The sequence below is a fragment of the Staphylococcus sp. HMSC055A09 genome (assembly GCF_001809655.1).
Classification (GTDB): Bacteria; Bacillota; Bacilli; order Staphylococcales; family Staphylococcaceae; genus Staphylococcus; species Staphylococcus capitis.
This window is the reverse complement of the sequence record NZ_KV798369.1, coordinates 1-57,671: the sequence shown is the minus strand read 5'-3', so window position 1 is coordinate 57,671 and position 57,671 is coordinate 1. Positions and strand designations below refer to the sequence as shown.

Below are 57,671 nucleotides of genomic sequence, written 5' to 3'. Positions count from 1 at the left end.
GGATGTCTTTAGTAACCTGGTTATTCATTAATTGATGAATCGCTTCTTTTTTCTTTTCTCCAAATGCAAGCAAAATAATACGTTTAGCCTTTAAAATACTTGCTAATCCCATTGAAACAGCTTGTTGTGGAACATCTGATTCACTTTCAAAATAACGACTGTTTGCACGTATCGTACTCTCTGTCAAATCAACAATGTGCGTTTCACTATGTAAATCAGTACCAGGTTCATTAAATCCAATATGACCATTTTCACCTATACCTAATATTTGTATATCAACAGGACCTCTATCATTAAGCAATTGGTTATAACGTTCAGCCTCATCCTCTAATTGAGAGCTGTAACCATTTGGTATATGAATATTTTCTTTATTGAAGTTCGGATATTGATCAAATAATACCTCATTCATATAATAATGATAACTTTGAGGGTGTTCAGCTTTTAATCCAACATATTCATCTAAATTAAATGTTTCAACATGAGAAACATCTAATTGATTCTTTTCTAATAACTCAACTAAATATTTGTATACCTCAGTCATTGTGCCACCAGTAGCTAAACCTAATTTACTTGTAGGTTGGCAACTCATTTCTTTATATAATTCACATGCAACATAAAATGACGCAAGTTTCTTAGAACCTAAGTTGATGATTTTCAATTTTTAAACACCTCGATTTTTAAATCTATGTTCTTACACCTTTCCAACTCCACTTATATAATATACCCTTCAAATACATATTTAACAAAATTTAATTCTTAATTTAAAGAAATTTAACAAACTTCATTATCTATCTTTTTATCTATAACTAAAAAATTTTCCTAATTATTTCAAGCATTCGTGTACAAATATACATCGCTTTCTAGTAAAATATATAGATAAACACATTTACTGATTTTTTATAAACACATTAGTACACGTTGTAAAATATTAAAGAGATAATATAAGTAGTCACTAATAATAAAGCGTAAAAAATCGCGACTTTGGAATCTTTTTAGTGAAGTACTTAACACTAAAATAAACATCTCTAATTTTAATAACTACAAAACCTGTGAAGACTCACACAACTCGGCTACGCATAAAGGCGTCGTAACTCATCGAGTTATAAACGCTCTATTACTATTGATGTAATATGATAAAGTCTTTAACTAATGTTTAAAATTTCGACAGTTTACAATCAACACACTGCAAAATACAAGGGAGTGAACGTGTTGGAACCGATTAATGAACAAGAAGTACTTAACTTACTTACTTCTTATGCAAATAAACCCGTGTACTTACATGTCGAAACTACAAATGGCGCATACGCTAACCATTTCGACGAACGCGTTTTTAACGCAGGTACCTTTTTAAGAAATATACAAGTCACATATGAACACGCACAACTTAAAGGTGGCGAAAAAGATCCATATCGTGTCGGATTAAAATTACGAGAAGGTGGTTGGGTTTATGTACAAGGATTAACGCACTATGAAGTTAATCACGACAACGAATTCCTCATCGCCGGATTTAATTATGAAGGACAATTGGCAGCTACAATAGAAATTAGCGTTAAGCCATTCACAATATAGAGGAGGTTATGAATCATGACTGATGAAAGACACGTACTTGTAATCTTTCCACATCCAGATGATGAAACCTTCTCATCTGCTGGAACCATTGCAAGTTATATTGACGCAGGCGTGCCAGTCACGTACGCATGCTTAACACTAGGACAAATGGGACGTAACTTGGGTAACCCTCCTTTTGCGACAAGGGAATCTTTACCTAATATTCGAGAACGAGAACTTGAAGATGCTTGCCGAGCAATTGGAATTACAGACCTAAGAAAGATGGGGTTACGAGATAAAACGGTTGAGTTTGAACCACATGATCAAATGGACGATATGGTAAAAAATCTCATTGATGAAACTAACCCGTCGTTAATTATTTCATTTTATCCTAAATTCGCCGTGCATCCAGACCATGAAGCTACAGCAGAAGCTGTTGTACGTACAGTAGGACGTATGCCAGAATCAGAACGTCCACGACTCACACTTGTAGCATTTAGTAATGATGCACCAGAAATACTTGGTCAACCAGACATTCAAAATGACATTTCTAAATATAGTGATTTAAAACTTAAAGCCTTTGAAGCGCATGCTTCTCAAACAGGACCATTCTTAAAACAAATTGCGAGCCCTGACATTGATGGACAAGCACAAAGTTTCTTAAAGGTTGAGCCATTTTGGACTTATCACTTCGAATCTTAAATGGAGGTAAAACATGACAGAATTTGATTTATCTACTCGAGAGGGTCGTTGGAAACACTTCGGTTCTGTAGATCCTATCGAAGGTACGAAACCTACAACTAAAAATGAAATGACTGATTTACAAAGCACTCATAAAAATTTCCTATTTGAAATAGAAGAAGTAGGAATTAAAAATTTAACGTATCCTGTATTGATTGATCAGTATCAAACTGCAGGATTATTTAGCTTTTCAACAAGTTTAAATAAAGATGAAAAAGGCATTAATATGAGTCGTATATTAGAGAGTGTTGAAAAGCATTATAATAATGGAATTGAGCTTGAATTTAATACACTTTATCAAGTATTACGCACACTTCAAGAAAAAATGAATCAAAATGCTGCTGGGGTGGATGTCTCAGGAAAATGGTTCTTTGATCGCTTTAGTCCAGTGACTAATATTAAAGCTGTAGGTAACGCAGACGTCACGTACGGACTTGCAATTGATGGCGAGAAAGTAACACGTAAAGAACTAACGATTGAAGCTACTGTTACAACACTTTGTCCTTGTTCTAAAGAAATCAGTGAATACTCAGCGCATAACCAACGTGGAATCGTTACAGTTAAAACTTATTTAGATAAAGATGCTAAAGTCGTGGATGATTATAAAGATAAAATTTTAGACGCTATGGAAGCTAACGCGAGTTCCATATTATACCCTATCTTGAAACGTCCAGATGAAAACGTGTCACAGAACGTGCTTATGAAAACCCACGTTTCGTAGAAGATTTAATTCGACTCATTGCTGCTGATTTAGTTGAATTCGACTGGATTGATGGCTTTGATATTGAATGTCGCAATGAAGAATCTATTCACCAACACGATGCGTTTGCTCGTTTAAAATATAGAAAATGATAGAAAAAAGAGAGTTGCTCCACACTTCTTTAAAGCAACTCTCTTTTTTTATGCGATATAAAATTTTAATATATCGTGTGCGTATTACATAGACATTTTCAAAAATAAATTAATATTAAGTTAATGTCTACTCATATTCTTCTCCCCTGGTCTAACGAAACACATTGCAATAATACTAATCAATGAAGCTACAACCGCTGAAATAAACATTGTTGAATAACCGTGAGTAGCGACTAAAATACCTGTAAGTGTAGGCGCAATCACTGTCGCTGTATTAACAAAGAAGTGAGTTATACCACCATAGGTACCAGTTTTATTTGGTGCTGTATCAATAATCACTGACCAGTAAACTGCGTTAGGTAAGAAGATAAACGCATTCCCTATCATCATTAATATCATGACTGCAACGATACTATGTGTGAATGGAATGATTAGGAAACATATTGCTGCACAAATCATGCCTGCAATCGCAAAGTATGAACGTGCGATACGTAAGCTACCAGTCTTTTTACGTAGCCAGTCAGACATTTGACCACCAAAATATGCTGTAAAACAAGCACCGATCCAAGGAATCATCCCCAAATACCAAAGTGAATGGATTTCAAAATGATATTCATCCTGCAAGTATTTCGGTGTCCATATTAATATAAGAAAATTAACATATTGGAAACCAAAATAACCAATCATGTTTCCTACGAGTGTTGGACTTTTAAAGAAATGATACCACTTTTCACTTGAATCTTCTGTTTCTACTGTTTTTTCAACATTTAAACTCTCATTTGTAGAGCGAATATCATTTAATTCTTCTTCTGAAACTTTTTTATTGTCCTCGGGATAATCTGTAAATACCTTTGCCCAAATAATTACCCAGACTAACCCAAGTATGCCTAATAGGACAAAGAGTAAACGCCAACTTGCTATAGTTAAGAAACCAGATACGATAGGTGCAGTAATAAGTGCTCCTAAAGGTACGCCAATTAAACCAAGAGCTGATAATAAACCACGTTCTCTAGGTGCCGCCCAGTTCGCATTAGTTTTACTAATCGTTGAAAAGATAGGACCTTCTGAAATACCGAAAAGCACTCGAAGTAAACCAAATCCAGCAATAGCTGAACCTCCAAATATTGCCATACCAAGTTCACCTGCAAAAGCCATTGCAATTTCAACTAAAGACCAAGCCGTCCCAGCCAATATCCAAACAAATTTAGGTCCCTTTTTATCGGCAGTAATTCCACCAAGCAATGAACCAAACATGTAACCATAGCCAAAGTATCCTAGTATAGATCCCCAAGCAATCGTATCAAAACCAAATTCTTTAATAATATCTTCTTGAGCATATGAGATTGCACCACGATCGATGTAATTAATCATCGTCATAATAACAATCATGGTAATGATAAAATAACGATAACGTTTCATAGTCATCCCCACCCCTTTGTTCTAAACATCTCTACCGTGTAAGTTTATCACAAAGTTGAGTGTAAGCGCTAACATTATTTTAAATATTCAGAATGTTAAGGTGTTAAAAAAGTGCTATAGATAAGGAGGTTAATAATTTCGGACTAAGTAGAATAGGAATGTTTTTAATATTATTGAATTTTTATTTTTAGTTTATTTAATATTTGAAGATTTTATTATGTTATAATATTTGTAAAATAAATTAAACAGATGAGGTATCGAATGTTTTATTTTGTAGGAAACAATATTGGTCAAAAAATCACAGGTATTGAAAAAGCTATTATTAATCGTTTAAACCTTTTTAAAGAAAATAAATATTCATCAAAAGTTATTCTATTAGCATGGAATCGTTACTTAACTGATACAGCATCAAATTATTTAATGCATGAAGATTACATAAATATGTACGATTATTTTCAAGAAGCTACGCAAGTAACTATAAATATTGAATCGATAAATAGTAAAAATTGGTTACATGATTGGCAGCATGATTGTGGATACACAATTAAGTATGTTGAACATTCTAATGATGTACGCGTTTATGATGGTAACAACTTTATAATGTATGCCCATTTTACAGATGAGACTTATAAAAAACTTGATTATCTTAATTATTTCGATACATCTCGTAGGAAAATCAAAAGAGAGCTGTATGATACTCGAGGATTCTTAAGTTGTACTAGAATTTTATCAACTGATCAAAAAATTCAATCGGAGTTTTACTATTCTCCTCAAAAAGAAGTTAAATTAGAGAAATATTATGATATTGATTCAAATGAACCTAATATAGCTAAGAAAATACTATTACATCATCAGGGGAGAACGTATTTCTTCAATAATGATACTGAGTTAAGTGCATTTTTCATAGAACAAATTTATTGCAGTGGTGATCTTTTCTTTAGTGACAGAAATTTAATTTCATCACATGTTTTTAATTCTACAATTCATACAATACCGGTTGTAGCCGTTTTACATAGTACTCATGTCAAAGATATTAATGATTTGATGCATTCAAGGATTAAAAATGTCTATAAAGGCGTCTTCGATCATTTAAAACGCTACAAAGCCATTGTAGTTTCAACGGAACAACAAGCCGAAGATGTACGTCATAGAATTAAGGACTGTATTCCAGTTTATGCGATACCTGTAGGTTTCTCTGAAAGTACATCACAACATAATATAGGATATACATCTCAAAAATTAATTTCTGTAGCAAGATACTCCCCTGAAAAGCAATTAGAACAACAAATTAAGCTGGTTAGTAAATTAAAAGGGTTATTCCCCAAAATTGAATTACATTTATATGGTTTTGGGCCTGAAGAAAGTAAGCTTAAAACATTAATTAATGATTATCATGTAGAAAATCATGTATTTCTAAGAGGATTTCTTAATGACTTAACAGAAGAATTTAAAACAGCATATGTTAATTTAATTACAAGTAATATGGAAGGATTCTCATTAGCATTATTAGAAGCTCAATCGCATGGTGTTCCTTCTATTAGCTATAATATTAAATATGGACCAGGTGAATTAATTATTCCTGATTATAATGGCTCATTAGTAGAATTTAACAATGAAGATCAACTATATGAAACTGTGAAGGCTCTACTAGAAGAACCGGAATTACAACAAAAATATGCTCAAAATAGTATTGAATCATCCAAAAATTTTAGTAAGGATGCCATTATAAATAGATGGCAACAATTAATAAATGATATCAATACATAGATTTTAGAATATCAGCCCATAAAAATAATAGCAGTAAGTCGGTTTTAATTAAGAACCTTCTTACTGCTACTTTTATTTAAAATTATATTGTATAACTGTACGTTTTATTTTAAGTGTTCATAAGGACTGTTATTTACAAATGAAACGATTTGATCTACGAATAATTTTGCACGTAATTGGAATTCACTATCCTCTAGGTATAATGTGCCATCGTCTAATTTTGCGTAATCTGAATCATGTGTAGCAATTTGTGTAGGAACTGCAATACCTAATAAACTGCGTATAATCACTCTTAAATGTGATAATGGTTCTGAACTTACAATACCTCCACTATTTCCAATGAGACCCACCGGTTTCATTTTGAAATAATCCATATTCAAATGATCTAGAGCGTTCTTAAGTATGCCAGAAAATGAGCCATGATAATTAGGCGTTCCAAGAATAAAGAAATCCGCTTCCATTGCTTTATCCTGAAGCTCTTTAACATTTTTTTTAATATCTTCAGCAGCTTGTGTTGTACCAGAAAAGTCCAATTGATGAATTGGTTTCTCAGCTAAATCAAATATATCTACATCAACATCATGTTCATCTAATTGACCTATAAGGTATTTAGCTAAAGCATTTGTATGAGAACCTACTCTAGCACTGCCTACAATTATTAATCCTTTCATCTTTTACACCTCTTAATTATGTTAATTGATTCTCTTCTTTTAAAAATTTCTTAATTGCTTTACCGACTCCGCTGTTTTCATTTGAATCAGTCACATACTTAGCGACTGTCTTAACTTCTGGTGCAGCATTATCCATTGCGACCGAATAACCGACTCTTTCAAGCATAGAGACATCATTTAAGTTATCCCCTAGTGCCATGACATCTTTTAAATCAATGCCGAGTTGTTTCGCAATAGTAGATAAAGCTATGCCTTTTTGCGCATCTGAATGTGTAATTTCTAAATTACCTCTTGAAGATGAAGAAACTGCAAGGTTTGGTGATTGAGCTAATTCTTGACCTACAAGATCAATTTTTCCTAAATCAGAATCGAACGCTAAAATTTTCATGATTAATTCACCAGGAATATCTTCAATTTTGTCATAATTATCAACAATTTTTAAAGTTCCATTATCTATACGTTTTTGAATACTGTTCTCGATTTTCTCAACATCTGCTTTTTGACCAGCACGTTCAGCGATATCAATATAAATTTCTAAGTCTCTTTGAGGATTTTCCGTATAAATCCCTCTATTTGTGTAAACTTGATAATATATGTCTTTTTCTTTCAATGTAGACGTTATCTTACTCACTAAAGAATGATTAAGATGAGATGTACTCATAATATTGAACGTTTCATCGCGAACTTCGGCTCCGTTCAAGCAGATATATGGTACTTTTAAATCTGTTTCAGCAACTGGTGTATTCGCTTCGTAAAATGCACGCCCTGTCGCGATAACAACAGTGATACCATGTTCTTGTGCAAATTTAATCGCTTCTTGGTTCTCTTGAGAAATTTCGTGTGCAGCATTAAGGAGCGTTCCATCCATATCTGTTGCAATTAGCTTTATCATTCGTTGACCTCGTTTCTTCCCGTTTGTAGTTATTTATTTTTAATTTAGGTTTTTAAATTTAATTTTTGAAAAGGTTAGCATGTATTGTCACTCTTTTCATACACAATTATTCTAACAAATTTGTGTCATTTTGTATCTTTGCTTGTTTGAGTGCCTTCTTTTGTTGGCGAATATTTTTGAAGAAATCACGTAAAAGTGTGCTGCATTCATTTTCCAAAATACCCGACTCAACAATAGCTCTGTGGTTGAATTGAGGCTGCTCTAACAAGTTCATCAAACTGCCGGTACATCCTCCCTTAGGATCAACAGCACCATAAACCACTCGTGGTATTCGACTCATCACGATGGCTCCTGCACACATCACGCAGGGTTCAAGGGTGACATAAAGAGTACATTCTTCTAAACGCCAACTACCCACTACCTTAGATGCACGTTCAATCGCAATGTGTTCAGCGTGTGCAGTAGGTAGTTGTAAGGATTCTCTTAAATTATGAGCGTGTGCAATGACTTGATCGTTTTTAACAATGACAGCTCCAATGGGCACCTCCCCTAGAGCTTGTGCTTTCTGAGCTTCTTTGATTGCTAAACGCATGTAATCTTTATCAGTTCTCATATGTGTTGCAATACCTCACTTATGGTACAATACTCATTGTCTATTTTAACATTTGGAGAAGTGAATATGAATAAACCATTTATTGCAATTGAAGGACCTATAGGTGTTGGTAAATCTTCACTTGCACGAATGCTAAGTCAAACGCTTGGTTATTACGAAGAGAAAGAAATTGTTGACGAAAATCCTTTTCTATCAGACTTTTATGACGACATAGAAAAGTGGAGCTTTCAAACAGAAATGTTCTTTTTATGTAACAGATATAAACAAATTCAAGATATTGAGGCGTTAGAACAAGGCGTTGTAAGTGATTACCACATACATAAAAATAAAATATTTGCAAATAACACATTAGATTCGAAAGAGTTCGATAAATTCAGTCGCATTTATGATATTTTGACTGAAGATCTTGAAATGCCTAATATGATTATCTTTTTAGATGCAGATTTAGATGTTCTCAAAACTAGAATAGCTAAACGCAATCGCGATTTTGAACATACTATTGAAGATGATTATTTATTAAAGCTGAAACAAGATTATAAAGCTTATTATGAATCCTTAAAAAATGAGGGCGCGAATGTCATACGTATTGACACAACTGAGAAAGATTTTGTTAACAATAGTGACGACTATAAAGAAATTTTAGAATTAATAAAACCAATGATTGGAGATAATATAGATGAATAATTTTGGTATTCCTCAAAATGCAATTATCACTATTGCAGGTACTGTGGGCGTCGGAAAGTCAACATTAACACAGGCGCTTGCTGATAAATTAAATTTTAAAACTTCTTTTGAAAATGTTGATCATAATCCTTATTTAGATAAATTCTATCATGATTTTGAGCGTTGGAGTTTTCATCTACAAATATACTTTTTAGCGGAACGCTTTAAAGAACAAAAGCGTATGTTTGAATATGGTGGTGGCTTCGTACAGGACCGTTCTATTTATGAAGATGTTGATATTTTTGCGAAAATGCATGAAGAACAAGGTACAATGAGCCCGGAAGATTTTCACACGTATTCAGAATTATTTAACGCTATGGTAATGACACCTTATTTTCCTAAACCAGATGTGTTAATTTATTTAGAATGTGATTATGATGAAGTGATTGATCGTATTAAGCAACGTGGTCGTGATATGGAAATTAATACAGACCCTGAATATTGGAAAAAATTATTCAAACGTTACGATGATTGGATTAATAATTTTAATGCTTGTCCAGTGGTGCGCGTCAATATTAATGAGTATGATATTCACGAAAATCTGGATTCACTAGACCCAATTATCGATAAAATAGCTCATATCATCCAGACTCATCGCCAAGTTGATACAAGACCTTAAAGTGAATTGAAACTTTGCTTATATTCTATTTTTTGACAAACGATCTAATTATATATAGGTTAATACTACAAGTTAATGATTTACACTAGGGGTGTTTTTAACTGAGATGGAATCTATCCAAACCCTTTGAACCTGAATCTAGTTTAAACTAGCGTAGGAAAGTGTGATGACGCTCTTAATATTAATTTGTCATAATATGTGATGACTAAGAAGCACAACTTTTTTACGGAAGTTGTGCTTCTTTTTTTAAAAAATTTTAGGAGGATTAAAAATGTCAAAAACTGCAATTATTACTGGAAGTAGCCGTGGTTTAGGAGCGGTAATTGCTCAAACATTAATTAATAAAGGTTATAACGTTGTTGTGAATTATAAACATAGCAGAGAAAAAGCTGAAAAATTGATTGAGAATATTAGTCATGAAAAAGCAATTGCAATTCAAGCTGATGTGACAGAACGTGCCGAAGTTAACCGAATGGTCAAAGTTGCAAAGGAACATTTTGGTAATATAGACATTGTTATTAATAATGCACTAGTTAATTTTAAGTTTGATCCAAACCAACAAAAGAACTTCAAAGATTTAACTTGGGAAGATTATCAACAACAACTTGATGGCACTTTAAAAGCTGCATTTAATGTTACACAAAGTGTCATACCTCAATTTATTGAAAAACAGGAAGGCAGAATTATTAATATCGGAACAAATCTATATCAAAACCCAGTCGTCCCCTATCATGAATACACGACTGCTAAAGCTGGCTTAATAGGTTTTACCCGTAATATCGCTGCAGAGCTAGGCCAATATGGTATAACAGCCAATGTGGTTTCTGGAGGATTATTAAAAACTACTGATGCTAGTGCAGTAACGACGCCTGAGGTATTCGACTTAATCGCTCAAACGACACCGCTCAAAAAAGTGACTACGCCACAAGATGTAGCAAATATGGTTGCTTATCTAGCTTCTGATGAAGCAAGTGGTATCACTGGTCAGAATTTAACTGTTGATGGTGGGTTAACAATGAATTAATGTATGATGTTAATAGAAAATATCGATTAAAACTTACATCTAAAATTAAATGTAGAGTGAAACCTCTTTTTTTAAAGACAAATATAATAAAAGCATGGTTACTTGAACTCACTCAAATATCCATGCTTTTTAATTAATTTTGTTATTTTTTATATTGATCTAAAATTTGTTTTACATCTTTAGCACTGTCAATAATGACATCCGCATCCGCTTCATGAAGTTCCTCTCTTTTTGCGATACCAGTTAATACACCTATACTTAAACCTAATTTAGCGTTTACCGCAGTTTTCATATCATTTGTAGTGTCACCAATGATGGCAACTTGATCTGGTGAAACATCATAAGCGTCAAATAAAGGATTCAACACTTTTGGATTGGGTTTTTCTTCAGCATGAGTTTCTGTAGAAATAATTAAATCAAATAATTCTTTAGATTGCGTTTCTTCTAGAAATTGATCTACGCCTTTTTTGGTATCACTAGTGACAATACCAATTTTATAACCTTCGTTTCTAAGTTCCTGAATAGTCTCTTGCACACCTTCAATCCAATTATTTTCAGGAACACGAGTATCAACAAGTTCTTGGCTAGTATTTCTTGCCCAATCAGATGTATCTTCTCCAGTAACTTTATTAAAAGATTTAATCATATCTCCTAATGATCCTGAACCCATAATTGAATCAGGAACAATTTTATCGTCAATAATTCCAAGTTGGCGGTGTGCTACTTCTTTGTCGTGTACAGGAAATGTCTCTAATAGTTTATCAACAAGGCGCACACCGATTTTTTCCCAACTCTTATCAAATTCTATTAGCGTGCCATCTTTATCAAATAATATCCATTCCATTTTTACTTCTCTCCTGAAAATGATTTTTTGTAGTACATTCATTTACATATTATTGTAATATAGAGACTTCAATAATTATAGAAAAGTGGATTATGGTTTCTTTATTTCACAAAAAAGAGCTTTCTCGAATGAGAAAGCTCTTTCAGTATATAACACATTAATAGTTAGGGACTTCAACTCTCCAACCATATTTATCTTCTAATTTACCGCTTTGAATACCAGTATATGTGTCATATAATTTTTGAGTGATTTCACCTGGCTCATTATTATTAATAACAATTTCTCTGTCTTCATAGCGTAATGTACCAACTGGAGAAATAACCGCTGCAGTACCTGCACCAAATACTTCTGTAAGTTCACCTTTGTCGTAAGCGTCGAATAATTCGTCAATTGAAACTTTTCTTTCTTCAACTTCATAACCTAAGTCTTCAGCTAATTGAATAATTGATTTTCTAGTAATACCTGGTAAGATACTTCCATTTAATGCAGGTGTGACTATTTTTCCATTTTCAACGAAGAAGATATTCATACTTCCAACTTCTTCGACATATTTTTGTTCCACACCATCTAGCCATAATACTTGGTCATAACCTAATTTGTTAGCATTAGTTTGTGCAAGTAGACTAGCAGCATAGTTACCGGCAACTTTCGCAAATCCTACTCCTCCACGTACGGCACGAACATATTCGTCTTCAACATAAATTTTAGTAGTTTTTAACGTGTCTCCACCATAATACGCACCTGAAGGCGATAAAATGATTAATAACTTATATTGTTGAGATGCACGTACACCTAGAATACCTTCCGTAGCAAATACGAATGGACGAATATATAATGATTGCCCTTCACCCTCTGGTACCCAGTCACGTTCAACATCAATAAGTTGTTTTAATCCCTCTAATAATGCTTCTTCGTCAACTTCTGGCATTTCTAAACGCGCTAAAGAATTATTAATACGTTTAAAGTTTTGGTCTGGTCGGAATAATACCACTTCACCGTTGTGTTTATATGCTTTAAGCCCTTCAAATACCGCTTGACCATAATGTAAACCTTGTGCTGCTGGTGAAATTTCAAATGGTGCATAAGGTACAATCTTCATATCATGCCAACCTTTATCCGCATCATAATCCAAACTTAGCATATAGTCTGAAAAATATTGACCGAATCCTAATTTCGATGTGTCTGGTTTTTCTTTCAATGTATCTCGTTGTTCAAATTTTACCTTTTCTGACATGAATATAGCCTCCTAGTAATTTCTCCGAATTGAATAGTTACTCTAAATTATATCAATCGCATTTATACTATTCAATGAGTTTTCTAAATATTCAAAATAAATATACAAATGTAATTATGTACTCTTTATTAGTTAAACATTACCATATTAAACTTACAAGTTTAGTTATTTACGTATGTTATAGATACATTGGATTTAAAATATAAAAAAACTCCTTTTAAAAGTTTTAATTTTAAAAGGAGTAAGTTTTAGCTAAACTACGTTATTAATTATATAAGATTTTCTATTTAGCAACCTTTTCTTTTTCTTCAATTGCTGCGAGCATCAACTTAGTCATTGAGGCTAAATCATATTTTGGATTAAATCCCCACTCACCACGTGAACAGCTCGTATCGATACTATCAGGCCATGTTGAAGCAATATTTTGACGTTCTGGATCAACATCATAGTCTAGTTCGAAATTAGGGTAGTACTCTTGAATGGCTTTTTTAACCATTTCAGGTTCTATACTCATTGCACTTAAATTATAACCATTACGAGTTTCTAATTTGGCACCATCTGCTTCCATTAATTTTATAATAGCGTCGATGGCATCATCCATATACATCATATCCATATATGTGTTCTTATCGATATAGCTTGTATAACGACCTTCTCTTACTGCTTTAAAATAAATTTCAACAGCGTAGTCAGTCGTGCCGCCCCCTGGCTCCTTCACATGTGAAATAAGTCCTGGGAATCTTACGCTGCGAGTATCTACGCCAAACTTAACATAATAATACTGACACAGTAATTCACCCGCAACTTTATTAACACCGTACATTGTAGTAGGTTGTTGGATTGTTACTTGTGGTGTATTTACTTTAGGCGTTGACGCGCCAAAAGCACCAATAGAGCTTGGTGTAAAGAATTGTAGTTCATACGTACGTGCAGCTTCAAGAGCGTTCATTAATCCTCCCATATTTAAATCCCAAGCGAATAATGGATTCTTCTCAGCAGTTGCGGATAATAATGCTGCCATATGCATTAAAGTGTCTGCCCCAAAATCTTCGATAAGCTTATACATACGCTCTCTGTCTTTAACATCTAAAATTTCAAATGGACCATTTTGAACTGGTGAATTTGCTTCAGGTTCTCTAATATCTGTAGCTAATACATTTTCTGTACCGTAAATTTCTCGACATTTCACTACTAACTCGGTTCCAATTTGGCCAAGTGCCCCTGTAATCATTATCTTTTTCATTACAAAATCTCCCCTTGTTTATTTCATAAGTGCGTTGTCCTTCTAGTATGTACATATTCTTAATTTACATCAATATTATATAATAAAAGCGCTTTCTTGTATATGCAGTAAACACATTATAGGGTTTAATAAGTAGTTTTTAATTTATGATTTTTGTATGAGCGCGTTAGTTGTATTGCTATTTGGTCATTAGACTATGACGTTTTATTAATTAAATTTAAATTCGAAGTAAATATTTTAAATAAAAGAATTATTTATTCTTTTTATATGCTAATATTGCAATGTATATAATTTTTCAAAAGGAGGAACTATATGAAAAAAATCATAATCACTATTATCACTTTATTTATAACCCTTGGTACGATACTAAACTTTAACCTCGTTAATGCTTCAGAACAACACACGCACTCAAATGACAATCAAAGTAAAACTGAACACACAATATTACATACTAATGATATTCATGGTCGCTTCGTAGAAGAAAAAGGACGTGTTATTGGCATGCCTAAATTAAAAGGTCTCAAAAATAAAGAAAAACCTGATTTAGTTTTAGACTCTGGGGATGCCTTTCAAGGATTGCCAGTTTCTAACCATTCAAAAGGTGAAGAAATGGCTAAAGCAATGAATAAAGTAGGCTATGACGCTATGACAATTGGTAATCATGAATTTGATTTTGGCTATAACCAATTATTAAAATTACAAAAACAGCTTCATTTTCCAATGATCTCATCAAATATTTATAAAAACGGGAAGCGCATTTTCAAACCTTCAACTATAATTAAACGTAATGGTGTGCGATACGGTTTAGTAGGTGTTACAACTCCCGAAACTAAAATTAAAACCTCTCCTGATGCTGTGAAAGATGTAGAATTTAAAGATCCATTGAGCAGTGTGAAAGGTGCTATTAAAGAAATGGATGGTAAAGCAGATGTATATGTTGTTTTATCTCATCTTGGCATCGATAAAAATACTAAAAAAGAATGGCGTGGAGATTATCTAATTGAACAATTATCCAAAGATAACTCAATAAAAAAACCAATCATAGTTTTAGATGGTCACTCACATTCTGTTATAAAACATGGCAAAAAGTATAATCATGGTATCTTAGCTCAAACGGGTACTGCTTTGGAAAATGTAGGCAAAATTAGTTTTCTTTTTAACCATCATAAAGTGTCAGATTTAAAAGCGAGTCTGATTAACGTCAAAGATACAAATAAAATAAAAGCTGATCCCTCAATAGAAAAACAAGTAAATAAAGCGAATAATGAATTTAAAAAAGAAACATCTAAAGTGATTATTCCTAATAATAAAGTTGAATTTAAAGGCGATAAAAATATAGCTCGTACTCAAGAAACGAATTTAGGAAATCTAATTACAGATGCGATGGAGGATTACGCAGCGAAAAACTTTAAACATAAGCCAGATTTCGCAGTGACTAATGGCGGTGGTATTCGCGCTTCCATCTCTAAAGGCAAAGTCACTCAAAACGATATTATTACAGTGCTGCCTTTCGGTAATTTAATTTCACAGATTAAAGTTAAAGGTACGAATGTGAAGAAAGCATTTGAACATAGTCTAGGTTCTCCTACTGAAACAAAAGATGGTAAGAAACAACTATCACCAAATGGCGGTTTCTTACAAGTTTCGAAATCAATACGTGTTTATTATGATATGAATCAAAAATCTGGCTCAAGAGTTCGAGATATTCAAGTTCGTAATCGCGAGACCGGAAAATTTGAAAAATTAAATCCTAATAAAACATATTATGTTGCTACCAATGATTTTACCGCTAACAAAGGTGATGGCTACGATATGTTTGGAGGACAACGTGAGGAAGGTATTTCGCTTGATGAAGTCGTAGGAAATTATATTCAAAAGCACAATTTAAATGAATATAATACTAATAATCCTGAAAGAATCATTAATGGAAAATTAGATTCAGTGAAAAAATCAACACATAAATCAGACAATGGTAAACAATCAAGCAATCATACTCACAAAAAGTCAGCCTAAATATACAAGAGACTCTGAGATAAAATAGTCATTCTCAGAGTCACTTTTTTATGATTAAACTCTATTTTATTAAGAAACATATATAGTTAATCAAACGCATAAAGATTATTTACTTACGGAAAATATTAAATAAGACAAAGTTGATTTTTAATTTAGTCCAAATTAAAAGATACTCACGCTTATCGCAGATAATCAAAATGATTAGAGTAAGTCCCGAAAAGGGGTTCAAATACTGAGACTATTAGTCCAAAAGATGGCATTGAAAGGTGACAGTCATATTTCTTGGGAAATAATTCTCCATCCACTTATAGCAGTCTGCCGTTTGTGCGAGGTTACAGTGCCCTCCTACTACTTCAACTACGTTTGCAATTCATAAAGGCAAACGTTATCATTAATTTAAGTTAAATATAATGTAGGTGATCGTAATGAATGGTGGTTTGAAAACGTATAAACAACGACAAGTAGGTTTGCTATCTAGCTTATTAATCTTTTTAGCATTTATCTTTCAAAATATTTATGTACTTGTAACTAAACATGAGTTAGTGCCTGAGATGCTAAGTACATTTAGCCTACTCGTTTTTCTAATTTTAGCTACACTTTGTGTTAAACAGGTTATATATAATTATAGACATCGACCATGATAGAACCCATATAAAATCCCGCTAGTTAATTTTAACGGGATTAATAATATGATTAATTATCACTTTCAAGTGCTTTTTTATAGAAATACTGAGCTACTACAATATCAACAATGGCTAGACCCACTGATTTAAATAAAGTTACCTCTTTTTCGTCCTCACGTCCTGCTTTCTTACCTGAGACAATATCACCTAACTCACCATATAACATATTGTGAGTTAATATACCCTCTTCCTGAGGCACTTTTAAATCGCCTGTCTCTTCCATTGCCGCTTCGGTCGATTCAACAACAATCTTATTAGCGATCATCATAGACTCTGACGGTAATTCTTGCATATCAGGTTTGAATGAACCTACTGCATTAAGATGGACGCCTGGGTGTAACGTGTGTGAATATACTGGTTCTGAAGCATTTGTAGCGGTAACTATAATATCCGCAGCCTCCATTGCTTCATCTGCTTGATCATACGTTTTGGCTTTAACTCCATATTTTTGTTGAGTTGCTTCAGCAAGCTTTTCAGCTTTTTCCTTAGTTCTACTTGAAAAGTGAACTTCCTCAATATTTCTCACAGCCATGACAGCTTCTATGAGACCTTCAGCTTGTACTCCGGCACCAATGACAGTTAATACTTTAGCATCTTCACGAGACAAATATTTTGTAGCCACACCAGAAATCGCGCCTGTTCTAATTTTAGTTAAATAACCACCATCTAGTACTGCTAGTGTTTCCCCCGTTTCATAATCGCTTAGTATTACTGAGCCTGTAATTGTTGCTTTACCTTTTTTAGGATTATCAGGAGCAAATGAAACGGTTTTTAATCCGACAATTTTTAATTCATCTGATAATGCTGGCATCACTAAGTATCGATTGTGTTTATTAAATGGCAACACATGTCGCAATGGGGTTTCAGTTTTATCTTCTGAAAATGCTTTTAGCGCTTGTCCAACCTCTTCAATAACTTCATTCATATTTAATAACTCTGATTGAGTTTGTTCATCTAAATATCGCATTTTAAACTCTCCTTTATACCATGACGCTTTTAAATAACATTCCCTTAGATTTTAGTATCTAACATAATTGAATGATTAAAATAGTATTGCTAAAAGTATCGATGTGAGTACCACTAAATTAAATAAATTGATAAAAATACTTATATTAAGCGTATCCTTAATATCGTCTTGAGTTCTTGATATAAAACTAAATATCAATGAAATGATAAGTAAGAAAATGCTAAATAAAGCAAAAAATGAGACTATATCTGGTCCTACTTCACTTATACGATTTAAAGATAGGCTGATCCAAGTGATTAAAATAATATAATTAAATAGGTTCATTCCATATATTACATACTTCATTAATACCACCCGATTATTTAAATATATTTTTTACTATCGTTTCAAATTTGAATTATAATTTACATTGTTACTTTCACTCATATAATAATACACTCTGATTAAAATAATAAGTAATCCGATAAATGAAGCTAAAATGTCGGATTTATTAAATTTTTGTTGTGACAATGTAAATTCCGTGCTATTCTATTATTTATAAATAAAAGGCAATGTGCATTAACACATTACCTTGCGATTTTGCTTCTTTTTAGCAAAACTATTTAATTAACTTTTGACAACTATCACCCTTCTTTTGAAGGGTGATTTTTATTTATTCAAAATTTGATATCGATTAACAACTTTCCCATTCTTTTTAATATAGGGTTCGATTTCATAACCACCATATTTTTTTATGACATTTTGAGATGCGTAATTGAATGGATTTGTAGTCATAAGAATTGTTTCAACATTTCGTATTTTTAAGTAGTCAAGGGCTTGTCCTAATAAGGTTGAGGCATATCCTTTACCTCTATATGATCGAGCTACGCCATACCCAATATGACCCCCAATGTTTCTTAATCGATGATTGAGTTCGTGTCTAATATCCACCGCACCCACAATATTTCCATCAACAAAATAAAATAATGTTGTGGTGGGAACCCAATCTTTACTTGGTCTTTCTTGATTAAGAAAATCAACCATATCTTTGAAGGACTGATATTCTTTTAAATTCGTATTTCCTGGTACAACTTTTTCATTATTGTCATACCATTCTTGAATATAAACGTTGAATGTTTCTTCATCTTTATACGTAAGTTGTCTTAATTCTTCCACTCCGTTATACCTCTTCTCATCCATTCATTTCACTATTATTGTAAAATGAATAAACCACTATATTAAAGTATTTTAAATCAGAAAAATTAAAGGCACTCACTCTCTAAGAGACAAGTGCCTTAAGAATAACAATCTATATAATATTTAATTCTTTTCCAACCTTCTCATAAGCATTAAGGGCTTTATCTAACATATCTTTAGTATGAGCAGCTGTAGGCATATTTCTTACACGACCGGTACCTCTAGGAACTGTTGGGAATACTATTGACTTAACATAGATTCCTTCTTCTTTAAGACGTTTACTAAACTCTTGCGTATCTTTTTCATCTCCAATAATGACTGGAGTAATTGGTGTTTCAGATTCCCCAGTATTAAAACCTAATTTAGAGAGTCCATCTTTTAAATATTGTGCGTTATCCCATAATTGATCATGTAATTCTGTAGATGCCATTAATTTTTTAACAGCTTCAGTAATAGCCTTAGTATCTCCAGGTGCTAATGAAGTCGAGAATAAGAACGGTCTTGATTGTGCTTTTAACCAATCAATTAATTGTTTAGAGCCTGCTACATAACCACCTACAACACCAATGGCTTTAGATAATGTGCCAATTTGGAAGTCAATTTTATCTTGTAAACCGAAATGTTTAACTGTACCTGCACCTTTACCCATAACACCTGAACCATGAGCGTCATCAACATAAGTTAATAAACCAAATTCTTCAGCAATTTTTACAATTTCTGGTAGCTTAGCAACATCCCCATCCATACTAAATACACCATCAGTAATATACATTACTTTATTGTATTGTCCAGACTCAACAGCTTCTTTAGCTTTTGTACGTAAATCCTCCATATCTGAATGATTTACTCGAATAATTTTAGCTTTAGATAAGCGACAACCATCAATAATAGAGGCATGGTTTAATTCGTCAGATAAAATAGCATCATTTTTATTCATAACAGCTGATATAGCAGCCATATTACAATTAAACCCTGATTGATATGCAATAGCTGCTTCAGTACCTTTAAACTGTGCAAGTGTATCTTCTAACTCATCATGTAAGTCCAATGTACCATTAATTGAGCGTACTGCACCTGCACCCACTCCGTGTGAATCAATTGCTTTTTTAGCTGCTTCTTTTAAATCTTCATTCGTAGCAAGTCCTAAGTAGTTATTTGATGATAAATTGACGTAGTTTTTACCATTAATTTTGATTTCAGGACCATTTGCTCCCTCAATTGAGTCAATTTCGTTATATAAGCCATTGTCTTTTAAATATTGTATATTTTCATCTAAAAACTCATTTAGTGATTGAACCACAATTAAATCCCCCTTGTGTTGTCTATTTTCTTTAATCATACCTTAATTTTCAGAATCATGAAAGTCTTATCATTTATAGGTGTTATCACCTTGTTTTATTGAAAAATAATTAATATGAAAGCCTACTTTAGCTTAATCAATAATGATATACTAATTACGATAATAAGAAGGAAGAAGTGATAAATGTGTTTGATTGGTTCCAATTGGCTAGCAAAAAAGAGAAAAGAAAGGTACAACTACGACGATATTTGCATCAATATCCCGAACTCTCTTTTGAGGAAAAGCGTACGCATGACTTTATCGTGAATCAATTAAGCCAGTTGTCATGTGATATTGTTACTCCAGTTGGCCGTAATGGTATCAAAGCTACATTTAAAGGTAGTGAAAACGGCCCAACTATAGCATTTCGTGCAGACTTTGATGCCCTACCTGTTCAAGAATTAAACGACGTCCCATACCGTTCTAAAAACGAGGGCTGTATGCATGCATGTGGTCATGATGGTCACACGGCAATATTACTTGGAGTTGCTGAAATAGTAAATGAACACCGCCATTTATTAAAAGGAAACGTTGTATTCATCTTCCAATATGGGGAAGAAATTATGCCTGGTGGCTCTCAGGAAATGATTGATGATGGCTGTCTTCAAGATGTTGATAAAATCTATGGTACACATTTGTGGAGTGGTTATCCTTCAGGTACTATTTACTCTAGACCTGGTGCGATCATGGCATCACCTGATGAGTTTAGTATCACGATCAAAGGTAGCGGTGGACATGGGGCTAAACCCCATGAAACCATTGATCCTATAGTCATTATGGCTGAATTTATTTTAAGTGCACAAAAGATTGTCTCTAGGACGATAGACCCAGTTAAAGAAGCTGTTGTGACATTTGGGATGGTACAAGCTGGATCAACAGATAGTGTTATTCCGGATACCGCCTTTTGTAAAGGAACTGTTCGTACATTTGACACCGAGCTACAAAACCATATTAAGAATAAAATGGATAAACTATTACAGGGCTTAGCTGTTGCTAATGATATTACTTATGACATGAATTATATTAAAGGCTATTTACCTGTACACAATCATCCGCAATCTTATGAGGTTGTTAAACAAGCAGCGAATGATTTACATTTAAGATTTAATGAATCAGATTTGATGATGATTGGCGAAGATTTTTCACATTATCTTAAAGTACGTCCAGGTGCCTTTTTCTTAACAGGTTGTGGTAATGGGGATAAAGGTATATCCGCGCCACATCATAATCCATACTTTGATATAGATGAATCATCTTTTAAATATGCTGCAAGCGAATTTCTTAAAATACTAGAAATTGAACATGTATTTTAACGATTTATAATATATAGAGCGTGTTCTACCTTACTTTTAAATAAGTAAGATAGAACACGCTTTTTGTGTGAGAAAAAATTAAAAATTTAATACTAAGTTGACTTACTCTCAGCTAAACGAGCTTTTCTGAATAAAAAAATAGGAAATATATGTAAAAATTGGAATAAAAAAAGACTCCCAAACTGGGAGTCCTTAGAAATAATGAATAATAAATATTATTCGAAGATTTCAGTTACAACGCCTGATCCAACAGTACGTCCACCTTCACGGATTGAGAAACGAGTACCGTCTTCAATAGCGATAGGAGCGATTAATTCAACTGTCATTTCAACGTTGTCGCCAGGCATAACCATTTCAGTACCTTCTGGTAAGTTAACAACACCAGTTACGTCAGTAGTACGGAAATAGAATTGTGGGCGGTAGTTACTGAAGAATGGAGTGTGACGTCCACCTTCGTCTTTAGATAAAACGTAAACTTCCGCTTTGAATTTAGTGTGTGGTGTGATTGAACCAGGAGCAGCTAATACTTGACCACGTTGTACGTCTTCACGAGCAACACCACGTAATAAAGCACCGATGTTGTCACCAGCTTCAGCGTAGTCTAATAATTTACGGAACATTTCTACACCAGTAACAGTTGTTTTAGAAGTTTCGTGGATACCGATGATTTCAACTTCTTCACCAACTTTGATTTGACCACGTTCAACACGGCCTGTAGCAACAGTACCACGACCAGTGATTGAGAATACGTCCTCAACTGGCATCATGAATGGTTTGTCAGAATCACGTTCTGGAGTTGGAATGTAATCATCAACTGCTTGCATTAATTCTAAGATTTTTTCTTCGTATTGAGCATCGCCTTCTAAAGCTTTTAATGCTGAACCAGCGATTACAGGTACATCATCACCTGGGAAGTCATATTCGCTTAATAAGTCACGAACTTCCATTTCAACTAATTCTAATAATTCTTCGTCGTCTACCATGTCAACTTTGTTTAAGAATACAACTAATGCTGGTACACCAACGTTACGTGATAATAAGATGTGTTCACGAGTTTGTGGCATTGGACCGTCAGCAGCAGATACTACTAAGATACCGCCGTCCATTTGAGCAGCACCAGTGATCATGTTTTTAACATAGTCAGCGTGTCCTGGGCAGTCAACGTGAGCATAGTGACGTTTGTCAGTTTGATACTCGATGTGTGCAGTATTGATTGTAATACCACGTTCTTTTTCTTCTGGAGCGTTGTCAATCATGTCGTATGATTGTGCAACAGTGTCACCATTTTTAGCTAATACAGTTGCGATAGCAGCTGTTAAAGTTGTTTTACCATGGTCAACGTGACCGATAGTACCAATATTGGCATGTTCTTTTGAGCGATCAAATTTTTCTTTTGCCATTATTAAATCTCTCCTATTCTTAGTAAAAGTTATTTCAAATTTATCTCTCATGATAGTTTCTCACCATCATGAGAAGATAATTGATTGAGTTAAGCCTAAAAGAATTTATAATTCTTTTATAATGCATTTACCCTTAAAAATCAAATCATAAAAGTGATAGCTTAACAATAAGCTCAACCTGTATTTTAACCTAGCATGGCTAGTCTTAACAAGTTAAATTACTCACCTTTATTTTTCTTGATGATTTCATCAGCGATTGATTTAGGAACTTCTGCATAGTGGTCAAAGTACATAGTGTAAGTACCGCGACCTTGAGTGTTAGAACGTAATGAAGTTGCGTAACCAAACATTTCTGAAAGTGGTACAAAGGCATTTACAACTTGTGCATTACCACGAGGTTCCATACCATCTACACGTCCACGACGAGCAGTTACGTCACCCATGATATCGCCCATGTATTCTTCAGGCATTTCGATAGTTACTTTCATCATTGGTTCTAAGATAACTGGATCACATTTTTTAGCAGCTTCTTTAAGCGCTAATGATGCAGCAATTTTGAAGGCCATTTCAGATGAATCGACATCGTGGTAAGAACCATCAAATAATTTTGCTTTAACATCGATTAATGGATAACCAGCTAAGACACCATTTTCCATAGCATCTTTAAGACCTTGTTCAACTGATGGAATGTATTCACGTGGAACTACACCACCAACGATAGAGTTTTCGAATTCGAAACCTCCACCTGTTTCGTTAGGTGTGAATTCGATATGAACATCACCGTATTGACCACGACCACCAGATTGACGAGAGAATTTACCTTGAACTTGTGCAGATTGCTTGAATGTTTCACGGTATGAAACCATAGGAGCACCTACATTACATTCAACGTTGAATTCTTTCTTCATACGGTCAACTAAGATGTCTAAGTGTAATTCACCCATACCACCGATGATAACTTGTCCAGTTTCTTCATCAGTATGTGCATGGAATGTTGGGTCTTCTTCTTGTAATTTAACTAAAGCTTGAGTCATTTTATCTTGGTCAGCTTTAGATTTTGGTTCAACAGATAAGTGGATAACTGGCTCTGGGAATTCCATTGATTCCAAGATAATGTCGTTTTTCTCACCACATAAAGTATCACCAGTACCTGTTTCTTTAAGACCTACCGCAGCAGCGATATCACCTGAGTAAACAGTATCGATTTCTTGACGTGAGTTTGCGTGCATTTGTAATAAACGACCTACACGTTCACGTTTATCTTTAGTAGAGTTCTTCACGTATGAACCTGAAGTTAATGTACCTGAGTACACACGGAAGAATGTTAATTTACCAACATAAGGGTCAGTCATAACTTTGAATGCTAATGCAGCGAATTCAGCTGAATCGTCTGGTTTAGCAACAACTTCTTCTTCAGGGTCATTAGCACGGTGACCAATGATTGGTTTAACGTCTAATGGTGAAGGTAAGTAGTCAATTACTGCATTAAGCATTAATTGAACACCTTTGTTTTTGAATGCTGTACCACAAAGTACTGGGTAAAATTCTACGTCAGTAGTTGCTTTACGGATAGCAGCTTTTAATTCATCGATAGAAATTTCTTCGTCACCAAGATATTTCTCCATTAATTCGTCGTTGCTTTCTGCAACAGCTTCGATTAATTGAGCACGAGCTTCTTCAGCTCTTTCTTTGTGATCGTCAGGAATTTCAATTTCATCGATTTCTGTACCTAAATCGTTAGTATATCTAAAGCATTTCATTTCAACTAAGTCAATGATTGCTTCGAATTCATCTTCGGCACCAATTGGTAATTGGATAGGTGCAGCATTTGCTTGTAAACGATCATGTAAAGTGCTTACTGAATATTCGAAGTTAGCACCTAATTTATCCATTTTGTTTACGAATACGATACGTGGTACGCCATAAGTAGTTGCTTGACGCCAAACTGTTTCAGTTTGAGGTTCTACACCTGATTGAGCATCAAGTACAGTAACCGCACCGTCAAGTACACGTAATGAACGTTCAACTTCAACAGTGAAGTCTACGTGTCCAGGTGTATCGATAATGTTGACACGGTGGCCATCCCATTGTGCTGTTGTTGCAGCAGATGTGATTGTGATACCACGGTCTTGTTCTTGTTCCATCCAGTCCATTTGTGAAGCACCTTCGTGTGTTTCACCAATTTTGTGGATACGACCTGTGTAATAAAGAATACGTTCAGTCGTAGTAGTCTTACCAGCATCAATGTGAGCCATGATACCGATGTTACGAGTATTTTTCAAAGAAAAGTCTCTTGCCATGTGTTTTTCTCCTTCCAGTATTTACTGAATAAGTACTATAGATATGGCGATGCCCTAAGCATGAGCCATTATTGGTAAACCTTATAACGGAACACACTCAGGGTAAAAGCTTTCATCTTACCAACGGTAGTGAGCAAATGCTTTGTTTGCTTCAGCCATTTTGTGAGTGTCCTCACGTTTTTTGACTGCACCACCTGTATTATTTGCAGCGTCTAAGATTTCGTTAGCTAAACGATCTTCCATAGTTTTCTCACCACGAAGACGAGCGTAGTTTACTAACCAACGTAATCCTAAAGTAGTACGACGTTCTGGGCGTACCTCAACTGGTACTTGGTAGTTAGAACCACCCACACGACGAGCTTTAACTTCTAATACTGGCATAATGTTATTGATTGCTTCTTCGAATACTTCTAATGCATCACGACCACTACGTTGTTCAACTAAGTCGAATGCAGAATAAAGAATTCTTTGAGCTGTTCCGCGTTTACCGTCTAACATAATTTTGTTAATTAATTTAGTAACTAACTTAGAGTTATGAATTGGATCCGGTAATACGTCTCTTTTTGGTACTGATCCTTTACGAGGCATAATGTAAATCCTCCCTTCCTATTATAGTATAATCTTTAAAAATGTATTTAAAATTTACGTAATCTTAAACTTAATTTTTAGGTTTTTTAGTTCCGTATAATGAACGACCTTGTCTACGTCCATCAACACCTGAAGTATCAAGTGCACCACGTACAATATGATAACGCACACCAGGTAAGTCTTTAACACGTCCACCACGTACAAGTACTACACTGTGTTCTTGTAAGTTGTGTCCGATACCAGGGATGTATGCGTTGATTTCAATGTTATTTGATAAACGCACACGCGCATATTTACGTAACGCTGAGTTAGGTTTTTTAGGTGTCATAGTACCTACACGAGTACAAACACCACGTTTTTGAGGTGAGTTTAAGTTAGTAAATTGTTTCTTTTTACTATTGAAACCTCTGTTTAAAGCTGGTGAATCTGATTTCTTAGTTTTGCTTTTTCTTGGTTTACGTACTAATTGGTTAATAGTTGGCATTGAATGTGTCCTCCTCTCTTCATTTTTTAATCCCACACATCCAGGTGGTTCATTTTAAGGTTAAATAAAATTTAGTAAGCATCATACTTACTAATTCTCATTCAATAACGCAACAATAGTTGCATTAACATTGATACCTACATATTCTCCTAAAGCCCGCTGGCTAGAAAAAAATGTCACTGGTATATTTTCTTGATTGATATAGCTTAACACGCGAGTTAATAAATGAACTTCAACGTCTTTAGCGATAATCAATGATGCAACTTGATCTTTCTTTAACGCTTTAAGCGTTTCTTTAAGACCAACTACATAGTGTTGTTTGTTAAAGCGTGCAACTTTTTCATTAGACATGTACATATCCTCCAAAGTTCTGCTTGCATCAACCTTTAATATATTAACATTTTTTAATACACATAGTCAACAATAACTCTAAGCTTTTAAAAATAAATATATAAGAGAGTGAGGTATTAACTCCTCACTCTCAAGTTAAAATTTATTCAGTAATCTCAACATCTTCAGTTACATCTGCTACAGGAGCTGATGTTTTATCATATTGAACATCACTGTAACGTCTCATACCAGTACCTGCTGGGATTAGCTTACCGATAATAACGTTTTCTTTAAGTCCAAGTAAGTCATCGCGTTTACCTTTAATTGCTGCATCTGTAAGAACGCGTGTTGTTTCTTGGAATGACGCAGCTGATAAGAAGCTTTCAGTTTCAAGAGAAGCTTTTGTAATACCAAGCAATACTGGTTTAGCAGTTGCTGGACGTTTACGGTGTTTAAAGGCTTCTCTGTTAGCATCAGTAAAGCTGTGAATGTCCACAAGAGAACCTGGTAATAATTTAGTGTCACCAGCTTCAATGATACGAACTTTACGTAACATTTGTCTAACCATAACTTCAACGTGTTTATCGTCGATTTCAACACCTTGCATACGGTAAACTTTTTGAACTTCTTTTAATAGGTAACTTTCAGTCGCATTAAGTCCTGCTACTGCTAAGTAGTTTTTAGGCTCAATTGAACCTTCAGTAAGAACTTCACCACGTGCCACTGATTGACCAACTTCAACTTTAAGTCTTGAAGTACCTGAAGCTAGATATGATCTAGTTTCGTTAGCACCTTTAACAACAATTTCTTGTTGACGATCTTTAGCTAATTTAATGTCTTCTACTACACCTTCGATTTCAGTAATAACCGCTTGTCCTTTAGGGTTACGTGCTTCAAAGATTTCTTGGATACGTGGAAGACCTTGAGTGATATCGCTTCCTGCTACCCCACCAGTGTGGAATGTACGCATTGTAAGCTGTGTACCTGGCTCACCGATTGATTGAGCGGCAATCGTACCAACTGCTTCACCGACTTCAACTTTTTCACCTGTAGCAAGGTTTTTACCGTAACATTTTTCACAAACACCGTGACGAGTGTTACATGTAAACGCTGAGCGGATGTACATTTGTTCAATACCAGCATCAGTAATTTTCTTAGCGATATCTGCAGTAATTAATTCGTCTGGACGAATGATTACTTCATCAGTTTCAGGATGACGAATTGTTTCTTTAGAATAACGACCTTCGATACGTTCAATAAATGGTTCAATCATTTCTGTACCTTCTTTGATATCAGAAACTAATAAACCACGGTCAGTGCCACAGTCTTCTTCACGTACGATAACATCTTGCGCAACGTCAACAAGACGACGAGTAAGGTAACCAGAGTCAGCTGTTTTAAGAGCTGTATCGGCAAGACCTTTACGAGCACCGTGAGTTGAGATGAAGTATTCTAATACTGTTAAACCTTCACGGAATGAAGATGTGATTGGCAATTCGATAATTTTACCTGATGGTGCAGCCATTAATCCACGCATACCTGCTAATTGCGTGAAGTTAGATGCGTTACCACGGGCACCAGAATCACTCATCATGAAAATAGGGTTTGTTTTCTCAAGAGATTGCATTAATTCGCCTTGAATTTGGTCTTTTGCGTCAGTCCAAATTTCAACAACAGCGTTATAACGTTCATCTTCAGTGATTAAACCACGATTATATTGTTTAGTTACACGTTCAACTAATTTTTCATGTTCATCTAAGATATCTTGTTTGTCTGGAAGTACCACGATGTCAGATACACCAACAGTAATACCAGCTTTAGATGAGAATTTGAAACCTAAGTCTTTCATTCTATCTAACATCATAGATGTGTCAGTAATACTAAATCTATTGAATACTTCAGCAATGATGTTTCCTAAGAATTTCTTATTGAATGGCTCAATAAGTTCTTCATTTTCAAAGTATTCTTTTAAGCCACCCTCACCTAATTGAGTCGGATCTATGAAGTATTTATCTGGCGTAGTATCTTCTAAATTTGCTTGACTAGGTTCATTAATATATGCAAATGAATCAGGAATGATTTCATTGAAAATAATTTTACCTACTGAAGTAACTAAGATTTTACTATTTTGAGCATCTGTGAACGTTGGGTTGTTGAATGAGCTTGCATGCACACCAATACGAGTGTGTAAGTGTACATGACCGTTCGCATAAGCTTTTAATACTTCATTAGTGTCATTGAAAATCGCACCAGTATTAACAGCATCTTTACGTTCTAATGTTAAATAGTAGTTACCTAATACCATATCCTGAGATGGTGTAACAACTGGTTTACCATCTTTCGGGTTAAGGATGTTTTGTGCCGCAAGCATTAACATACGTGCCTCAGCTTGTGCTTCTTTTGATAATGGTACGTGAACCGCCATTTGGTCACCGTCAAAGTCCGCATTGTAAGCTGTTGTTACAAGTGGATGAAGACGGATTGCACGACCCTCAACTAATGTTGGTTCAAATGCTTGGATACCAAGTCTATGAAGCGTTGGTGCACGGTTAAGTAATACTGGGTGTTCAGTGATAACATCTTCTAATACATCCCAAACTTCATCATCCATGCGTTCGATTTTACTTTTCGCATTTTTGATATTTGTAGCAATTTCACGTTGAACTAATTCCTTCATAACGAATGGTTTAAATAGTTCAAGTGCCATTTCTTTAGGCAATCCACATTGATACATTTTTAAGCTTGGCCCAACGGCGATAACCGAACGACCTGAATAGTCAACACGTTTACCAAGTAAGTTTTGACGGAAACGACCTTGTTTACCTTTTAACATGTGTGAAAGTGATTTTAATGGACGGTTACCTGGTCCAGTAACTGGACGACCACGACGTCCGTTATCAATTAAAGCGTCTACAGCTTCTTGTAACATACGTTTTTCGTTTTGAACGATGATGCCAGGTGCACCTAAGTCTAATAAACGTTTCAAACGATTGTTACGGTTGATTACACGACGATATAAGTCGTTTAAATCACTTGTAGCAAAACGTCCACCGTCTAATTGAACCATTGGACGAATTTCAGGTGGGATGATTGGAAGTACATCTAAAATCATCCATGAAGGATTGTTTCCTGAATTTCTGAATGATTCAACCACTTCTAAACGTTTAATTGCACGAGTTAGTCTTTGACCAGTAGCAGACTCTAACTCATCTCTTAACAGTTTTAGTTCTTCATCTAAATCAATTTCTTCTAATAGGTCTTTAATACCTTCAGCACCCATTTTAGCTACGAATTGATTAGGATATTTGTCATAATATTCTCTGAACTCTGCTTCAGATAATAATGTTTTCTTCTCTAATCCAGTAGGGCCTGGATCTACTACAACATAAGAAGCGAAGTAGATGACTTCTTCTAATGCTCTTGGAGACATGTCTAGCAATAGACCCATACGACTTGGAATTCCTTTGAAATACCAAATATGTGATACAGGTGCTGCTAATTCAATGTGTCCCATTCTTTCACGACGCACTTTTGATTTAGTTACTTCAACGCCACATCTGTCACATACCATACCTTTGTAGCGTACACGTTTGTACTTACCACAACTACATTCCCAGTCTTTCGTAGGTCCAAAAATTCTCTCACAGAAAAGACCATCTTTTTCTGGTTTTAAAGTACGATAGTTAATTGTTTCAGGTTTCTTAACTTCACCATAAGACCATGAACGAATTTTTTCAGGTGAAGCTAATCCTATTTTCATATAATGGAAATTATTTACATCAATCAAGGAGCCTACCTCCTTCAATTTAGATTAGCTGTGCTATTTGATTGATTTATCTTCATTGAAATCGAATACCTTAAAGAGGTTGAAATGATTCACATTTCATTACCTCTTTAAGAATCCTTTTATCTTAAGTGCTTTTTAATCAGTTGTTTTCTTTTGTGATTCAGGAGCATCTTTTTGTTGTAAATCTACTTTGCGTTCTGTTGCATCTTCATCATCAACGTCCGCCATTTCAATTTCGTTGTTTTGCTCATCCATCACTTTAACATCTAATCCTAAACTTTGTAGTTCTTTCATCAATACTCTGAATGATTCAGGAACACTTGGTCTAGAGATGTTTTCACCTTTAACGATAGATTCGTAAGTTTTTACACGACCTACAGTATCGTCAGATTTATAAGTTAAGATTTCTTGTAAAGTATATGCAGCACCATAAGCTTCAAGTGCCCATACCTCCATCTCACCAAAACGTTGACCACCGAATTGTGCTTTACCACCAAGTGGTTGTTGTGTAACAAGTGAGTATGGACCAGTTGAACGTGCGTGTAACTTGTCATCAACCATGTGAGCAAGTTTAAGCATATACATAACACCTACAGAAATACGGTTATCGAATGGTTCACCTGTACGTCCATCATATAATACAGTTTTACCATCGCGAGCCATGCCTGCTTCTTCGATAGTAGACCATACATCCTCATCGTTAGCACCATCAAATACTGGAGATGCAACGTGGATGCCTAGGTTTTTAGCAGCCATACCTAAGTGCAACTCAAGGACTTGTCCGATGTTCATACGTGATGGTACACCAAGTGGGTTTAACATGATATCAATTGGGCGTCCATCTGGTAAGTAAGGCATATCTTCTTCAGGAACGATTTTAGAAATAACACCTTTGTTACCGTGACGACCACACATTTTGTCCCCAACATGAATTTTACGTTTTTGAACAATATAAACTCTTACTAATTGGTTTACACCTGGAGATAATGTGTCGTCTCCTTCTTCACGATTAAACACTTTAACATCTAGTACAATACCACCTGCACCGTGTGGCACACGTAATGAAGTATCGCGAACTTCACGAGCTTTTTCGCCGAAAATTGCATGTAATAATCTTTCTTCAGCTGTTAACTCAGTTACACCTTTAGGCGTCACTTTACCAACTAAAATGTCGCCATCCTTAACTTCAGCACCTACATAGACGATACCTCTATCATCTAGGTTTTTAAGTGCACTTTCAGATACGTTAGGGATATCTCGAGTGATTTCCTCAGGTCCTAATTTAGTATCACGAGCTTCTGATTCATATTCCTCTATGTGAATAGAAGTGTAAACGTCATCTTTAACTAAACGTTCACTCATAATTACAGCATCCTCGTAGTTGTAACCGTCCCAAGTCATGAAACCAACAACTACATTTCGTCCTAATGCCATTTCACCTAATTCCATTGAAGGACCATCGGCAAGGATTTCATTATATTCAACCACGTCACCAACTGAAACAATTGGACGTTGGTTATAACAAGTACCTGTGTTAGAACGTTTGAATTTAGCTAATGGATAACGGTCTAATTCACCTTCGTGTTCAGTGCCATTTTCCTCAACTAAACGACGCACTAAAATTTCACTAGATTCAACGTGCTCAACACGACCTCTGTGTTTAGCAGTGATTGCAGCACCAGAGTCACGTGCAGCCACATGTTCCATACCAGTACCAACAAATGGTGCTTCAGTGTTCATCAATGGTACCGCTTGACGTTGCATGTTCGCACCCATTAATGCACGGTTAGAGTCATCGTTTTCTAAGAATGGAATACATGCTGTAGCTGCTGATACAACTTGTTTAGGTGATACATCCATGTAATCCATTTTTTCTTTCGCCATAACTGTGTTATTACCACGGAAACGACAAACAACCTCGTCATCTAAGAAACGACCATTTTCGTCTAAACGTGAGTTGGCTTGGGCAACTACATAGCTATCTTCTTCATCAGCAGTTAAGTAATCGATTTGATCTGTAATAGAGTTCGTATCTAAATCAACTTTACGATACGGTGTCTCAATGAAACCAAATTCATTTACTCGTGCATAACTTGATAATGAGTTAATTAAACCAATATTTGGACCCTCTGGTGTTTCAATTGGACACATACGACCATAGTGTGAGTAATGAACGTCACGTACTTCCATTTGAGCACGTTCACGAGTTAAACCACCAGGTCCTAATGCTGATAAACGACGTTTGTGAGTCAACTCAGCTAATGGGTTAGCTTGGTCCATGAATTGTGATAATTGAGAACTACCAAAGAATTCTTTAATTGATGCAATAACTGGACGAATATTGATTAATTGTTGTGGTGTAATTGAATCAGTGTCTTGGATTGACATTCTTTCACGCACGACACGTTCCATTCTTGATAAACCGATACGGAATTGGTTTTGTAATAATTCACCAACTGAGCGTAAACGACGATTACCTAAGTGGTCGATATCATCTGTATAACCAATGCCATTTAATAAGTTAAAGAAGTAACTCATTGAAGCTATGATATCAGCTGGAGTTATACATTTAACTTCTGAGTCTGGTAATGCATTACCGATAACAGTAGTTGTACGACCTTCCTCGTCATTAGGTACGTATACTTTGATTGATTGAATTTCAACTGGTTCGTCAATAACGCTACCTTCAAGTTCAAAGACTTCGCTATTAGCGTTTGTTTCTAGAACTTCCATAATTTCATCAATCTTACGACGATCTAGTACTGTGCCTTCTTCAGCTACAATTTCGCCTGTTTCACTGTTAACAATAGGCTCTGCTAATTTTTGATTGAATAAACGATGTTTTAAGTGTAATTTCTTATTAGCTTTATAACGACCTACGCTTGCTAAATCATAACGTTTAGGGTCAAAGAAACGTGAGTATAATAAGCTTTTAGCATTTTCTACTGTTGGTGGTTCGCCAGGACGTAAACGTTCATAAATTTCTAATAAAGCTTGTTCTGTGTTTTCAGTACCATCTTTTTCTAATGTATTACGTAAATATTCACTTTCTCCTAGTAAATCAATGATTTCTTGATCACTTGAAAAACCAAGTGCACGTAATAATACAGTTAATGGTAATTTACGAGTTCTATCGATACGAACGTACACTACATCTTTTGCGTCAGTTTCATATTCTAACCAAGCACCACGGTTAGGAATAATAGTTGCATCGTAGTTTTCACGTCCATTTTTATCAATCTTTTCATTGAAGTAAACGGATGGTGAACGTACCAATTGAGATACGATAACACGTTCAGCACCATTGATTACAAATGTACCTGTGTCTGTCATTAATGGGAAATCACCCATGAAGACTTCTTGTTCTTTAACTTCGCCTGTTTCTTTAATAATAAGACGTACTTTGACACGAAGAGGTGCAGCATAAGTAGCGTCACGATTTTTTGATTCTTCTAAATCGTATTTTGGTTCACCTAATCTATAATCTACAAATTCTAAAGATAGGTTACCTGTGAAATCTTCAATTGGAGAAATGTCTCTGAACATCTCTAATAAACCTTCTTTAAGGAACCAATCGTAAGATTTTGTTTGAATTTCTATTAAGTTTGGTAATTCTAATACTTCTGAAATTCTCGCGTAATTTCTACGTTTACGATGTCTTCCATATTGGACAACTTGACCTGCCAAACAGATTCACCCCTCAAAAATTGTGTGTTTTACTTATACATTGAAATAGGACACAATAAAGAATATAAAAGACAAAAAGAAAACGGCAACACTTATGATGACACCATTTTCGATTTATATTTATACTTAATTTATTTATCCTTTTACGTAAAAGTACACACTTATTGAACATAAATTTTTACATTTTATAACTATATCAGAATACGATTTTGAAATCAACCTTTTAAACTTTTCAAAATATAATATCCTTTACTCTTATTAACGACTTCTACATGGTTAAAGCATTCTTGCATTTTCTTCTTTGCAGATGGCATACCTTGTTTCTTTTGTATCACAACATAGAGTGCACCTTGATCTTTTAATTTGCCATAAGCCTCTTCAAAAATTCTATGCACTACATCTTTACCAGCTCTAATAGGTGGATTTGTCAGAATGTAATCAAATTGTTGATCACTTACACCTGACAAGCAGTCACTTTCTATTATTTCAGCATTTTCAATTTGATTTTTAGTTTTATTCATTCCAGTAAGAGCCAATGCTCTATTATTTACATCTAACATATATAATTGATGATGTGGTGAAACTTTAGCAATAGTTAATCCGATAGGCCCATATCCGCAACCAACATCGGCAATATATTTACTAGGTCCAGGCGGATGTTCCTTTAAAAATGTTTTAATTAACAAATCCGAACCATAATCTACTCTATCTTTTGAGAACACACCTGTGTCAGTCGTGAACTCTAAATGCACCTTATCAAAATGATAACTTATTTTCTTTTGATTGCTTTTCACTTCAGGATTTTCATCATAGTAGTGACTCATGTCCACACCTCAATTAAAATTTATTCGTATGCTTAAGCTAGTTAATCTATAATACTAAATATAATTACAAGGTAATTAAAAACCCCGTTATCGCAATAACGGGGTTTTAATTTCTCAAAGAATTCAGGTTGTATTTGACTCGACAAAACTTATAAAGTTGGTCGAACAAATCTCTTCAACCTAACTATTTAATTAGAGAGTAGAAACTATTTTAATTCTACAGTAGCTCCAACTTCTTCTAATTGTTCTTTAAGTTTTTCTGCATCTTCTTTAGGCATAGCTTCTTTAATTACTTTAGGAGCTCCGTCTACTAATTCTTTAGCATCTTTTAATCCTAAGCCAGTTGCTTCTTTAACTGCTTTAACAACTTTGATTTTTGAAGATCCAGCTGAAGTTAATTCAACATCAAATTCAGTTTTTTCAGCTGCTGCGTCGCCGCCACCAGCTGCACCTGCTGCTGCTACTGGAGCTGCTGCAGTTACACCAAATTCTTCTTCAATTGCTTTTACTAAATCGTTTAATTCTAATACTGACATTTCTTTAATTGCTTCAATGATTTGTTCTTGATTAGCCATTTTAAAATTCCTCCATTTAATTTAATTTTTTATGCGCGATTATTCAGCGCTTTCTTCTTTTTGTTCACCAACGGCTTTAACTGCATAAGCGAAGTTGCGTACTGGAGCTTGTAATACTGATAAAAGCATTGATACAAGACCATCGTGTGAAGGTAATGAACCAACAGTTTTAACTTCTTCAGCTGAGATTACGCTACCTTCCATAACGCCTGTTTTAACTTCTAAAGCTTCGTGTTCTTTAGCAAATCCTGCGATAACTTTCGCTGGAGCTACAACATCTTCAGTTGAAGTTGCGATAGCTATAGGACCTGTTAAGAATTCATCTAAGCCTTCGATACCTGCTTGTTCAGCTGCACGACGAACCATAGTGTTTTTGTAAACTTTGTACTCAACACCTGCTTCACGTAATTGTGAACGTAATTCAGTAACTTCTGCTACTGTTAAACCACGGTAGTCAACGATAACTGTTGATACTGAATTTTTAAGTTGTTCAGCAATAGTATCTACTTGTTGTTTTTTTGCTTCAATGATAGCAGACATTCAGACACCTCCATTTAAATTTTTTCGGTGCTTTTTTTAATAGCAATAAAAAAAGCACTTTCTACCCACGGCAAAAAGTGCTTGAAAGATCATTAATCATCACGTTCAAGTCAATTTTAGCCTCGGTAGGATGAGTTTTAAGTTATAAATAACTCCTACTGTCTTAGGTAAAATAATCACAATTAATAATATAACTGCTTTGTTGTAATAAGTCAACAAAAAATTTACAGACTGAAAGATTGCTTCCTTCAGTCTGTAATCATGTTGCATTATTTAAAATTTATAGTTTGAAAGATGAAGTATCAACTTTAACTCCAGGGCCCATTGTTGTAGTTACAGCAACAGATTTGAAGTAAGTACCTTTAGCAGAAGATGGTTTAGCTTTTGCTAAAACGTCTTGTAAAGCTTTAAAGTTTTCAACTAATTTTTCATCGTCGAATGAAACTTTACCGATTGAAGCATGTACGATACCTGCTTTTTCAGCACGGTATTCAACTTTACCAGCTTTGATTTCTTCTACAGCTTTTTTAACATCCATTGTTACTGTACCTGTTTTAGGGTTAGGCATTAAACCTTTAGGTCCTAATACACGACCTAATTTACCAACTTCGCCCATCATGTCAGGAGTAGCAACAACTACGTCGAAATCAAACCAACCTTGTTGGATTTTTTGTACGTAGTCTGATTCTCCTACATAATCTGCACCTGCTTCTTCAGCTTCAGTGATTTTATCGCCTTTAGCGAAAACTAATACACGTTGAGATTTACCAGTACCGTTAGGTAAAACAACTGCACCACGGATTTGTTGGTCATTTTTACGTGTATCAATTCCTAAACGGAAAGCTACTTCAACAGACGCGTCAAAGTTAGCAATGCTAGTTTCTTTAGCTAATTTAATTGCTTCTTCAACACTATAGTGTTGAGTACGATCAACTTTGCTAGCTGCTTCTTGATACTTTTTACCTTTTTTAGCCATTTATTGTTCCTCCTTTAGTGGTTTTAGCGGAATTTCCTCCCACATTTACTTGCCTATCGCAAGTTAAGAGCAGATAACAGTGGAAAGAGAGTGGTCCAGAAATATAATTTATGTCCCGTCCTCTTACTCATAGACAATATCAATTGTTTACCTTCTCTGTTACCTGCTTTTATCGTCTAAATTAAGTTCATTTTTAAAATTAAATTCGTTAATACGCTTAATTATTCTACAGTGATACCCATGCTACGTGCAGTACCTTCGATAATACGCATAGCTGCTTCTTCGTCTGCAGCGTTTAAGTCTTGCATTTTAGTTTGAGCAATTTCGCGTACTTGATCTTTAGTTACTGATGCAACTTTTGTTTTATTAGGTTCACCTGAACCTTTTTCAACGCCAGCTGCTTTTTTAAGTAGTACTGGAGCCGGTGGAGTTTTAGTAATGAATGTAAATGAACGATCTTCATATACACTGATTTCTACCGGAATGATTAAACCTGCTTGTTCTTGCGTACGTGCGTTGAACTCTTTACAGAATCCCATGATGTTCACACCTGCTTGACCTAATGCTGGACCAACTGGTGGTGCTGGATTCGCTTTACCTGCAGGAATTTGTAATTTAACTACTTTTTCTACTTTTTTAGCCACGATGTGCACCTCCTTGATATCGTGATGTGGTCACAGGGCTCAGTTTTGCCCTCCCACTCTTAAACATTTCGTGACGAAATGAACGCTCTAAAAGCGCGACCACATTATTTTAACACTCGCTCTATTAAAAAATCAATAGTAAAATTTCATCTTTTAGTTGAAGTTTTATAATAAATTTTTGATAGACGTTTAAATTAAAGTTTCTCAATTTGATCGAATTCAACTTCGACCGGTGTTTCTCGACCAAACATATCTACAAGTACAGTTAATTTAAATTTATCCGCTTCGATTTCTTGAACTTCGCCTACTTGGTTAGCAAAAGGTCCTGATTTGATACGAACTTGTTCACCAACATCAAGTTCAACATCAATAGTTTTCTCTTTAAGACCCATTTGCTTAAGAATGAAGCGCACTTCTTCAGGAAGTAGAGGATTAGGTTTAGAACCCGCACCTGCAGAACCTACGAATCCTGTAACACCTGGTGTGTTACGAACGACATACCATGACTGATCCGTCATTACAAGCTCAACTAGCACGTAACCTGGGAATGTTTTTTTAACAAGTTTCTTAGCTTTACCATCTTTAACTTGTGTTTCTTCCTCTTCTGGTATGACAACTCTAAAAATTTGCTCTGTCATATTCATAGATTCTACTCTTTTTTCTAAATTCTTTTTAACTTTGTTTTCATATCCAGAATAGGTATGCACAGCATACCAACGCTTTGCGCCAACTTCTTCAGACATGTCTCCACTCCTAACCTAATAATAATTGTTTCAATGCATTAATACCTACGTCTAAGGCATAGAAAAAGACTAAGAAGAATATAACTGTAGATACAACGATTACAGTGTATTTGAATAGTTCTTCTTTTGTCGGCCAACTTGTCTTTTCCATTTCTGATTTAACGCCTTTAAAGAAGTTCTCTTTTTTAGCCATTAGTTAGACCTCCACATTTTAAGCCTCAACTTTAAAGTCTCATTCAGCTTAATAATCTATTTCGATTCTTTATGAACTGTATGCGAATTACACTTCGGACAATACTTTTTCAGTGTTAATCTCGTTGCCGAACCTTCCTTTTTAGGGACGTTGTAATTTCTATTGCCACAAACCTCACAATTTAAAGGTACTTTCTTCACGATTATTCACCTTTACTCATTATAATACCAATATACTATACATAAATGTCGTAATAAATGTCAAACATACATTCTTTGCTATAATCACCTAATTACTAGGGAATAATACAGACAATTTCATTTCCTTAATTGTCGTTTCATTTTCATTTTACAACGTTGTATGGCATTGTAAACGTCTTTATCTTTAATTTCTAATGCTTGTGCAATTTCTCTCGGTTTATATTCTTTAATAATTAGTTTTAAGACGTCTCTTTCCAATCCGCTTAATGTAAATGCTTGGCTCATAATTTCCTTTGATAATTCTTCTCTTAAAAATGACCTTTCAACTTCATCAAGTGCTAATGCACAATGATAATCTACAACGTACTCGTTGATAAGCATCACATGTCGATGACGTTCAGCTCTACTCTTTCTTAAGTAGTCATACTTAACAGAGCGAATGAGAAAGTACAAATATCTTTTAAATGGAATTGCTCTACTAAAGTCATAATGTTGAAGTGCTCGATACATTTTTATGATAATCTCTTGATACATATCCTCAATATCAAATTGATTCGATGTTATGTATCCAATTTTTCTAAAAATGAGTGGTCTCAACTCTCTAAGTAGCGTCTCAAATATACGCTCGATATCTTCAGTTTCGATGTTGAAATGATACTGTGTTAATTCATCTTGATGTCTTTGATTCAATCACGTATACCTAACCTTCCTTTATTGTTAGGTTAGTTTATATGACTTAGATTAAATTTATCAATACCACTGTATTAATCATTTCGATGGTTTCCACGTCTGATTTTTTCAAATTCTTCTAGTATCTCATTTGATAACTGAATTCGAGTTCTGGGTTTCTTTTCACTAAAATCATCAATTGATTTGCTCACTGTGATTTCATTTTCTTTTAAATCGCGCCACATTTCCCTCGAAGATATGCGGTATGCCCCAGATCCAAAAATGGCATGTTGCTCACTCATATCACTCGTAACAACGGTGATATGCGTTGTATGTTTATCATATAACTCATATACATAACGTTCGATAAAACTATCTGCTGTTTCTTTCTCTTTAGTAAACACCGTTCTAACGCCATGGTATACGTATTCTCTTTCAATTCCGGATTGTTCATATGCATCAAATACACACACAATTTCATCAGCAATAAGTGCATTATAGTTTGCTATGGCATCCAAAAGTTGCTCTCTTGCTTCTTCTAAACTCTCTTTAGCAATCGCACTTAATGCTGAAGATTGACCTATCATATTATAGCCATCGATAATTAGATATCTTTCCTTCATGACATCTCTCCAGTCTCATCTCTTTTACGAAATACTTCATACATCATCAAGCTTGCTGCTACAGAAGCATTGAGACTATTAACATGTCCAACCATAGGTATTTTAATGTAAAAATCACATTTATCGCTCACTAAGCGACTCATTCCTTGTCCTTCGCTTCCTATCACGATAGCTAAAGACATATCCGCCTGTAAGTCACGATAATCCGTAGCATTACTTGCTTCGGTACCTGCGACCCAAAAACCATTTTCTTTTAATTCATCGATTGTCTTAGAAAGGTTCGTAACGCGTATAACTGGAACATGTTGAATAGCTCCAGTTGAAGCTTTTGCAACAGTCTGCGTGAGCGCTACTGAACGTCTTTTAGGAATAATGACTCCGTCTACTCCAGTTGCATCAGCAGTCCTTAATATAGAACCAAGATTATGCGGATCTTCTAGACCATCTAAAATTAATATTGTAGAAAAGCCATCTTTATTCTTCTGGCTTTGTAAAAATTCATCAAAATCTTCATATTCATATGGAGCGACTAATGCAGCAACCCCTTGATGAGGTGCATTTGATAAAAAATCTAATTTAGATTTTGGCACGGTTTGAACTATCAATTTTTGAGCTTTTGCATTTTTTAAAATTTCATTAATCTGTTGTTTTTTTATACCATCTTGAATCAAAATCTTATTTATAGCATGCCCCGAAACAATCGCTTCTTTAACTGCATGTCTTCCTACTATGACAGTATCTTCCACGTTCTCACTACCTTTCATTTACTATTTCAACAATAGTTTGAAGTAATTCTTCTAAACGCGCATGTTGATGATCTAAATATAAAAAACCTATAACTGCTTCCAAGGCTGAACTTTTTCGATATGTTTGAACATCAGTATTTTTAGCTTTGGTATAGCTTTTAGCATTACGTCCCCTTCTCAAAACATTTAACTCTTCTTCAGTAAACCAATCATTAGATATTAAATACTCTAATGTCTGAGCTTGGCTTTTAGCAGAAACATATTGTTTTGATACCTGGTGTAGACGATTCGGTTTACTTTGTAATTTAAGAACAATATATTCTCGTACATGTTGATCTAATACGGCATCGCCCATATAAGCAAGCGTCAATGGATTTAATAATTTAACATTCATTATTTAGCCACGCTTAAATCTGACACCTTGTGGCGTATCTTCTAAAATAATGTTACGTTCTTTCAACATGTCTCGAATTTCATCAGCACGTGCGAAATCTTTATTTTTACGAGCTTCATTACGTTCTTCTATAAGCTTTTCAATATCCTCATCTAGTAACTCGTTTTCATTTTCACCTTTAAGTGGGACGCCAAGAACATCACTGAAGATTTGATATACTTCTTTAAATCTATGAAGTACCTTCGTAGACGTTGTGTTCTCTAGAACATATTTATTCGCAAGTTTGGCTAAATCATACCAAGCAGTGACAGCATTAGCTGTATTAAAGTCATCATCCATAACCGCTTCAAATTGTCGGAGAATCGTTTCTATTTGATCAATGTATTCAGAATGTTCTTCTAAATCTGTAGCAATGGCTTCACGTTCTTCAATCAATTTATAACTATTGCGTATACGTTCTAAACCGCTTCTCGCAGCTCCTACTAGTTCTAAATTATAATTAATCGGGCTACGGTAATGGACACTAATCATAAAGAAACGTAGTACATCTGGATCTATTTCTTTAATAATGTCGTGTACTAAAATGAAGTTACCTAATGATTTACTCATTTTTTCGTTATCTATATTTATGAATCCATTGTGCATCCAGTAATTCGCAAATGGTGCATGATTGTGTGCTTCTGACTGGGCAATTTCATTTTCATGGTGAGGGAATTGTAAATCTGACCCTCCTGCATGAATATCGATTGTCGCTCCTAATTCATGATAAGCCATAACTGAGCATTCGATATGCCAGCCTGGACGACCTTTACCAAATGGACTATCCCAACTGATTTCGCCAGGTTTCGCTTTTTTCCATAAAGTAAAATCGAGCGCATCTTCTTTTTGTTCTCCCGCTTCAATACGCGCGCCTACTTTGAGGTCATCTAGAGATTGATGACTTAATTTACCATATCCATCAAATTGACGCGTTCTAAAGTACACATCTCCATCACTCTCATAAGCATACCCTTCATCTACTAATTCTTTAATGAAATCTATAATTTCTTGCATATGGTTCATCACACGCGGATTGGATGTTGCTTTCTTAACGTTCAATGCACCTACGTCTTCATAGAATGCTTTGATGTACTTTTCTGCAATTTCAGGAACACTTTCATTTAGTTCTTTAGAGCGATTAATTAATTTATCATCCACATCAGTGAAATTGGAAACGTAAATCACTTCATAACCTTTGTATTCAAAATATCTTCTAACAACATCATAGTTAATAGCAGGTCTTGCATTTCCGATGTGTATATAATTGTAAACTGTCGGACCACAAACATACATTTTCACCTTGCCTGGTTCAATCGGCTCAAATGTTTCTTTCCGACGTGTTAACGTATTATATAATGTAATCATCTTGAATCTCTCCATTCTTAGCTTTTTCAAGTTGTCGTTCTAAATGTTTGATTTGTTCGAAAAGTGGATCAGGTAAGTTGCGATGGTCAAATGTTTTACCGATACGCTTACCTTCTTGTTTAACGATATGACCCGGTATACCTACAACAGTGGTATAGCTTGGTACAGATTGTAGTACAACTGAATTCGCACCAATATTTACATTTGATTCAATTTGAATATTCCCCAACACCTTAGAACCAGCTGCAATTAAAACATTATCTCCAATGTCCGGGTGACGCTTACCTTTTTCTTTACCTGTACCACCTAAAGTAACACCTTGGTAAATCGTGACGTTATCCCCAATTGTACATGTCTCACCAATTACAACACCCATACCGTGATCAATAAATAATCGTTTACCAATTTTTGCTCCGGGATGAATTTCTATACCCGTAAAAAAGCGTGACACTTGTGAGATGACTCTCGCTGCTGTATAACGTTTCTTATTATATAATTTATGGGCTATCAAATGACTCCATACCGCATGTAATCCTGCATAGGTAGTAACTACTTCTAAAGTTGAGCGTGCTGCTGGATCCTGTTCAAACACCATTTTTATATCGTCTCTCATTCTTCTTAACAAGATCTTCTCCCCCTTGGTTCAATCATTAAGATATCTGTTCTTTACATGAAATAATTTTTCGACCGTCATGCACAATTTTAAAATTAATGTTATTAAAAAAGCACCTCTAACAACTGATGTTAGAGGCGCTCTTAGCACGGTTCCACTCTTCATTTAGTAACGAAACTTTAAAATGTTAGCGTTACTCTCATTTGTATTATTCATCTTAGTTCAACAAAGGTGCATTCATTAATATTAATGATGTGCTCACAGCGACCGCACACTCTCTGAGTCATGTAATAATTAATTACTAATCCTTTGATTCATTTTTATAGTTATAATAATAGGTCGTTAATTGTGAAATTTCAAGTCGAAACACACGTTTTTTAATCATACTGCACTAGATAAAGCTAAACTTCGTTATTAATTTACTATACATACTTTTGTAATCGTGATAATACTTTTTCTTTACCTAAAACTTCAATCGTATTTGGTAATTCTGGTCCATGCATTTGACCTGTAACGGCTACACGAATTGGCATGAACAATTGTTTACCTTTAATACCTGTCTCTTTTTGAACTTCTTTAATTGTTTTCTTAATTTCTGCTGCTTCAAATGGTTCTAAAGCTTCTAATTTACCGTATAAATGATTCATTAACTCAGGAACTTGTTCACCATTTATAACTTCTTGCTCCTCTTCACCAAGTTCTGGCATTTCGTGGAAGAACATTTCTGATAATGGAACAATTTCACCTGCGTAACTCATTTCTTTTTGATATAAAGCAACAAGTTTTCTACCCCATTCTTTATCTTCTTCAGAAGGATTTTCTGGGATAAGATTTGCTTTGATTAAATGCGGTAATGCTAATTCAAATACTGTATCAGTGTCTTTCGTTTTCATATATTGGTTATTTACCCAAGCTAACTTTTGTCTGTCGAACATAGCTGGTGATTTAGATAAACGTTTTTCATCGAAGATTTTAATAAATTCTTCTTTAGAAAAGATTTCTTCTTCACCTTCAGGTGACCAACCTAATAAAGTAATAAAGTTAAATAGTGCTTCTGGTAAGTAACCTAAATCACGGTATTGCTCAATAAATTGTAAAATTTGACCGTCACGTTTACTTAACTTTTTACGTTCTTCATTAACGATTAATGACATATGACCAAAGCGTGGTGGTTCCCAACCGAACGCTTCATATATCATCAATTGTTTAGGTGTGTTAGAAACATGGTCATCACCACGAATAACATCTGAAATTTTCATATAATGATCGTCTACAGCAACTGCAAAGTTATACGTTGGAACGCCATCTTTCTTAACAATGACCCAATCACCCATATTATTTGAATCAAAAGAAATTTCACCTTTTACCATATCTTTGAAACTATAAGTTTTATCTTTAGGCACGCGGAAGCGAATAGATGGTTTACGTCCTTCAGCTTCGAACTGTTTGCGTTGTTCTTCTGATAAATGTGCGTGTTGTCCGCCATAACGAGGCATTTCTCCACGAGCAATTTGCGCTTCACGTTCTTCTTCTAATTCTTCCTCAGTCATGTAACACTTGTATGCTCTATCTTCATCAAGTAATTGTTGAATAAGTGGATTATAAATATCAGCACGTTCAGACTGACGATATGGACCAAAACCTTTATCTTTATCGATAGATTCATCCCAGTCTAAACCTAACCATTTTAAGTTATCAAATTGTGAAGATTCACCATCTTCTAAATTACGTTTACTGTCCGTATCTTCTATACGAACTACAAAATCTCCATCATAATGTTTCGCAAATAAATAGTTAAATAATGCTGTTCTAGCATTACCAATATGCAAGTAGCCTGTTGGACTTGGCGCATATCTTACTCTGATGCGTTCACTCATTATATTCACTCCTACGATTATTATTTATGTGGTTGATGAACTGATTGAAAATAAATGACCTATGATAACTCATTTTATGAAGCAATCGCATTTAATATTTTCAAGTCATGTTTCAAACCATTAAGCATGTAAGCTTTCATGTTTTCAGTAGTTTAATTCAATTTTAAAAAAAGTTATTCAAAAGTTTATGATGTGTTTAACCATTACTTTGTGAATAACTTTCGTGAAACATTGATTATTCATTCTTACATAACATTCAATAATATTGTAGCACTTAAACACGCCTTTGATAAGTCTATTGTTTTAACAGTCTTTCATAGTTAATAGTTTTTTATATGAGAAAAGGTTTCATGTAAAATACATACTTAATTATAAAATATGTAGTTTCACATGAAACCTCTTTTTAGAATTAATTTTCAAAATCAGAACTATTGTCATCGACATGTTTCGCAAAAACGATTCTACCAGATGAAGTTTGTAGTAAACTGATGACTTCTAAGTTAACATGTTGGCCCACTAATTTCTTAGCGTTATCAACAACGACCATTGTGCCATCATCTAAATACCCAACGCCTTGACCAGGCTCTTTCCCCATTTTAGTTAAAAGGATATTGAGGTGGTCACCTTGATGTACGTTAGGCTTAATAGCTTCAGATAAATCATTAACATTAAGTGCCATAATGCCTTGGACATGACACACTTTATTTAAATTAAAATCCGTTGTAATAACGTGAGCGTGGTAATGTTGTGCTAATTTGATTAATAAAGTATCAATATCATTATGAGATTTCGTTGGATTTATGACTCGAGTAGGATAGTCTAAATCATAAAGTTGATTAAGAATGTCTAATCCACGCTGACCCTTTTCTCTTTTTACACTATCATTCGCATCAGCTACGACTTGTAATTCATTTATAACACCTTGAGGGATAAGAATATCTCCATCAATAAATCCACAACGAATAATATCTAATATACGCCCATCAATAATTGCGCTTGTATCGATGATTTTAGGGATTGCTTTACGTGTGTTGTAGGACATTGAGCGTGCCATATTTTCAGGCAAAAACATTAACATCTCATCACGTTTCTTTAAACCAAATTGGAATCCAAGATAACATAAAATAATTGTTATTATAATTGGGATAAAATGATTGAGCATTGAATTTCCTATTAGTTCTAAGATGAAAGAAACCATCACAGAAATAAATAATCCAATAATCAAACCAATTGTTGCGAACAAGATTTCAACCGCACTGCGGCGCATTATAATTTGTTCTAGTTCTTTAAAAGCGTATGTGACCTTTTTTAAGAAAAATCCAAATATAATGAAGAACAATATGATCCCTATTAATCCATCTATGTAATGATTAGTGATAATTGGGTAAGTGTTAATCCCTAAATCAGATACTACTTCTGGGATGATGATAATCCCTAGTGCAGCACCGATAATGATATAAATAATTACCACCATTAATCTAATGATATTCAATCTTATCCTCCTCTCATGGCTGTCTATTCATTGTATGTAAATCACTTATTTAACATAATTATAATGAAATTTGTGAAAACTAAATTAAAAAACTATATGCGTTTAAATCTTAAAACTCACTAACTACTATGAGGGAGGATTATGAAGAATGAAGCGCATATTTTAAAGCCTCATGCACAGAAGACACTCCTATGACTTGAATACCTTCCGGGAAAGTCCACCCACCAATATTAGTCTGAGGTATAATCGCTCGTTTGAATCCAAGTTTAGCCGCCTCTTGCACGCGTTGTTCAATGCGTGACACACGTCGAACTTCACCTGTTAGACCAACCTCTCCAACAAAGCAATCTAAACCGTCTACCGCTTTATCCTTAAAGCTTGAAGCTGTCGCAACAATAATACTTAAGTCAACGGCTGGTTCTGTTAATTTCACACCACCAGCAACTTTGATATAAGCATCTTGTTGTTGAAGTAAATAATTCTCCTTCTTCTCTAAAACTGCCATAAGCAAACTTAATCGATTATGATCTATGCCCGTAGCCATACGTCTTGGATTGTTGAAAGTGGTCGGTGTGACTAACGCTTGGACCTCTATTAATAATGGTCTTGTACCTTCCATAGTCGGTACAATTGTTGAACCTGGCACGTTTGTAGAACGTTCTTCTAAGAACATTTCAGACGGATTTAAGACACCTTTCAAACCACTTTGCTTCATTTCGAAAATACCCATCTCATTCGTGGAGCCAAAACGGTTTTTAACCGCACGTAAAATTCGATAAGCATGATGTTCATCACCTTCAAAGTAAAGCACGGTATCCACCATATGTTCAAGTAATCTTGGACCGGCAATTTGTCCTTCTTTCGTAACATGACCGACGATGAACGTTGCGATATCCATTTGCTTTGCGATATTCATTAGACTTTGGGTACTTTCTCTTACTTGAGATACAGAACCCGGTGCAGAACTGATTTCAGGATGATAAATAGTTTGAATTGAATCTACTACAAGTAAATCTGGGCGTTCATCCTTAACTGTTTGATGAATGACTTCTAAATCAGTCTCTGCTAATACATTGAGTTGACTAGAATCTTCTTCTAAGCGATCGGCACGTAGTTTAGTCTGATTGATAGATTCCTCACCTGTAATATATAAGACATTCTTATTTTGAGATAATGCCGCACATATTTGAAGAAGCAACGTAGACTTCCCAATACCAGGATCGCCACCTATAAGTACGAGTGATCCACTGACAATCCCTCCACCAAGGACTCTGTTAAATTCTTTAGAATCCGTTAGAATTCTAGGGGTAGATTCATGTTTAACATTATCCAATTTTTGAACTTTTCCAGCTGCTTCTTTAGATTTCACTCCATGTTTAGGGTTTGCAGCTTTCTCTACAATTTCTTCCATCTGGTTCCATGCACCACAGTTTGGACATTTCCCCATCCATTTAGGAGATTGATAGCCACATGCCATACACTCAAATATTACTTTTTTCTTGGCCACTTCTGCACCTCCAAATTATTATGAACAAATCTATTTTAAACTGACATTTTGATTATGACAAATTAAATGTAAATGATTATGATATAGTCTATTTTTATGTGGTTATTAAACTATGATTTTTTATAAATAATTTTATTTTTGTCTATTTTAATTTCTGCAATTTTGTATAATCGCTAGTGTATTGTTTTTTATTTTCCGGAAAATGAATATCCCATCATCAGTTTTAAACAAATTGAAAAATATGTAAAAAAATGACATCCCTCAAACAGCGAGAGATGTCATTTATTAATGATGCAAATAGCAAACATTACTTTAGTTATTCAATATATTAGTAATAATCAATTAAGCTTCAGTGGTTTCTTTATCATCTGACTTTTCATGGATATCATATTTGAATTCATCGCCATCATGATCGATTGTGACTTCTTTACCTTCAATTTGATTACCATCTAAAATTAATTCACTAAGATTATCTTCTACAGTTTTTTGGATGGCTCTAATTAATGGTCTAGCACCGTATTCTGGATCGTAACCTTCTTCTGCGATTTTTTCTTTAGCTTTATCAGTTACAGAAATATTGATGTTTTGTTCAGATAATCGATCAGTAAGTTTCTTAACCATCATAGTAACAATTTCTTTCAATTCTTCTTTAGATAGTTTATGGAATACGATGATATCATCCACACGGTTTAAGAATTCAGGACGGAATGAATTTTTGAGTTCTTTCATCATTGTTTTGCGAATTGTTTCGTAGTCATTACCCTCTGAAGCACCGCCAAATCCTGCAAATCGTTGGTCTTGTAATTCTTGCGCACCAACATTTGATGTCATAATAATGACTGTGTTACGGAAATCTACAGTACGACCTTTAGTATCAGTTAGATGACCATCGTCTAATACTTGTAGCAAGATATTAAATACGTCAGGATGGGCTTTTTCAATTTCATCAAATAAAATAACTGAGTAAGGTTTGCGTCTAACTTTTTCAGTTAATTGACCACCATCATCATGACCTACGTAGCCTGGAGGTGCTCCAACTAAACGACTCACAGCATGTTTCTCCATAAATTCACTCATATCAACACGAATCATAGCATCATCTTCACCAAACATAGATTCAGCTAATGCACGAGCTAATTCTGTTTTACCTACACCTGTAGGACCTAAGAAGATAAAGCTACCGATTGGACGTTTAGGATCTTTTAATCCAGCGCGAGCACGTCTTACAGCTTTACTAATTGAATTAACAGCGTCATTTTGACCGATAACTCGGTTATGAAGTGTATCTTCAAGGTTGAGTAAGCGATCTGATTCAGTTTCATTAATTTTAGTTAATGGAATACCTGTCCATCCTGCGATAACTTCAGCAATATCTTCTTCAGATAAAGCTGTACTTACACCACCTTGAGAGTTTTTCCATTCGTTTTTAGCTTCTTCATATTGTTTTTCAAGCTTAGATTGTTTGTCTCTTAAGTTTGCTGCATTTTCAAATTCTTGTGCATGAACGGCAGCATCTTTTTCATTTTTTACATTTTCAATTTCTTGTTCAATCTCTTTTAGATTGTTAGGAGTTGTATGACTTTTCAATCTAACCTTAGAACTTGCTTCATCAATAAGGTCAATCGCTTTGTCTGGTAAGAAACGATCTGATACATAACGATTACTTAATTTTGCCGCAGCTTCTAAAGCCTCATCAGATATATTAATTCTATGATGAGCTTCATAACGATCACGTAATCCTTTTAAGATTTCAATCGTATCTTCAACTGTTGGTTCATCAACTTGAACAGGTTGGAAACGACGTTCTAACGCAGCGTCTTTCTCAATATTTTTACGATATTCATCTAATGTTGTAGCACCAATACATTGTAACTCTCCTCTAGCTAATGCTGGTTTAAGAATATTAGAAGCGTCAATTGCACCTTCCGCACCTCCAGCACCAACTAATGTGTGTAACTCATCTATAAATAAAATGACGTTACCTGCTTGATGAATTTCTTCCATTACTTTTTTCAAGCGTTCTTCAAATTCACCGCGGTATTTTGTACCAGCAACGACAGTTCCCATATCGAGTGACATCACTCGTTTATCTTTTAGAGTTTCTGGGACTTCATTATTAACGATTGCTTGTGCTAAACCTTCAGCTATAGCAGTTTTACCCACACCAGGTTCACCGATAAGTACTGGGTTATTTTTAGTACGACGGCTGAGCACTTCAATCACACGAGTAATTTCTTTATCTCTTCCAACTACAGGATCTAAAGTGCCATCTTTAGCAATAACTGTTAAGTCTCTAGCTAAACTATCTAATGTTGGAGTGTTATTTGATTTATTTGCTTGAGCATTTTTATTACTCATTTCTGGACTACCTAAAGCTTTTACTACTTGCGCGCGTGCTTTTGTAATATTTAAATCTAAATTGGCAAAGACACGTGCTGCGACACCTTCATTTTCACGGATTAAGCCTAGAAGAATATGTTCTGTTCCCACAAAGTTATGATGTAGTTTTCTCGCTTCATCCATTGAAAGCTCAATAACTTTTTTAGCTCTAGGTGTGTAATGTAAAGTGCCCATTTGTTCTTGACCATGGCCAATTAACTTTTCAACTTCTTCAATAACTTTATCTTCAGTGATATTAAAGCTTTCTAACACTTTGGCAGCGATACCTTCAGGTTCTTTCATTAAACCTAATAAAAGATGTTCCGTTCCAATATTTGAATGGTTCAAGCGAATTGCTTCTTCTTGTGCGTGCGCTAGTACGCGTTGTGCACGTTCTGTTAATCTACCAAATAGCATATATAAAATACCTCCTATTTTATATGTTTCCTTAATAAATCAGCTCTTTTTTCATTTACTGTTTTATCATCATCTTCATCTATTAAAAATGGCGATTGAATAGCTACCATTAATTCATTAAATTTAAAATCTTCAAGCGAAATATAGTTTAAATCAATGCCAAGCTTAACTTCACTCAAGCGAAATGATGCTTCTTCCATTGATATGATTCTACTATTTTGTAAAATCCCTAGTGAGCGATAAACTCTATCAAGTGTCTCTACAGGATTATGTTTATCAAGTCTTTCTCTGATTTGTTTTTCCTCATTGATAATTTGATTAACTACTTCAGTTAAGTTATCAATGATGTCGGATTCAGTTTTCCCTAAAGTAAGTTGGTTTGAAACTTGATAAATATGTCCATATACTTGTGAACCTTCTCCATAAATACCTCGAATCGTAAATCCAAAACGATTAATTGTTTGAGCGATACGATTCATTCTCTTCATAATAGAAAGTCCTGGTAAATGTAGCATGACACTTGCGCGCATTCCAGTGCCTATATTAGTTGGACATGTTGTTAAATAACCTAAGTGTTCGTCATAACTTATATCTAAATCACTATCCAACTCATCATCAATATTTGAAGCCCTTTGATATAATTCACGCAACGATAAATCTGTTCCTAACGCTTGAATTCGAATATGATCTTCTTCGTTAATCATTACACTTAAAGATTCATCTTCATTTAACAGCACCGCGGATGCTGGCTGTTTGATAAGTTCTGGACTGACAAGATGTTTCGCAACTAATTTCATTTTACTTTGTTGATCCATAGTGTCTAAACGTTGTAACTTTAAGTTTGGAAGCGCATCTTGAACTTCGTTGATAACTCGAAAACCCTCTTGTTCAGAAGGAAACATCAAAGGATGGACGTGATTTTCTAGATTTCTTGCTAATCTAATACGAGAAGAAATAACTACAGGTGCCTCTTCTGTCATCTTCATCCATTCACTTATATTAGTATGAATGTCACTCATTACGAGACACCTCACTCTCATCTTTTAATGCTTTAATTTCATCACGTACAACAGCCGCTTCCTCGAAATTTTGTTCTTCAATTAATTTGTTTAGATATTTTGTTTTTTCTTCGATTTGCTTTTTAATTGCAAGTTTCTTATATGAAGATTGAGGCGTTTTACCTACATGTTCAAATTGGCCTCCCTGTACACGTCTAACAATATCGATAATGTCTTCTTTAAAAGTTGCGTAACAATTCGCGCAACCGAATTTACCAACGTGCGCAATATCTTTTAAAGTCATTTGACATGTTGGGCATTGCTTTTCCTCTTTGAACGCCATTTCTTGAAAATTAATACCATGTTTCGTAGCAAGATGTTGTAAAATCTGTTTAACTACAAAAGCTTCCTCTATATCATCCTGATGCACATGGTAAGAAGTATCCTCATGAGATTGGTGCCATGGATTATCACCTTGAGCACATATTGAGCATACCCATTTTTCGTGACTACCGTCTTTACTTTTAACTGTTAATTTTACTTCTGCTTCATTTAAATGACAGTTTTCACAAAGCACGTTCAGACACCTCACTTCATTAATAATAGTTTATAACTGGAAGTAATCGTTTTAAAATATTAGCGCGTATAATATCTCTTGCGACCACATCCATTTTTAATGTCTCTCTATCTATAACTGCTTGGATCATTTTAGCTTCTCTTTGGTTAATTAGACCTTTATCTAGTAAACCATCTATAACATAATACGCTTGTTGTTGAGAAATAGAAGGCCCTATCAATTGAAGTAAGTGATTAATATAACCTGATGCATCTTTATTTTCAATTTTAGTGATTCGGATGTAGCCTCCGCCACCCCGTTTACTTTCTATTTCATAACCATGTTCATTTGTGAAGCGTGTTTTAATAACATAATTTAATTGAGAAGGAACACAATCGAAGCGTTGTGCAATATTAGCGCGTTGTATTTCGACCACATCTTCATTTGTTTCCTCGAATAAATGTTTAATGTATTGTTCTATGATGTCAGACATGTTATGCATGGATATCACCTCTTTTTGACCTTCTTTGACTTTATTATATGACCACCTTTGACCTTTTTCAACCAATTTGATTTTTAAAATTTAAATTTTATGATGTTAGCGCGTTCATTTTATTGTATGATAGAGAATAGAAAAATTTAAAGGAATGAAAAACATGCATATTTTGATTGGGATTATAGGAATTATATTCTTTTTAGCACTCGCATTTTTATTTAGTTCAGATAGAAAAAATATCCGTTGGAAATATGTCGGATTACTCTTAGTAATTCAATTGATATTTGCATTTATTTTATTAAAAACAAATATAGGTATCACAGTTATTGGTGGTATTTCGTATGGTTTCAGTTATTTATTAAAGCAAGCTGCTGAGGGTGTCAATTTCGTATTCGGTGGTTTTAAATTAGATCCAAAAAACCCTCCATTCTTCTTTAATGTATTGTTACCTATCGTGTTTATCTCAGCGCTTATCGGTATTTTACAATATACAAGAATTTTACCGCTTATAATTAACATTTTAGGTTTTTTAATTTCTAAAATTAATGGCATGGGACGTTTAGAATCTTACAATGCTGTAGCAGCAGCAATTTTAGGACAATCAGAGGTATTTATCTCATTAAAACAACAATTGCCATACATACCTAAACAACGTTTGTATACATTAACTGCATCTGCAATGTCGACAGTATCTGCTTCAATTATTGGAGCCTACTTCACATTAATAGAACCTAAATATGTTGTAACAGCTGTGGTACTTAACTTATTTGGTGGTTTCATCATCGCGTCTATTATCAATCCGTATAAAGTGAATGAAGAAGATGATAAATTATTAGTCGATGAAAGTGAAACTAAAAATCAATCATTCTTCGAAATGCTTGGTGAATATATTTTAGATGGTTTCAAAGTAGCAGTGATTGTCGGTGCAATGTTAATTGGTTATATTGCTCTTATTGCTTTACTTAATGGTGTAGTAAGTGGAATCTTTAGTCTATTATCAGGTGGAACATTGGATTGGAATTTCCAAACGTTAATCGGTTTTGTCTTTGCACCATTCGCATTCCTAACTGGTGTTCCTTGGCATGATGCTGTGCAGTCAGGTTCAATTATGGCGACAAAATTATTATCAAATGAATTCGTTGCTATGCAAGCACTCGGTAAAACACATGGTTTATCTGAGCATGCTAAAGGTGTCACTTCAGTATTCTTAGTATCATTTGCTAATTTCAGTTCAATAGGTATTATTTCCGGTGCGATTAAATCACTAAATGATAAAAAAGGTGATATTGTAGCACGATTTGGATTAAAACTATTGTTCGGTGCAACATTAGTATCATTTATTTCTGCAGCAATTGCAGGATTCTTTATTTAATCAAACGCGAGAGTAACTTAGGAAAGTTGCTCTTGCGTTTTTTTATTTTATGAGCTTACATTTGCTTTTGAAATTCATTTTCCGAAAAATTAAAAACGGCCACCTTTAAGATGACCGTTTATCAAAAGATTAATTAATTATTCTTTATCATATGGTTAATGAAGTATTCAGTTACACGATAATCGTCGGTGAATTCAGGATGGAAAGAGACACCAAGATATTTACCTTGTTTAACCGCAACAATCTTATCTCCTACTCGGCTAAGAATGTCTACACCTTTCTCAACTTGAGCAATATGTGGTGCGCGTATGAATACACCTTCAATATCTTTAGCAACACCTTTTATATTAAGTTCCGATTCAAAACTATCAACTTGACGACCAAATGAATTACGTTCGACTGTAATATCCAACTTTTTTAAATAGCCAGATTCACCTTCAACATCTTTTGCAAGTACGATCAATCCCGCACATGTGCCAAACATTGGTAAATCAGATTGCTTTAACGCTTCCTTAAAGCCATATAAGTCCATTAGTCTTCTTAGTGTTGTAGATTCACCACCTGGCAAAATCAAACCAGCAATATCTTCAAGTTGTTCAACTCTTTTTACTGCGACACCTTCATGACCACTTAACTCTATGTGACGAATGTGTTCACGAACTGCACCTTGTAATGCTAATACACCTATTTTCATAAATTACCATCCACGCTCTTGCATACGTTCTTCTAAAGAAATTTGGTTGATATCTAAACCTTTCATCGCTGTACCAAGTTCACTAGCCAATTTTCCAATTAATTCATAATCTTGATAATGAGTCGTTGCTTGGACAATTGCTTTAGCAAATTTTTCAGGATCTTCTGATTTAAAAATACCAGAACCAACAAATACACCATCAGCACCTAATTCCATCATTAAAGCAGCATCTTGAGGTGTTGCTACGCCACCTGCTGCAAAGTTTACTACTGGTAAACGTCCATTATCTTTAATTTGTTTTAATACTTCAAAAGGTGCTCCCAAATCTTTAGCGAAAGTCATAATTTCATCATCATTCATTACTGTTAGACGACTAACTTCAGCATTAACGCGTCTCATGTGACGTACAGCTTCTACGATATTGCCTGTTCCAGGTTCACCTTTCGTACGTAACATTGCAGCACCTTCTCCAATACGTCGTGCAGCTTCACCTAAATTACGGCAACCACAAACGAAAGGCACTGTAAATTGATCTTTTCTTAAGTGATACTCTTCATCAGCTGGAGTCAATACTTCAGATTCATCGATATAATCAACACCCATTGATTCTAATACTCTAGCTTCAGTAATATGTCCTATACGGGCTTTAGCCATAACAGGTATAGACACAGCATTCATTACTTCCTCTACAATTTTAGGATTAGCCATACGTGCCACGCCACCTGCTGCTCGGATGTCTGATGGAACGCGTTCTAAAGCCATTACTGCAACAGCACCAGCTTCTTCAGCAATTTTAGCTTGTTCTGCATTTACGACGTCCATAATAACGCCACCTTTTTGCATTTCAGCCATTCCTCTTTTTACTCTTTCTGAGCCTACGATTTTTGACATGTTATTACCCCTTTACTTATTGATTAAATTCATTTTAAGAGATAAACTGATATTTAAAAAGGTTCAATTTATCCATAATAATAGGGGTCAGATTTATGAAATCATCACAACCACTTTACTTATCTCTTTATGAAAAGTTAAAAAATCAAATTATCGAAGGTCAATACCATTCCAATGATAAGTTTCCTTCGAAAAGACAATTAAGCGAACATTTGTCAATGAGTCATACAACTATTGAACACGCTTATCAACTGTTATTAGATGAAGGATTTATATACTCTAAGCCGAGATCTGGATACTATGTATCAGATATTGAATCATTGCCAGTTATCAATAGAGAAACTTATCCTAATAATGATCATTTAGAGATGCATAATGAAAGTAATGAAAACTCGCAATTCAAATTCGCCTTCAACTTAGCTGAAATCGACTCTGAAAATTTTCCTATGCATATATTTAGAAAATACGCAAAAGACGTCTTTGAAGAAGATCACTTATCACTATTACAAAGAGGCGAAATTCAAGGAGAGTTCGTATTACGTCAACAAATTGCACATTATTTATTTAATAGTAGAGGCGTAACATGTCACCCTAATCAAATAGTCATTGGTTCTTCTACTAGCCAACTCCTCGATATGATTACTAATTTACTTAATCAAGAAAAGTTTATCATCGAGAAACCGAGTTATCCTCCGATCAAACATGTCTTAGACAAAAAGAATATGAACTATTTACAAGTTCCTGTTGAAAAAAATGGCATACAAGTTCGCCCTATCTTAGAATCAAAATATAATATTTTATATATTACACCTTCACATCAATTTCCTACTGGTCATGTCACCAATTTAAAAAAGAGAACTCAACTTATTCAATGGGCACAACAAGATGAACAACGTTACATTATTGAAGATGATTATGATTCAGAGTTCAGGTACTTTGGTAAACCTATACCAGCTCTACAAAGTTTAGATACTAAAGGAAAAGTTGTTTATATAAGTACATTTTCAAAATCACTCTATCCTAGCTGTAGAATTGCATATATTGTTTTACCAAAAGAAATATTATCAAAATATAAACAAAGAAAATTAAAAGAAGGTAATACTGTACCTGTGCACATTCAACATATGGTTGCACAATTTATGGCAAGTGGTAGCTTTGAAAGACATTTAAATAAAATGAGGAAAATTTATAGAGACAAATTAAATTATATATTGCACCATCTCGAAAAATATAAAGACCAATTGCAAATTGAAGGAGCACTTACTGGGATGCATTTTAATTTAACAGTTCTGAATGGTCTCACTACACAGCAATGCTTAGACAAGGCTAAGAATAACAAATTAAAACTCGAAATATATAACTATGATGATATCCCCTTAGAGTATCCTAAATTTATTTTAGGATTCGGTGGAATTAAACAACGTGAACTTGCAGATTATGTTAAAGCTCTCATCAACTCGTTAATTATAAAGTAACACTTCTTTTTTAAAAGTTAGTGTTACTTATGCGATAGCTAATTGGCTATCGTATTTTAATTAACTTCCTCTTATTAATTTCTCATCTTTATTTTTTCGCATAAAAAAAGAGACCT

At 34.6% G+C, this 57,671-nt stretch carries 53 protein-coding genes, 1 pseudogene, 1 riboswitch and 1 other annotated feature (1 of these 56 running past the window's edge); of the genes and pseudogenes, 12 read left to right on the top strand and 42 right to left on the bottom strand.

The window, feature by feature from the left end:
* Positions 1-658: the 5' portion of a glucosamine-6-phosphate deaminase gene (nagB, locus tag HMPREF2642_RS05830; protein ID WP_002433147.1), read on the bottom strand. It extends 83 nt beyond the left edge of the window; only the first 658 of its 741 coding nucleotides appear in the window; its start codon is at positions 656-658; its stop codon lies off the left edge, out of view.
* 548 nt (positions 659-1,206) lie between these two features.
* Here nagB and HMPREF2642_RS05825 point away from each other — a divergent pair.
* The 3 genes and pseudogenes from HMPREF2642_RS05825 (at position 1,207) to folE2 (ending at position 3,141) form a co-directional block, all read left to right on the top strand.
* Positions 1,207-1,569 carry a YojF family protein gene (locus tag HMPREF2642_RS05825; RefSeq protein WP_172969464.1) on the top strand — a complete coding sequence of 121 codons (363 nt, stop codon included), beginning with the start codon at positions 1,207-1,209 and terminating at the stop codon, positions 1,567-1,569.
* A gap of 15 nt (positions 1,570-1,584) precedes the next feature.
* Complete coding sequence (gene bshB2, locus HMPREF2642_RS05820) at positions 1,585-2,250, top strand: bacillithiol biosynthesis deacetylase BshB2 (RefSeq protein WP_002433272.1); 666 nt, start codon at positions 1,585-1,587, stop codon at positions 2,248-2,250.
* 13 nt (positions 2,251-2,263) lie between these two features.
* Positions 2,264-3,141: pseudogene (folE2, locus tag HMPREF2642_RS05815) on the top strand (GTP cyclohydrolase FolE2).
* Between the two features lie 120 nt (positions 3,142-3,261).
* Here folE2 and HMPREF2642_RS05810 read toward each other — a convergent pair.
* Positions 3,262-4,560 (bottom strand): MFS transporter, encoded by a 1,299-nt coding sequence (locus HMPREF2642_RS05810; RefSeq protein ID WP_070597724.1) that lies wholly within the window; start codon positions 4,558-4,560, stop codon positions 3,262-3,264.
* Between the two features lie 261 nt (positions 4,561-4,821).
* On the opposite strand from HMPREF2642_RS05810, the gene HMPREF2642_RS05805 reads away from it, so the two are divergent.
* On the top strand, positions 4,822-6,327 hold the full coding sequence (locus HMPREF2642_RS05805) for a glycosyltransferase family 4 protein (RefSeq protein ID WP_023350764.1): 1,506 nt from the start codon (positions 4,822-4,824) through the stop codon (positions 6,325-6,327).
* A 104-nt stretch (positions 6,328-6,431) separates the two neighbouring features.
* Here HMPREF2642_RS05805 and HMPREF2642_RS05800 read toward each other — a convergent pair whose 3' ends face one another.
* From HMPREF2642_RS05800 to tadA, 3 genes are all read right to left on the bottom strand, one after another.
* The gene (locus tag HMPREF2642_RS05800) at positions 6,432-6,998 is read right to left on the bottom strand and encodes an NADPH-dependent FMN reductase (RefSeq protein ID WP_023350765.1); all 567 of its coding nucleotides are present in this window, start codon (positions 6,996-6,998) and stop codon (positions 6,432-6,434) included.
* A 16-nt stretch (positions 6,999-7,014) separates the two neighbouring features.
* Positions 7,015-7,890, bottom strand: a complete 876-nt coding sequence (locus HMPREF2642_RS05795) for a Cof-type HAD-IIB family hydrolase (RefSeq protein WP_002452494.1) — start codon at positions 7,888-7,890, stop codon at positions 7,015-7,017.
* Between the two features lie 106 nt (positions 7,891-7,996).
* Positions 7,997-8,503: a tRNA adenosine(34) deaminase TadA gene (gene tadA, locus HMPREF2642_RS05790; protein WP_030059911.1), complete on the bottom strand. Its 507-nt coding sequence runs from the start codon at positions 8,501-8,503 to the stop codon at positions 7,997-7,999.
* 66 nt (positions 8,504-8,569) lie between these two features.
* Between tadA and HMPREF2642_RS05785 the strand changes: the two genes are divergently transcribed.
* The 3 genes from HMPREF2642_RS05785 to HMPREF2642_RS05775 all read left to right on the top strand — a co-directional run bounded on the left by HMPREF2642_RS05785 (position 8,570) and on the right by HMPREF2642_RS05775 (position 10,869).
* Complete coding sequence (locus HMPREF2642_RS05785; RefSeq protein WP_030059909.1) at positions 8,570-9,187, top strand: deoxynucleoside kinase; 618 nt, start codon at positions 8,570-8,572, stop codon at positions 9,185-9,187.
* Positions 9,180-9,845, top strand: coding sequence for a deoxynucleoside kinase (locus HMPREF2642_RS05780; RefSeq protein ID WP_002433233.1), 666 nt, complete (start codon positions 9,180-9,182; stop codon positions 9,843-9,845). The genes HMPREF2642_RS05785 and HMPREF2642_RS05780 overlap by 8 nt, the downstream gene beginning before the upstream one ends.
* A 77-nt stretch (positions 9,846-9,922) precedes the next feature.
* Positions 9,923-10,022, top strand: a riboswitch (TPP riboswitch).
* 94 nt (positions 10,023-10,116) lie between these two features.
* Complete coding sequence (locus tag HMPREF2642_RS05775) at positions 10,117-10,869, top strand: 3-oxoacyl-ACP reductase (RefSeq protein ID WP_030059908.1); 753 nt, start codon at positions 10,117-10,119, stop codon at positions 10,867-10,869.
* Between the two features lie 142 nt (positions 10,870-11,011).
* Here HMPREF2642_RS05775 and HMPREF2642_RS05770 read toward each other — a convergent pair whose 3' ends face one another.
* From HMPREF2642_RS05770 to HMPREF2642_RS05760, 3 genes are all read right to left on the bottom strand, one after another.
* A complete protein-coding gene (locus tag HMPREF2642_RS05770) occupies positions 11,012-11,713 on the bottom strand; it encodes an HAD family hydrolase (RefSeq protein WP_002433489.1) in 702 nt (233 codons plus the stop codon).
* 157 nt (positions 11,714-11,870) lie between these two features.
* Positions 11,871-12,947 (bottom strand): branched-chain amino acid aminotransferase, encoded by a 1,077-nt coding sequence (locus HMPREF2642_RS05765; RefSeq protein WP_030059905.1) that lies wholly within the window; start codon positions 12,945-12,947, stop codon positions 11,871-11,873.
* A 283-nt stretch (positions 12,948-13,230) separates the two neighbouring features.
* On the bottom strand, positions 13,231-14,190 hold the full coding sequence (locus HMPREF2642_RS05760) for an NAD-dependent epimerase/dehydratase family protein (RefSeq protein ID WP_030059903.1): 960 nt from the start codon (positions 14,188-14,190) through the stop codon (positions 13,231-13,233).
* 312 nt (positions 14,191-14,502) lie between these two features.
* On the opposite strand from HMPREF2642_RS05760, the gene HMPREF2642_RS05755 reads away from it, so the two are divergent.
* Positions 14,503-16,203 carry a 5'-nucleotidase C-terminal domain-containing protein gene (locus HMPREF2642_RS05755; protein WP_030059901.1) on the top strand — a complete coding sequence of 567 codons (1,701 nt, stop codon included), beginning with the start codon at positions 14,503-14,505 and terminating at the stop codon, positions 16,201-16,203.
* A 425-nt stretch (positions 16,204-16,628) separates the two neighbouring features.
* A complete protein-coding gene (locus tag HMPREF2642_RS05750; RefSeq protein ID WP_002433257.1) occupies positions 16,629-16,844 on the top strand; it encodes a hypothetical protein in 216 nt (71 codons plus the stop codon).
* A 52-nt stretch (positions 16,845-16,896) separates the two neighbouring features.
* Here the strand turns inward: HMPREF2642_RS05750 and HMPREF2642_RS05745 are convergent, their stop codons facing one another.
* From HMPREF2642_RS05745 to HMPREF2642_RS05730, 4 genes are all read right to left on the bottom strand, one after another.
* A complete protein-coding gene (locus HMPREF2642_RS05745) occupies positions 16,897-17,853 on the bottom strand; it encodes an ornithine cyclodeaminase family protein (RefSeq protein WP_030059899.1) in 957 nt (318 codons plus the stop codon).
* 75 nt (positions 17,854-17,928) lie between these two features.
* Entirely contained in the window at positions 17,929-18,198 is a 270-nt protein-coding gene (locus HMPREF2642_RS05740) for a hypothetical protein (RefSeq protein ID WP_030059897.1), read from the bottom strand.
* A 303-nt stretch (positions 18,199-18,501) separates the two neighbouring features.
* Positions 18,502-19,008, bottom strand: a complete 507-nt coding sequence (locus HMPREF2642_RS05735) for a GNAT family N-acetyltransferase (RefSeq protein ID WP_030059895.1) — start codon at positions 19,006-19,008, stop codon at positions 18,502-18,504.
* Positions 19,009-19,141: 133 nt separating this feature from the next.
* A complete protein-coding gene (locus tag HMPREF2642_RS05730; protein ID WP_030059893.1) occupies positions 19,142-20,329 on the bottom strand; it encodes a glycine C-acetyltransferase in 1,188 nt (395 codons plus the stop codon).
* 185 nt (positions 20,330-20,514) lie between these two features.
* Between HMPREF2642_RS05730 and HMPREF2642_RS05725 the strand changes: the two genes are divergently transcribed.
* A complete protein-coding gene (locus HMPREF2642_RS05725) occupies positions 20,515-21,681 on the top strand; it encodes a M20 family metallopeptidase (protein ID WP_070597723.1) in 1,167 nt (388 codons plus the stop codon).
* Between the two features lie 215 nt (positions 21,682-21,896).
* Here the strand turns inward: HMPREF2642_RS05725 and tuf are convergent, their stop codons facing one another.
* The 28 genes from tuf to HMPREF2642_RS05590 form a co-directional block, all read right to left on the bottom strand.
* A complete protein-coding gene (gene tuf / locus HMPREF2642_RS05720; protein WP_002432994.1) occupies positions 21,897-23,081 on the bottom strand; it encodes an elongation factor Tu in 1,185 nt (394 codons plus the stop codon).
* A 218-nt stretch (positions 23,082-23,299) separates the two neighbouring features.
* Positions 23,300-25,381, bottom strand: a complete 2,082-nt coding sequence (fusA, locus tag HMPREF2642_RS05715; protein ID WP_002469900.1) for an elongation factor G — start codon at positions 25,379-25,381, stop codon at positions 23,300-23,302.
* A gap of 117 nt (positions 25,382-25,498) precedes the next feature.
* Positions 25,499-25,969, bottom strand: coding sequence for a 30S ribosomal protein S7 (gene rpsG / locus HMPREF2642_RS05710; protein ID WP_001137495.1), 471 nt, complete (start codon positions 25,967-25,969; stop codon positions 25,499-25,501).
* 70 nt (positions 25,970-26,039) lie between these two features.
* Complete coding sequence (gene rpsL, locus HMPREF2642_RS05705; protein ID WP_002433334.1) at positions 26,040-26,453, bottom strand: 30S ribosomal protein S12; 414 nt, start codon at positions 26,451-26,453, stop codon at positions 26,040-26,042.
* A gap of 90 nt (positions 26,454-26,543) precedes the next feature.
* Positions 26,544-26,804 carry a ribosomal L7Ae/L30e/S12e/Gadd45 family protein gene (locus HMPREF2642_RS05700; RefSeq protein WP_002433271.1) on the bottom strand — a complete coding sequence of 87 codons (261 nt, stop codon included), beginning with the start codon at positions 26,802-26,804 and terminating at the stop codon, positions 26,544-26,546.
* Positions 26,805-26,946: 142 nt separating this feature from the next.
* Positions 26,947-30,543 (bottom strand): DNA-directed RNA polymerase subunit beta', encoded by a 3,597-nt coding sequence (gene rpoC, locus HMPREF2642_RS05695; RefSeq protein WP_161799215.1) that lies wholly within the window; start codon positions 30,541-30,543, stop codon positions 26,947-26,949.
* A gap of 162 nt (positions 30,544-30,705) precedes the next feature.
* Positions 30,706-34,257 carry a DNA-directed RNA polymerase subunit beta gene (gene rpoB / locus HMPREF2642_RS05690; RefSeq protein WP_070597722.1) on the bottom strand — a complete coding sequence of 1,184 codons (3,552 nt, stop codon included), beginning with the start codon at positions 34,255-34,257 and terminating at the stop codon, positions 30,706-30,708.
* A gap of 215 nt (positions 34,258-34,472) precedes the next feature.
* Positions 34,473-35,081, bottom strand: a complete 609-nt coding sequence (locus HMPREF2642_RS05685; protein WP_030059243.1) for a class I SAM-dependent methyltransferase — start codon at positions 35,079-35,081, stop codon at positions 34,473-34,475.
* A gap of 206 nt (positions 35,082-35,287) precedes the next feature.
* A complete protein-coding gene (gene rplL / locus HMPREF2642_RS05680; protein ID WP_002433406.1) occupies positions 35,288-35,656 on the bottom strand; it encodes a 50S ribosomal protein L7/L12 in 369 nt (122 codons plus the stop codon).
* Positions 35,657-35,695: 39 nt separating this feature from the next.
* Positions 35,696-36,196: a 50S ribosomal protein L10 gene (gene rplJ, locus HMPREF2642_RS05675; protein WP_070597721.1), complete on the bottom strand. Its 501-nt coding sequence runs from the start codon at positions 36,194-36,196 to the stop codon at positions 35,696-35,698.
* 39 nt (positions 36,197-36,235) lie between these two features.
* Positions 36,236-36,382, bottom strand: a sequence feature (ribosomal protein L10 leader region).
* A gap of 94 nt (positions 36,383-36,476) precedes the next feature.
* Positions 36,477-37,172, bottom strand: a complete 696-nt coding sequence (gene rplA, locus HMPREF2642_RS05670) for a 50S ribosomal protein L1 (protein WP_002452478.1) — start codon at positions 37,170-37,172, stop codon at positions 36,477-36,479.
* A 221-nt stretch (positions 37,173-37,393) separates the two neighbouring features.
* The gene (gene rplK, locus HMPREF2642_RS05665; protein WP_002433084.1) at positions 37,394-37,816 is read right to left on the bottom strand and encodes a 50S ribosomal protein L11; all 423 of its coding nucleotides are present in this window, start codon (positions 37,814-37,816) and stop codon (positions 37,394-37,396) included.
* Positions 37,817-38,010: 194 nt separating this feature from the next.
* A complete protein-coding gene (gene nusG / locus HMPREF2642_RS05660; RefSeq protein WP_002432993.1) occupies positions 38,011-38,559 on the bottom strand; it encodes a transcription termination/antitermination protein NusG in 549 nt (182 codons plus the stop codon).
* A 10-nt stretch (positions 38,560-38,569) separates the two neighbouring features.
* Positions 38,570-38,752 carry a preprotein translocase subunit SecE gene (gene secE / locus HMPREF2642_RS05655; protein WP_002433350.1) on the bottom strand — a complete coding sequence of 61 codons (183 nt, stop codon included), beginning with the start codon at positions 38,750-38,752 and terminating at the stop codon, positions 38,570-38,572.
* Between the two features lie 56 nt (positions 38,753-38,808).
* Positions 38,809-38,952 (bottom strand): 50S ribosomal protein L33, encoded by a 144-nt coding sequence (gene rpmG, locus HMPREF2642_RS11410; RefSeq protein WP_002452476.1) that lies wholly within the window; start codon positions 38,950-38,952, stop codon positions 38,809-38,811.
* A gap of 117 nt (positions 38,953-39,069) precedes the next feature.
* A complete protein-coding gene (locus HMPREF2642_RS05650) occupies positions 39,070-39,642 on the bottom strand; it encodes a sigma-70 family RNA polymerase sigma factor (RefSeq protein WP_023350793.1) in 573 nt (190 codons plus the stop codon).
* Between the two features lie 74 nt (positions 39,643-39,716).
* A complete protein-coding gene (locus HMPREF2642_RS05645) occupies positions 39,717-40,244 on the bottom strand; it encodes an NYN domain-containing protein (protein ID WP_002433453.1) in 528 nt (175 codons plus the stop codon).
* Complete coding sequence (gene rlmB / locus HMPREF2642_RS05640; protein ID WP_002452475.1) at positions 40,241-40,990, bottom strand: 23S rRNA (guanosine(2251)-2'-O)-methyltransferase RlmB; 750 nt, start codon at positions 40,988-40,990, stop codon at positions 40,241-40,243. The genes HMPREF2642_RS05645 and rlmB overlap by 4 nt, the downstream gene beginning before the upstream one ends.
* Before the next feature lie 7 nt (positions 40,991-40,997).
* Positions 40,998-41,384: a Mini-ribonuclease 3 gene (locus tag HMPREF2642_RS05635; protein ID WP_002433421.1), complete on the bottom strand. Its 387-nt coding sequence runs from the start codon at positions 41,382-41,384 to the stop codon at positions 40,998-41,000.
* Between the two features lie 3 nt (positions 41,385-41,387).
* Positions 41,388-42,788: a cysteine--tRNA ligase gene (cysS, locus tag HMPREF2642_RS05630; RefSeq protein ID WP_002452474.1), complete on the bottom strand. Its 1,401-nt coding sequence runs from the start codon at positions 42,786-42,788 to the stop codon at positions 41,388-41,390.
* Entirely contained in the window at positions 42,772-43,401 is a 630-nt protein-coding gene (cysE, locus tag HMPREF2642_RS05625; RefSeq protein ID WP_171002259.1) for a serine O-acetyltransferase, read from the bottom strand. Before cysE ends, cysS begins: the two co-directional genes overlap by 17 nt.
* Before the next feature lie 422 nt (positions 43,402-43,823).
* A complete protein-coding gene (gene gltX / locus HMPREF2642_RS05620) occupies positions 43,824-45,278 on the bottom strand; it encodes a glutamate--tRNA ligase (protein WP_002433261.1) in 1,455 nt (484 codons plus the stop codon).
* Between the two features lie 409 nt (positions 45,279-45,687).
* On the bottom strand, positions 45,688-46,752 hold the full coding sequence (locus tag HMPREF2642_RS05615) for a PIN/TRAM domain-containing protein (protein WP_161799216.1): 1,065 nt from the start codon (positions 46,750-46,752) through the stop codon (positions 45,688-45,690).
* A 157-nt stretch (positions 46,753-46,909) separates the two neighbouring features.
* Complete coding sequence (gene radA / locus HMPREF2642_RS05610) at positions 46,910-48,277, bottom strand: DNA repair protein RadA (protein WP_002433170.1); 1,368 nt, start codon at positions 48,275-48,277, stop codon at positions 46,910-46,912.
* Between the two features lie 342 nt (positions 48,278-48,619).
* On the bottom strand, positions 48,620-51,073 hold the full coding sequence (locus tag HMPREF2642_RS05605) for an ATP-dependent Clp protease ATP-binding subunit (RefSeq protein WP_002433302.1): 2,454 nt from the start codon (positions 51,071-51,073) through the stop codon (positions 48,620-48,622).
* A 14-nt stretch (positions 51,074-51,087) separates the two neighbouring features.
* Positions 51,088-52,092, bottom strand: a complete 1,005-nt coding sequence (locus tag HMPREF2642_RS05600; protein WP_002433454.1) for a protein arginine kinase — start codon at positions 52,090-52,092, stop codon at positions 51,088-51,090.
* The gene (locus tag HMPREF2642_RS05595; protein WP_070597720.1) at positions 52,085-52,648 is read right to left on the bottom strand and encodes a UvrB/UvrC motif-containing protein; all 564 of its coding nucleotides are present in this window, start codon (positions 52,646-52,648) and stop codon (positions 52,085-52,087) included. The genes HMPREF2642_RS05600 and HMPREF2642_RS05595 overlap by 8 nt, the downstream gene beginning before the upstream one ends.
* Positions 52,649-52,667: 19 nt before the next feature.
* On the bottom strand, positions 52,668-53,129 hold the full coding sequence (locus tag HMPREF2642_RS05590; protein ID WP_002433457.1) for a CtsR family transcriptional regulator: 462 nt from the start codon (positions 53,127-53,129) through the stop codon (positions 52,668-52,670).
* A 154-nt stretch (positions 53,130-53,283) separates the two neighbouring features.
* On the opposite strand from HMPREF2642_RS05590, the gene HMPREF2642_RS05585 reads away from it, so the two are divergent.
* Complete coding sequence (locus HMPREF2642_RS05585; protein ID WP_002452470.1) at positions 53,284-54,495, top strand: NupC/NupG family nucleoside CNT transporter; 1,212 nt, start codon at positions 53,284-53,286, stop codon at positions 54,493-54,495.
* A gap of 133 nt (positions 54,496-54,628) precedes the next feature.
* On the opposite strand, the gene pdxT is transcribed toward HMPREF2642_RS05585, so the two are convergent.
* Positions 54,629-55,189: a pyridoxal 5'-phosphate synthase glutaminase subunit PdxT gene (pdxT, locus tag HMPREF2642_RS05580; protein WP_030059231.1), complete on the bottom strand. Its 561-nt coding sequence runs from the start codon at positions 55,187-55,189 to the stop codon at positions 54,629-54,631.
* 3 nt (positions 55,190-55,192) lie between these two features.
* The gene (gene pdxS / locus HMPREF2642_RS05575) at positions 55,193-56,080 is read right to left on the bottom strand and encodes a pyridoxal 5'-phosphate synthase lyase subunit PdxS (protein WP_002433503.1); all 888 of its coding nucleotides are present in this window, start codon (positions 56,078-56,080) and stop codon (positions 55,193-55,195) included.
* A 95-nt stretch (positions 56,081-56,175) separates the two neighbouring features.
* On the opposite strand from pdxS, the gene HMPREF2642_RS05570 reads away from it, so the two are divergent.
* Entirely contained in the window at positions 56,176-57,555 is a 1,380-nt protein-coding gene (locus HMPREF2642_RS05570; RefSeq protein ID WP_030059229.1) for a MocR-like pyridoxine biosynthesis transcription factor PdxR, read from the top strand.
* Positions 57,556-57,671 lie beyond the last annotated feature (116 nt).

Coding starts and splice junctions, on each gene's coding strand:
- HMPREF2642_RS05765 (WP_030059905.1), bottom strand. CDS start 12,947: ATGTCAGAAAAGGTAAAATTTGAACAACGAGATACATTGAAAGAAAAA.
- rplL (WP_002433406.1), bottom strand. CDS start 35,656: ATGGCTAATCAAGAACAAATCATTGAAGCAATTAAAGAAATGTCAGTA.
- nusG (WP_002432993.1), bottom strand. CDS start 38,559: ATGTCTGAAGAAGTTGGCGCAAAGCGTTGGTATGCTGTGCATACCTAT.
- HMPREF2642_RS05685 (WP_030059243.1), bottom strand. CDS start 35,081: ATGAGTCACTACTATGATGAAAATCCTGAAGTGAAAAGCAATCAAAAG.
- HMPREF2642_RS05605 (WP_002433302.1), bottom strand. CDS start 51,073: ATGCTATTTGGTAGATTAACAGAACGTGCACAACGCGTACTAGCGCAC.
- HMPREF2642_RS05745 (WP_030059899.1), bottom strand. CDS start 17,853: ATGCGATATTTAGATGAACAAACTCAATCAGAGTTATTAAATATGAAT.
- pdxT (WP_030059231.1), bottom strand. CDS start 55,189: ATGAAAATAGGTGTATTAGCATTACAAGGTGCAGTTCGTGAACACATT.
- HMPREF2642_RS05760 (WP_030059903.1), bottom strand. CDS start 14,190: ATGAAAAAGATAATGATTACAGGGGCACTTGGCCAAATTGGAACCGAG.
- HMPREF2642_RS05570 (WP_030059229.1), top strand. CDS start 56,176: ATGAAATCATCACAACCACTTTACTTATCTCTTTATGAAAAGTTAAAA.
- HMPREF2642_RS05750 (WP_002433257.1), top strand. CDS start 16,629: ATGAATGGTGGTTTGAAAACGTATAAACAACGACAAGTAGGTTTGCTA.
- HMPREF2642_RS05780 (WP_002433233.1), top strand. CDS start 9,180: ATGAATAATTTTGGTATTCCTCAAAATGCAATTATCACTATTGCAGGT.
- HMPREF2642_RS05740 (WP_030059897.1), bottom strand. CDS start 18,198: ATGAAGTATGTAATATATGGAATGAACCTATTTAATTATATTATTTTA.
- HMPREF2642_RS05755 (WP_030059901.1), top strand. CDS start 14,503: ATGAAAAAAATCATAATCACTATTATCACTTTATTTATAACCCTTGGT.
- rplJ (WP_070597721.1), bottom strand. CDS start 36,196: ATGTCTGCTATCATTGAAGCAAAAAAACAACAAGTAGATACTATTGCT.
- cysS (WP_002452474.1), bottom strand. CDS start 42,788: ATGATTACATTATATAATACGTTAACACGTCGGAAAGAAACATTTGAG.
- HMPREF2642_RS05700 (WP_002433271.1), bottom strand. CDS start 26,804: ATGTCTAATGAAAAAGTTGCACGCTTTAACAAACAACACTATGTAGTT.
- rpsG (WP_001137495.1), bottom strand. CDS start 25,969: ATGCCTCGTAAAGGATCAGTACCAAAAAGAGACGTATTACCGGATCCA.
- HMPREF2642_RS05775 (WP_030059908.1), top strand. CDS start 10,117: ATGTCAAAAACTGCAATTATTACTGGAAGTAGCCGTGGTTTAGGAGCG.
- HMPREF2642_RS05600 (WP_002433454.1), bottom strand. CDS start 52,092: ATGAGTGACATTCATACTAATATAAGTGAATGGATGAAGATGACAGAA.
- gltX (WP_002433261.1), bottom strand. CDS start 45,278: ATGAGTGAACGCATCAGAGTAAGATATGCGCCAAGTCCAACAGGCTAC.
- HMPREF2642_RS05785 (WP_030059909.1), top strand. CDS start 8,570: ATGAATAAACCATTTATTGCAATTGAAGGACCTATAGGTGTTGGTAAA.
- tadA (WP_030059911.1), bottom strand. CDS start 8,503: ATGAGAACTGATAAAGATTACATGCGTTTAGCAATCAAAGAAGCTCAG.
- HMPREF2642_RS05800 (WP_023350765.1), bottom strand. CDS start 6,998: ATGAAAGGATTAATAATTGTAGGCAGTGCTAGAGTAGGTTCTCATACA.
- HMPREF2642_RS05795 (WP_002452494.1), bottom strand. CDS start 7,890: ATGATAAAGCTAATTGCAACAGATATGGATGGAACGCTCCTTAATGCT.
- HMPREF2642_RS05645 (WP_002433453.1), bottom strand. CDS start 40,244: ATGAAGGAAAGATATCTAATTATCGATGGCTATAATATGATAGGTCAA.
- HMPREF2642_RS05805 (WP_023350764.1), top strand. CDS start 4,822: ATGTTTTATTTTGTAGGAAACAATATTGGTCAAAAAATCACAGGTATT.
- pdxS (WP_002433503.1), bottom strand. CDS start 56,080: ATGTCAAAAATCGTAGGCTCAGAAAGAGTAAAAAGAGGAATGGCTGAA.
- rpsL (WP_002433334.1), bottom strand. CDS start 26,453: ATGCCAACTATTAACCAATTAGTACGTAAACCAAGAAAAAGCAAAACT.
- bshB2 (WP_002433272.1), top strand. CDS start 1,585: ATGACTGATGAAAGACACGTACTTGTAATCTTTCCACATCCAGATGAT.
- HMPREF2642_RS05635 (WP_002433421.1), bottom strand. CDS start 41,384: ATGAATGTTAAATTATTAAATCCATTGACGCTTGCTTATATGGGCGAT.
- HMPREF2642_RS05810 (WP_070597724.1), bottom strand. CDS start 4,560: ATGAAACGTTATCGTTATTTTATCATTACCATGATTGTTATTATGACG.
- rpoC (WP_161799215.1), bottom strand. CDS start 30,543: ATGAAAATAGGATTAGCTTCACCTGAAAAAATTCGTTCATGGTCTTAT.
- HMPREF2642_RS05585 (WP_002452470.1), top strand. CDS start 53,284: ATGCATATTTTGATTGGGATTATAGGAATTATATTCTTTTTAGCACTC.
- cysE (WP_171002259.1), bottom strand. CDS start 43,401: ATGAGAGACGATATAAAAATGGTGTTTGAACAGGATCCAGCAGCACGC.
- rplA (WP_002452478.1), bottom strand. CDS start 37,172: ATGGCTAAAAAAGGTAAAAAGTATCAAGAAGCAGCTAGCAAAGTTGAT.
- HMPREF2642_RS05615 (WP_161799216.1), bottom strand. CDS start 46,752: ATGGTGGTAATTATTTATATCATTATCGGTGCTGCACTAGGGATTATC.
- HMPREF2642_RS05590 (WP_002433457.1), bottom strand. CDS start 53,129: ATGCATAACATGTCTGACATCATAGAACAATACATTAAACATTTATTC.
- fusA (WP_002469900.1), bottom strand. CDS start 25,381: ATGGCAAGAGACTTTTCTTTGAAAAATACTCGTAACATCGGTATCATG.
- tuf (WP_002432994.1), bottom strand. CDS start 23,081: ATGGCAAAAGAAAAATTTGATCGCTCAAAAGAACATGCCAATATTGGT.
- secE (WP_002433350.1), bottom strand. CDS start 38,752: ATGGCTAAAAAAGAGAACTTCTTTAAAGGCGTTAAATCAGAAATGGAA.
- HMPREF2642_RS05770 (WP_002433489.1), bottom strand. CDS start 11,713: ATGGAATGGATATTATTTGATAAAGATGGCACGCTAATAGAATTTGAT.